Source organism: Acinetobacter sp. TUM15071, from assembly GCF_008980925.1.
In the GTDB taxonomy this organism is placed as follows: Bacteria; Pseudomonadota; Gammaproteobacteria; order Pseudomonadales; family Moraxellaceae; genus Acinetobacter; species Acinetobacter dispersus.
In genome coordinates this window covers 1-57671 of sequence record NZ_BKGB01000007.1, presented here as the reverse complement: position 1 = coordinate 57671, position 57671 = coordinate 1, and the positions used below count along the sequence as shown (strand labels likewise).

The window sequence follows — 57671 nt, the reverse complement described above, 5'->3', positions numbered from 1 at the left end:
CTAAAACTGATTGACCATGTCATTCAGGAATACCAAATCCCAACCCAGTCTTGTGTTCTGACCCATATCAGTTCAGGCATACAACTGGCAGAAAAGAATGTTCCAATTGACCTGATGTTTCAATCTATCGCAGGTACACAAAAAGCCAATGAGGGTTTTGGTATTTCACTTGCCATGTTGCAGGAAGGTTATGAAGCGACACTGGCGTTAAACCGCGGTACGCTTGGCAACAACGTAATGTACTTTGAAACCGGACAAGGCAGTGCCCTGTCGAGTAATGCACATCACGGCGTTGATCAGCAAACTATCGAAGCACGTGCCTATGCTGTGGCGCGCAAATACAATCCCCTATTGGTCAATACCGTCGTCGGCTTTATTGGGCCTGAATATCTCTACGACGGAAAACAAATTATTCGCGCAGGCCTAGAAGATCATTTTTGTGGCAAGTTGCTTGGTCTGCCAATGGGCTGTGATATTTGCTATACCAATCATGCCGATGCCGATCAGAATGATATGGATGTACTTCTGACCCTATTTGGTACAGCAGGCATTAATTTTATTATGGGTATTCCGGGTTCGGACGATGTAATGTTGAATTATCAAACCACCTCTTTTCATGATGCCCTATATCTCAGACAATTGCTTGGATTACAACCTGCCCCTGAGTTTTCACTTTGGTTGGAACAACAAGGCATTTTAAAACAGCAGCAGCAACAGATTCATTGGGCAGAGCAAATGCCCGCTCAATTCTCCAGATTATTGATGCATTAAGGAGAATCAAATGAAACTTTCTAAAGACATTCAATTTCCTGCACAGGCGCATCAAGACCAGTGGGAAACACTAAAACAGTTTACCGATGCTCGTATTGCCATTGGACGTGCAGGATGCAGCATTCCAACCCATGCATTACTTGATTTCCAACTCAGCCATGCCCAAGCCAAAGATGCAGTTTTTCAATCACTGAATGTCACACATCTGCAAGAACAGCTACAGAAACTGGGTTTAAACCCAATCCATGTACAAAGTCAGGCTGAACATAAAGAGCTGTATTTGAAGCGGCCTGATTTAGGACGTTTACTTTCAACCGCTTCGATGCAACAGCTTCAGCAGATGCAAAAAGATTCGCAGGCTTATGATATTTGTATTGTGATTGGTGATGGTTTATCGGCCCGTGCTATTGAAGAAAATGCAATGCCTTTTATACAGGCACTGATCCAGCCTTTTGCAGAACAACAGTGGTCCTTAGCCCCAATTGCAATTGCCACAGGCAGCCGTGTTGCTTTGGGCGATCAAATCGCTGAAATTTTTCAGGCTCGTATGTTGGTTATGCTGATCGGTGAACGTCCCGGTCTCAGTTCTCCTGACAGTATGGGACTCTACTACACATGGGAAGCGCACAACGGTTGCCTAGATTCACAACGTAACTGTATTTCCAATATTCGTGCCGCAGGATTAAGTACGCCAATCGCCACACAACGCTTATTGGCTTTAATGCATAACTCCAAACGACTGGGGTTATCTGGTGTCGATTTGAAGGATGAACATGTGGTTCCGATTGTTGAAGAACATCATCAACGCAGATTGCTTTTTTAACTGAGCAATTGGACAGCCCTATTTTCCAGCGCTGTCCAACACGCATAAGGTCAACACATCGGTCTTAAAAATGATTTAAGATACAACATAATTTTTATTCATTGGTACTCGGTCATGCCCCTCGCTACTCATCTAAAAACCGTTTATGCCATTCAACATCTTGCTTTTGAAGACCTAGGTTCATTAGAAGATATTTTTTATCAATTGGGTTTTCGCGTCCGTTATTTTGAAGCGGGTGTGGATGATCTAAGTCCAGCGCTTAGTTATGAGGGCTTAACGGTGATTCTCGGCGGTCCAATCGGTGTTTATGAAACCGAGGACTATCCCTTTTTAGTGGATGAAATTGCAGGACTAAAACAACGCTTAAAAGCCAATAGACCCACCATTGGAATTTGTTTGGGTGCACAACTGATCGCACTCGCACTCGGCGCAAAAGTCTATGCTGGACACCAAAAAGAGATTGGTTGGAGCAAATTAGACATTAAAGTGCTTGAGACGAACCCCTTAGCCGCATTAGAAAATGTCGAAGTCTTGCACTGGCATGGCGATACCTTCGATTTACCTGAAAATAGCACACTATTGGCAAGTTCAGCGATCTATCCAAATCAAGCTTTTTCTGTGGGAAATAATATCTTGGCATTGCAGTTCCATCTTGAAATCGCTGAAGAAAATTTTGAAAAATGGCTGATTGGCCATACTTGTGAAATACGCCATGCGGGTTTATCTATTCCTCAATTGCGTCAAGATAATCAGGCTTATGCAGCACAGTTAGAACAGCAGTGCCGATTGGTCATTCAAACGTTCTTAGACAATCTGAATATTTAAAACTTCATTCTTTTAGAGTCTCAATAAAAAAGCCCAATTTTAAAATTGGGCTTTTTCAGTCTAAATCTAATTCTCCAAACACTCAGTGAGGAGAATTTTCTTCACACTTACTTCTTGTCTGCTTTAAAACTGTCTTTTAAATCCAGAATACGGTTAAACACAGGCTTTTCAGCTTGATGATCATGTTGATCCGCGACAAAGTAACCTTCACGTTCAAACTGGAAACGATCTTCAGGTTTCGCTTGTGCTAAAGCAGGCTCAATCACCGCTTGAACCACTTTTAATGATTCAGGATTTAGATTTGCCAAGAAATCATCATCTGCATCTGGTGCGGCTTCAGTAAATAAACGATCGTAAATACGAACTTCCGCAGGTACACCTTTGGTCGCAGAGACCCAATGAATCACACCTTTTACCTTACGACCTTCAGGATTCTTACCTAAAGTTTCAGGGTCAATTGAACATTTAAGTTCAATTACTTCACCATTGGCATCTTTAATCACTTCATCACACTTGATTACATAAGCATGGCGTAAACGCACTTCACCATCAGGAATCAGACGTTTAAAGCCTTTAGGTGGCACTTCTTCGAAATCTTTACGATCAATATAAAGTTCACGCGTTAACGGAATAATACGTTCGCCCATATCCACGTTTGGATGACGTGCATGAGTGAGATCTAATTCCTCAGGTAAATTGGTCAATGTCACTTTCAATGGATTCAGTACTGCCATGCCACGTGCTGCTGCATTTTCCAATGACTGACGAATACAGAACTCAAGCATTGCCACATCAACAATACCGTCCGTTTTCGATACACCAACACGCTTACAGAAATCACGCAGGCCTTCTGCAGTAAAACCACGGCGACGCATCCCGACAACTGTTGGCATACGTGGGTCATCCCAACCCTGTACATGATGACCTTCAACCAATTTACGTAATTTACGTTTAGATGTAATCGTATAATCGATGTTTAAACGTGAAGATTCGTACTGACGTGGTACAGCTTGCGAGTGAACTTTCTCTACAATCCAGTCATAGAATGGACGGTGATCTTGGAATTCTAAAGTACAGAGTGAATGGGTAATACCTTCGATCGCATCTGACAATGGATGAGCATAGTCATACATTGGGTACATTTTCCATTTATCACCGGTTTGGTGATGCTCTGAATGTAGTACGCGATAAAGAATCGGATCACGCATGTGCACATTCGGGCTTGCCATATCGATTTTGGCACGAAGTACAGCACCACCTTCTTGGATTTCACCATTACGCATTTGTTCAAAACGCGCAAGGTTCTCTGCAACAGTCGCATCACGATACGGTGAATTTTTACCAGGCTCAACGAAATTACCGCGGTTCAGCTTGATTTCTTCTGGTGTTTGCAAATCAACATAAGCATCACCTTGTTCAATCAACTGAACAGCCCATGCATATAGTTGATCAAAATAACCAGAAGCATAGCGAGGCTCACCATTCCAGTTAAAACCTAACCATTTCACATCGTTGGCAATACCATCAACATATTCTTGTTCTTCGGCATCTGGGTTTGTATCATCAAAACGTAAATTACATAGACCATCAAATTCTTCGGCAATACCAAAGTTCAAACAAATTGCTTTGACATGACCAATATGCAGATAACCATTTGGTTCAGGCGGGAAACGAGTTACAACTTTTTGGGTACGACCTTCTTTTAAATCATCGGTAATGACTTGACGTACAAAGTCTAAGCCTGCCTGTTGTTCTTGCTGCGCGGCATCGACAGAGGCATGGGTATTCGGCGTCGGGGTCTTTGGCAGTTCAGAAACAACATCATTTGGCTTCATAGGGTGTAAATCACTTCTTACAGTTAAAAATGGGAAATAAAAACGCAATCTTTGCTATTTATGAAAGATTTTAACGTTTTTTACTTGCCTTGTAGTTTACAGTTTGCTTATGCTTCTCTCAACCAAAAACCCATGGTCAATTTGCCCATGTTTAGGAGATTAATGTAATGAGTTTTCCTCAAGTCGAATTAAACACCAACAAAGGTCGTATTGTTCTTGAGCTTAACGCTGAAAAAGCACCAAAAACGGTTGCAAATTTCTTAGAATATGTACGTGACGGTTTCTATGACGGCGTAATTTTCCACCGCGTGATTGATGGTTTTATGATCCAAGGCGGTGGCATGGATGAAAACTTCAAAGAAAAAGCAACACGTGACTCAATCGAAAATGAAGCTGACAACGGCTTAAGCAACGATGAAGGCACAATTGCAATGGCGCGTACTCAAGCTCCGCACTCTGCATCTGCTCAATTCTTTATCAATGTTAAAAACAACTCTTTCTTAAACCATACTGGTAAAACAGCACAAGGCTGGGGTTATGCAGTATTTGGTAAAGTGGTTGAAGGTCTTGATATCGTAGAAGCGATCAAAGGCGTACGTACAGGTAACCGTGGTTATCACGCAGACGTTCCTTTAGAGAACGTTGTAATTGAATCTGCTAAAATTATTTCTGAATAAAAATCTCCCCTAACCCCTCTTTAAAAGAGGGGAACTCCTCCCTTTGTAAAGGGAGATTGGGAGGGATTATAAAATAGGATAAAAGTGTGACCTACCTGTTTATCTCAGATCTACATTTGTCACCTGATCACCCTCGACTCGTTCGAGGGTTTTTAGCTTTATTGAAACAATATCAGGATAAAAACACGCAACTCTATATTTTGGGTGATTGGTTTAATGTCTGGATTGGGGATGATTACACTGCCCCATGGTTAGATGAAATTGTCGGTGCTTTGCAAAAATTTACCGCAGCGAACAACCAAGTTTATTTCCAAGTGGGTAATCGCGATTTTGCCTTAGGTCAAAAATTCTTAAAGCAATTCGATGGGATTTTATTACCTGACGTTTATACCCTAAATATTCAGCAGCATACATTCCGACTGGAACATGGCGATGCACTCTGTACCGATGATGTTGCTTATCAACGTTTTCGTAAAGTGATTCGAAATCCTCTATTACTTGGCTTTCTAAAAAGCTTACCCCTCAGCTTTAGACAAAAACTGGCCAATGGTTTTCGTAAAAAAAGTAGCGAAACCAAACAACTGAAAAGCTATGACATTATGGATGTTAATGCTCAAGCCGTAGAATCCGTGATCGAACACGTTGATTATTTAATTCACGGTCACACCCATCGTCCAGAGATTCACCATATCCTTAACAAACAGCGTATTGTTTTGGGAGATTGGCGAGCAGATTCAGCTTGGATCTTAGAACTCAGCCCACAAGAAAACTATCAATTAGATTTTAAACAGTGGTTCTATTGATCATTTTTTAATAGCTGCACTAATCTATTTCTTCATTTCTGAATATTTTTATAAAACATTTGTTTGCACTTCGCTAAACCTTCGGTCGCTTATCTCCTTGCGCTTTATCAGAGCTTTAGTCGCTCTGATAAAGCTCATATACGACTTAAATCTATATAGAAATCACATTTAGCTACTTTTCGTGAAATTTAGATCAAGTAAAATAAATTAAATTTTAAAATCGAGTAAATGACGGATGGATACTTTAGCTACAGCAAAAACACGTTATGCCACAAAATCTTATGATGCAGAGAAAAAAATTCCTCAAGCACAATTTGAAAAACTACTCGAAATTTTACGTTTCAGCCCTTCTTCGGTAAATATTCAACCTTGGCACTTCTTGGTTGCTGAATCTGATCAAGCAAAGCAGCGTATCGCATCGGCATTGACTGGCAATTATGTGTATAACGCGGCCAAAGTTCTCAATTCTTCACATACCTTAGTATTTTGCACACGTACTGATATTTCTGCTGAATACTTAGAACAATTATTACAGCAAGATGATGCCAGTGGCCGTTTTAAAGATGAAACTGCCAAACAAGGACAACGTGCCACCCGTTCTGGTTATGTTGAATTCTATCGTAATGAACTGAAAAATCTTCCTGCATGGATGGAAAACCAAACCTACCTTGCACTTGGACAACTGCTTTTTGCTGCGGGTCTAGAAGGAATCGACGCAACACCTATGGAAGGGTTTGATAGAGAACTCATTAATAAAGAATTTGGTTTGACTGAAAAAGGCTTAAAAGCTTCTGTGATTGTTGCACTCGGTTATCGTAGTGACAGTGATTTCAATGCCAAACTGCCAAAATCACGACTACCAGATGAAGTGGTTTTTACTCGTCTATAAAAGTATTTATTGAATAATTGCCCTAATAATGACCAATTACATCTTATTATTAGGGCTTAGCATTATGCATTCGTATGGATTTGAGATTGACTTAAAACCATCTGGTCTAATTCTTCAAAAAAGACCTTCAGATCATCGGCCTGAATAAAATCTGCTTTAAATAGCATTGAGGTTTGAACATCATCGATCCCACAATAGGCAAAAATACCTTCCACGATTTGTTTGTGAATCGCTTGTGTATAACCGTGCCGATCATACCCAGATTGCGTCCCTGTTGCAGTCCCAATCAGTTTAACTGGAATATTTTTTAGAGTACCCAATAGATTGCCCTGTTCATCATATTTATAGGCCCAGTCCTGACTAAATACACGTTCAAACCAACCTTTTAAGAAAGCTGGAACCGACCACCAATAGACAGGAAAAATAAAATAGACAACATCCGCGCGATCAAATCGTGCTTGTTCAAATTGAACATCTGCATCCAAAGCTTGACGACCACGATAAGCTTCAATATCAGAAAGCGTCATTACTGCTTGAAAACCTTCCTTATATAAATCGGCAATTTCTACTGAAACTCCCTTTTCAGTTAAATCATAAGAAATATGCTGTGCAATCTGATGAGAAAGTGATTGGGTATCTGGATGCGTTATAACAATCAAAGCATGCTGAAGTTTATTTGAATTAGACATAGATCCATTCCGAATAGATGATTCACACAAGTTACCAATAGTAACTTATGCTGTCAACTCGGTTTTTGCTGCCTATATTTAGATCGCTGAATAATCTTGTAAAATAACTAAAAGTGAATTTTCCATCACCTGCTGTGCAGTCAGTGCATCAATTTGATTTTTACTTGCTGCTGTCGATACCGTTTCAATCAAGCCCATGATCGCGATCACGATCGCCTCACCCTCTTTTCCATCCAATTGAATAAATGGATGGATGCTTTGTTTAAAAATTTCTGTGAATTTTTGCTGACATTGCTGAAAATAGTTTTGCAAGATATCACTACCAGACAAAGCAGCAATGACCAATCCAACCTCTGGACCCGTTGAGATAAAACAACTTAAATAAGCATCGCAAAAAATATGAATGGTTTGCTGTAAGGTTTTTGCTTCGGCAGCTAAAGACCGATTAAGCTCTCCAGTCTGTTTATCATCAAACTCCTGATAAATCGCAATCAGTAACCCTTCACGGTCAATAAAATGTCGATATGCAATTGGCTTAGTAATACCAGCTTGCTCTGCTAAATATCCCAGAGTTAGGGCTTCTACACCCTGAGTTCGAATAATTGAACGGGCCACCTGCAATAATTGTTGTCTACGCTCTTCTTTACTCAGTCTCTTACCAGTCATAATTTTACTTCCATCAAATTTAACCAAATCGCTTTACATCATTGCTTTGGCCAAACATAGGACTGCAACCACGCCACAGATCAATCCAATCCAGGTATAAGCTTTTAAGCGTTCTTTAAATAATACGACACCACTCAGAACGCCAAGTACCACGACAAGGATATTCATACCCGCAAAAACAATGGCTGGCGTTTCTTTGAAAATCATATGTGCTTTGACATATAAGGCAATATTGGCAAAATTGAGTACACCTAAAAATAAACCTGTAAAAATATTTTTAGGCTGCCAATTGGGTTGAGTAATTGCGATATAAGCGATGGATAAAATAAAGGCTGCAATAAACGTTAAATTCAATGTAACTGCAAACTGCAAACCTAAACTACTACTATATTTAAGTAATATATCTACAGCAGCATAACCCGCCCAAACACTAAACAAAAACAAGGCTGATTTTAAATTCATGCCTTTACTTGCCTGCTCTGTGGCCTGTCCGATAATAATCGCTAAAATCGCAATGATGCCCAGTACGACGCCAATTAGTTTTAATTGGCTAAACTGCTCCCCAAAAATAAAATAGGCAGCTAATAACGACAGTATGACTGCAAGCCGCTGAGCAATTTCCGTTTTAAGGATACCTGCAAATTGCAAAGACTTCGCCAAACATAAAAATATGCTGGGCAATAACACTGCTAAAATAAGAATTAACCACCAAGGGGTATGATTCAAAGAGATATGCGTAATATCGGTTTTAAACCAATAAAAACATAAAAGGCTTGCGCTCAAATAATTCCACGCAATCATTTGAAAAACATCAAATCCCTTTGCCTTTAAGTATTTCAGCAAAATTGAGACCAATACACTACAACATGCCGCAGCAACAATCATTTCCATAGTATTTATTCTAGCTTTTTAATAGACAAAAAAATGCCAGTCTAGCGTGAGACTGGCATTTTCTTAAAGATCATCAATCAATTAACGATTGTTTTCGTCTTCTTGACCATCTTCGAATTTAGTTTCGCCATCGAAGCCACCTTGATGACCAAAGCCACCTTGACCACCGAAGCCACCTTGACCACCGAAGCCACCTTGACCACCGAAGCCGCCACCTTGACCACCGAAGCCACCAGCAGCGCCTTGACCACCGAAGCCACCAGTAGCGCCTTGTGCAGGGAAGCCACCAGCAGTACCTTGAGCACCAGCAGGACGTGGGTTACGCGCAGGAACAACTGTAGAAATCGCGTGTTTATAAACCATTTGACTTACAGTGTTTTTCAACAAAACAACATATTGGTCAAATGACTCAATATGACCCTGCAATTTGATACCGTTTACAAGGAAAATAGAAACTGGAATACGTTCTTTACGGAGAGAATTTAAGAACGGATCTTGTAAAGTTTGACCTTTAGACATTTTTAACTCCAAAAAATTTTTAAATCAGCGCAAAAAAACTATCTTTATTTTTCAACTAAAAATTATAAAAAGACAGCCTGCGAATTTTGCTTTATCCAAAGAAGTTTCGCAAGTCTTCTTTCGCCTGCTTTATCGTCACGTAAGTTTTAAAATCGTGTATTTCTTGCAAAGAACGTAACCATGTGTATTGACGTTTAGCTAATTGCCTCGTCGCAAAAAGGGCTTTGTTCTCCATTTCTACTTTATTTTTGAGACTTAAGTCACTTTTTAGTAAAAAATCTAAAGCTTGACGATAACCAACAGACCGCATAGACGGTAAATCATCATTTAAATCGTATTTTTTAATCAATTCCTCTACTTCATTCAAAAAACCAATAATCCACATTTTGCTCAATCTTTGCTCAATGCGTTGATGTAATTCTAAACGATCTGGCATTAATGCGTAGTTATGAAATATGTAACGATATGGTTGATTTTTAGGTTGTTCAGCTTGTAGTTTTGTTATCGGTTCACCTGTGATTCGAAATACTTCAAGCGCACGAATGATGCGCTGCTTATCCGATACTTTAAACTTTTCTCCTGCAACAGGATCTACCTCAACCAACTCTTCGTAGACAGATTGCCACCCCTGTTGTTCAGCTTTCTGAAGAATGGCATCACGTATCGTTTGATCCGCATTGGGTAAATTACTTGCCAAACCTTCAAGTAAGGCTTTAAAGTACAACATGGTTCCGCCCACCAAGATTGGGGTTTTGCCACGGGCATGCATATCATCAATCAATGGGCAAACATCTTCAACAAATTGTGCTGCCGAATACACCTCTAAAGGTGTAATAATATCAATCAAATGATGTGGATATTGCTCTTGTTCTGCTTTGGTTGGCTTCGCTGTACCGATATCCATATCTTTATAAACTAAAGCTGAATCGACTGAAATCAGTTCGCAATTTCCACGCTCATAAAGTTCACATGCCAATGCTGTTTTACCGCTTGCGGTAGGCCCCATTAAATTGATGACGGGCAATTGATTTGACATGTAAAACTACTCTCCTCGAGCAAATAATTTATCTAATTGATGGAGTGGAAACGCACGCCAAGTTGGACGCCCATGATTACATTGGCTGGCAAACTCAGTTTGTTCCATTTGACGCAATAAAGCATTCATTTCCGATAAACTTAACTGACGATGCGCACGCACAGCACCATGGCAAGCCATCCCAGCGAGCAATTCATCACGTTTTTGCAATAAACCTCTCGCTTCATCATTTGGATCAAGATCATTCAGTAGTTCTGGAATAAGATTGCCAAAATCAGCCTTATGCAAAATCGCAGGGACACCACGCACAATCACTTGATCATCACCATATTGATCGACCTCTAAGCCGAGCCGTTGCAATTGTGATTGTAAATCTTCGATACGTGTCGCTTGCATGCGTGTGATAGATACAATTTTTGGAATCAATAACTGCTGAGACGTCCAAAACTCAGGTTTATCCCATGCGGACTTCATTTGCTGCAGCAAAATACGTTCATGTGCCGCATGCATATCGACAATAATCAGGCCTTCAGTATTTTGAGCCAGAATATAAATCCCATGCAGTTGCGCAATCGCAATCCCGAGTGGAAACTCATCCACTCGGGATGGAGCTTGATCATTTCCATCTTCTGCATCTTCACGTAAAGGTGCTAAATAACTTTTGAGTGCATTATTCAACTGCGCAGAACCATTATATCTAGGCTGCTGAGCTTGCGATGAATTGTATTGCACAGCTTGTGGTCGACTTTGATTAAATTCAGTCAACAAATCTGTCGATACTTCAGCAGGTTGATTTGATTGCGGTTCTGCTTCTATCGCCGCACGATGTAAATTGAATTGTTCTTGGTATTTTGGCTGTGGTTGATAATTAAAATTATCATCCGCCTCATCTGTTTTCATTGCCTGTGCTAAATCGGCACTCGCCGTCTGAAATTGAGACAAGGTTGCTTTAGCATAGTGACGTACAAATTCATGCACTTCACGCTGGTTTAAAAAGCGGATTTCATGCTTGGTCGGATGCACATTGACATCGATATTTTCAGGATCAACTTCTAAAAATAACAAATAGGAAGAATGTTGATGACCATGCAAAATTCCGTCATAGGCCATACGCAACGCATGTGAAATGGTTTTATCTTTGACAATACGACCATTCACATACACATATTGCATGTCAGCTTGTGCACGCGCATCGGAAGGATGTCCCAGCCAGCCAGATAAGCGCATATTGATACTGTCTGAATCAATCCAGTACGCATTTTGGATAAATTGCTGACCCAATAACTGTTGCACGCGCTGATAGCGTAATTCACCACTGTCAGCGACAGGCAGGTTTAAGCGAATATTATCGTTATGTTCTAGCACAAAACGAATATCGAAATGGGTTAAAGCCAGACGGCGAACAATTTCTTCAATATGATTAAATTCAGTAGTTGGTTTTTTTAAAAATTTACGACGTGCAGGCACATTAAAAAATAAATCCTGTACACGAATGTGTGTGCCTTTTTGTGCGGCGACAGCCTGAATTTGTTGATGATCAAAAGCCGTACCATTCACTTCAACTTGATAGCCGATACCTTGCTCATCCTGACTACTGGTCAGAGTTAAGCGCGATACGGCTGCAATTGATGCTAAAGCCTCTCCTCGGAATCCCAGACTCACAATCGCATGTAAGTCATCAGCAGTTTGGATTTTGCTGGTGGCATGACGCATCACCGCTAAAGGTAAATCTTCTGCATGAATACCATTACCGTTATCAATGATTTCAATTAGCGTTGAACCACCCTGCGCAACACGGATAATCAGCTCAGTTGCACCTGCATCAATTGAGTTTTCTAATAATTCTTTGACCACAGAGGATGGACGTTCAATTACCTCACCTGCCGCAATCTGGTTGGCTAAGGCAGCATCAAGGGTATGAATACGACGAGTTGAATCATGCGCCATTCAATTGTTCCTGCAAAATTTGAGATAAAGATTCAGATTCAGTGCTTAGCGTGACAAAGCGTGTCAACTCATCATCCGATTTTTGAATATCAATCACCACATCAGGTTTTGGAATTTCATCTCCACCTTTCGATGGCCATTCAAACAAAAATAAAGCATCAGGCGTTTCTAAATAATCACGGATGCCCATCAGCTCTAATTCATAAGGGTCATCTAGACGATATAAATCGAAGTGAAAAATTTCTTTACCCTGGAGTGAATAAGGCTCAACCAAGGTATAAGTCGGGCTTTTTACTGAACCTTGATGCCCTAGATGTTGTAAGAAATAACGAGTAAAAGTAGTTTTTCCAGCACCTAAATCACCAATTAAATAAATAATGCCAGAGCGCACCTGTTCAGAAAGGATATGTGCAAAACGCTGAGTGTCTTGTTCATGATTTAAAGTAAATTTCACTGAATACGACATGGCAAATAAAACATAATTGGGATGTCAGCTATGATAACATTGCCCTGCTTTAAAGCCTAATAAACTCCTTTTAAACTGGCTTTTTTTACATCGTTTATACCGAGTCGATATCGCTGTATGTCATCAATCATTGAATTTACGCCTCCGCTCATTAATGGTGTCAGTGCCAGTAAAGTTTTTTTGCCTCATGACGTTTCTGCATCGACCATTTTTGATTATCTCTGCCAACATTTTCCACATATTCAAGTTAGCGAATGGCAACAGCGTTTTGCAGATGAGCTGATTTATGCGGCGGATGGCACCAAGCTCACAGTAGAAAGCCGCTATACAGCCAATACTCATATTTTTTATTATCGTTTTCTCGCACATGAAGTGCATGTTCCATTTCAACATGAAATCCTATTTGAAAATGATGATTTACTTGTCGTCGATAAACCACACTTTTTGACCATGACACCAACGGGACAATACGTACAAGAAACCCTCTTGGTCAGACTGAAAAACCAAACTGGCTACGAAGATCTCACCCCCATCCATCGACTTGATCGAGAAACAGCAGGTGTGGTTTTATTCTGTAAAAAAGCCGTCTCTAGAGGAGCATATCAGCAGCTTTTTGCCGAACGAAAAGTGCAAAAAACCTATCATGCCATTGCAAAATATCGATCTGAACTGGATTTTCCGCAAATTTTGCAGCTACATTTAGAAAAAGGTCAGCCTTTTTATACAATGCAAATCAATGCCGAAAAACCCAATAATACTGAGACTTTAATTGAACTGTTAATGCATGACCAACAACATGCTAAATATAAACTTAGTCCCAAAACAGGAAAGCAGCACCAATTACGTGTGCATTTAAATTATCTGAATATTCCGATACTTAACGATTCTTTTTATCCACATATTGAACATAAAGCAGAGGATGATTTTAGCCAGCCATTGCAGCTACTTGCCAAAGAAATTTACTTTATTGACCCCATTTCACATCGGGAAATGCGCTTTAGTTCCAACTTTGAACTTGCATTGCCAACACAACGTAATGACAAAAATTCTATTTTTTCACTTCAAAAATATTGAAATTACATTGCAATGGTTTAAAATACATGACGATAACTAAAAATATTTGGTCTTATTCTTCATGCGAAAAACAGAAGTTTATCAGGTTCGCCTCGATTCACAGGAAAAGAAGCAAGCTTTTGCAGTGTTTAAACAGTTGGGTATCTCCCCTGCTCAAGCCGTTCGTCTTTTCTTTAAACAAGTGGTACTCACCAAGTCGATTCCGTTTGCAATTGAAAATCAAAACATCAACATGGAACAGCTACTAAAACTGCGTAAATCAAAAGCCGCAGCCAGTACTGAAAATCCATCTTCTGTCGAAATTGAAGATGATCATGAAGACCTGTTTGAAGAGTTAAATGCACTTCTCGGCGAAAGTGACAAAACTTAACAATGTTGCATTTATAAACAAGTTTTTATTTTTTAAGCTGAATTTTTTTCGCTATCCTGACAGTCCTAATAAAATGAATAAGTGTAAGGATGGACAGGAATGATTGTTAAGCGAGCAACAAAGGAAGATCTTCATCAACTTGCTGTCTTGTTTGACGAATACCGTCAGTTCTACGGTGCATCCTCAAATATTGAACAATCGCATCAATTTTTAAAACATCGCTTCGACAATAAAGACAGTGTCATTTTTATTCATGTAAAAGATGATGTATTTACAGGCTTTGTATTACTCTACCTTGCCTTTTCCTCTGTGGCTTGTGAAACCTACTATATTCTCGATGATGTCTATGTCACTCCCTCTTATCGAAAACAAGGTTCCGCTAAACAACTGATTGATACCGCGATCTTATTCGCACGACATGAGAATGCACAACGTATCAGCCTAGAAACACAAAAAAATAATTATCAATCTCACCGTCTATATGAACAAATGGGCTTTATTCAAGACAGTGAGTTCAAAACCTTTCATTGTTTTTTAAAGTAATCATTCATCTAAAGCGATATTCTGACTTAGCTGCTTCTGCGAAGGAGTTAAATAGGTCCATTCACCTTCCTTCAACTCAGGAAGTTCGAGTAAACCCACCTGATGTCGATGTAAGACTTCAACTTTATTTCCAACAGCTGCCAGCATGCGTTTCACTTGATGGTAAACACCTTGATGAATGGTCATTGCAATTTGATGTTCTGAGAATAATCGCACATCAGTGGCTGCATAGATGCCTTTTTCATTACGCAGTTCGACACCTTGCTCTAAGCCATATTGCTGTTCAGCTGTAACTGGATCTGCTGTGGTCACATGATAAACTTTGGGTACATGTTTACGTGGATGTGTTAATGCCTGTAGATATTGTCCATCATCGGTCAGCAATAATAGGCCTGTGGTATCTTGATCTAGACGGCCCACGCATTGAATCCCACGATGTAGTAGAATTTCAGGAAAAAGACTGAATACACTTTTATGATGTGTCGCCTGATGCGAACATTCATAGCCTTGCGGTTTATTTAAAACAATATAAACATGCTCTCGAAATTGATACTCTTCACCAAATACTTCAAAAACCAGTTGATCGGTATTGATATTCTGTTTCGGGTTATCACAGACCTGTTTATCAATCTGAACAGAACCATTTTTAATTAACTGCTGACAATACTTACGTGAACCAAAGCCTTGTGATTGCAAAATTTTTTCCAGCAGCATAAATAATTCCTAAGCTAAACTACGGCCATTGTACTCGATTACAACGCAGGCTGTTGCTCGTTGCCTATTCATTCTTTATTTTTATAATTTATTCACAATCTCTTCATTTGTTATAGAACACCAACAAAACCCTCGTCAAACACTCTCAATCTAGGTATTGCGCTCCATATTTTCACTCACAAGTCTTGTTACATTTGTCCCAAGCAAAAAGAATATTGTCCAAAAGAATGGATAAGGAGTTTCACCATGAAATCAAATATGTGGTTATGTAGCGTTATCTTAACAACCTCTTCAATGATGACCGTTGCACATGCAGATAATACAACACGTGTAGCAGCAACCTCTGCTCTAGGAAGTGTGGTTGGTACCGCCTTAGGAAAACAACTGGGTGGTGATACTGGTGCAATGATTGGCTCCGCAATCGGTGGTGCTGGCGGTGCAGCTGCATCGAGTAATCGACGTGACCGTACTGAAGCTGCTATTGGTGGTGGTTTAGGTGGTGTGGGTGGTTATACCGTTGGCCGTAATATGGGCGGAAGCAATGGTGGTTATATTGGTGCGGCACTCGGTGCAGCTGGTGGTGCAGCTTTAGGTCAAAAAGTGGGTCAGGACCGCGATGCTGATCGACGTTATGATGATCGCCGCTATGACCGTCGTTACGATAACCGTCGTTCTTATGATGATCGTCGCTATTACAATTCTCGTGAAAGCTATCGTCATGACAATGGTCGCCATCGTGGCTGGTACAAACATCGTTAATCAAATCAAAACGTTTTACCCCTTTAGCGCCCTCGGGCGCTTTTTTGTTTGATCAAAACAATATATCGATGTAAAACGATATACAAAGCTAAACTTATATCGTATTATTTCGATATATAGTTTTGAGACACCATGATGAAATCACTACAAGATATAAAATTCTCTATCCTAGAACTCGCTCCTGTTCGAGATGACAAGAGTATCGAGTTTTCTCTCCGCCATGCACTAGAACTCGCACAACATGCGGAAAAATTAGGTTACGAGCGTTTTTGGTTGGCTGAACATCATAATATGGATGGGATTGCCAGTTCAGCAACGGCAGTTTTACTCGGATTTATTGCTGCAAACACGCAGCATATCCGTTTGGGTTCAGGCGGTATCATGCTGCCAAACCATGCACCATTGGTGGTTGCAGAACAGTTTGGAACGCTAGCCACACTCTACCCAAATCGTTTTGAACTCGGTTTGGGTCGTGCACCAGGTACCGATCAAATGACAATGCGTGCCTTACGCCGCGGCCGTCAGGAAACTGAAGATCAATTCCCTCAAGATGTGATGGAGATTCTGCAATATTTTAAAGCACCACAACCGAATCAGAGAATTATCGCCACTCCTGGTCAAAATACCCATGTGCCTGTTTGGTTACTCGGCTCAAGTTTATTTAGCGCACAATTGGCCGCAAAACTTGGACTGCCTTATTCTTTTGCCTCTCATTTTGCACCACGAATGTTAGGTCAAGCTATTGAGATCTATCGTGATAACTTCCAAGCTTCGGAATACCTCGATAAACCCTATGTTTCAATGGGTGTCCCAACAGTCGTTGCTGCAAGCGATGAAGAAGCTCAATATCTGGCAACCAGTTCATATCAGCGTATTTTGAATCTGATCCGCGGTCATAGCTTAAAGCTTAAACCACCAATTGATTCAACTGAAGGTCTAGCATCGAGTGCTGAACAAGTGGCAATTCAGAATTTTTATGCGATGGCACAAATTGGTTCTCAAGAAACCGTCAAAGCCGGCTTAAATAAAATTGCAGCACAATATGATGTCGATGAATTTATCTTCACCTGTGATATTTACGATACGCAAAAACGCTTAGATAACTTCAGTTTATTGATGGATATTAAAAACAGCTAAATCTTTGGCTTGAGTCTACAAGGTTCATTTCCCAATCAGCCTTGTAGATTCACCATCCATTTAAATTCCAGCTTGGAGCATCTCTGTCGCTTGTTCTGCGTTTACAGCCCGACTAAATAAATAGCCCTGTCCGATTGAGCATCCAGAAGATTTTAAGAGTTCTAATTGTTCTGTGTTCTCAATACCTTCCGCAACAATATCCAATGACAGTTTTGGTCCCAAAGCGATGATCGCCTGTACAATGGCTAAAATTGCCTCATCATCATTCATTTGACGAATAAAATCACAGTCAATTTTTAAACAGTCTACTGGATAGTCCCGCAAACGGGTTAAAGAAGAATGCCCCGTACCAAAGTCATCCAATGATATTTTAACGCCTTGTTGTTTCAATAAATTTAATGCTCGTATCACATAGTCAGAACCACGATCATCCAAGATATGTTCAGTAATTTCTATTTCTACTAAATGATGTGGAATGTTGTAGGCGTTTAAACGGTGGAGTAAACGCTCAGCATAATTGTCTTTGAGAAACTCAACTGGTGCTGCATTGATTGATACTGGAACGACGTCAAATCCTTGTGCTATCCAGGCTGCAATATTTTTAAAAACTTTATTCTGCATTGCATCACTAATTTTTGTTGCCAGAATATAGTCTTGAAATGCTTGTTCAATATTACAAGGTGAATGAATATGTTGATCAACCGTTTGCCAACGCAACAATGCTTCAAAACCAACCACCTTCGCATCCGCTAAACGCACTTTCGGCTGGTAAAATGGGACGATAAGGTCATCACGAATAATATGGCGCGCATCATTTAATTGAATCGCAATGTTTTGAGCTGCAACTTGCATCTGCTGATTAAACATACGAAAACCGCCACGCCCTGTTGCTTTCAAATCATTGAGCGCAGTATCTGCACATTTCATTAAATTGGCTGAATCTTTAGCATCTCGAGGATAAATCGCGCAACCAATACTCATACTGCCATTAATCAAATTACCAGCATAGGTAATCGGAGCTTCTAACAGTCGACTAACATCCACGGCTATTTTTTCAAGCTCTCCTTGGGTCTCAATTCCATTGACAACAATAGCAAACTCATCACCCCCTAAACGAGCGACAAAAGTATGTTCAGGCAAAGTGTTTTCTATTCGCTTAGACAGAACACGGAGTAGATGATCTCCAGCTGCATGACCAAGCGTATCATTAACATGTTTAAAGTAATCTAAATCCAGCAACATCAAGCCGAGTAACTTCTTGTCTTTTTTATGTCGATGTAGCGCGCGCTTGAGTTGTAATTTGAAGAAACGACGGTTATATAATCCTGTTAAATCGTCCAACTCACTCGAAAGCTGTAATTGAATTTCAGTTTGTCGTTGTGTGGTCACATCACGAGACAGACACAAAACCTGCACGGTCTGGCCCTTATCATTCAATATCGGCGTGAGTAAATTATCCCAATATTGTCTTTCATTCCCTTCACCACTCATCCCACGAAAACGTGCAGCCTTACCTTTGAGTGCCGTTTTTAAGGCATAACTCGCCTTGGATCTTATTTCCACAGGTAACAGCTCAGCCCACTTCATGCCAAAGCTATTTTGGCTTTGAGGGAGATTGAGCGCGATACACCCAGTTTTATTGACATGCAGTAAAGAGCCATCGACTTCTAATAGTTTTATGCAATCAACACTATTATCCAACATGTTGGTTTGGGCATTAATACATTGAACTAAGTTTTGTTGATACTGCTTGGTTTCATGGATATCAACGCTATTGATAAACCAATGCGCTTTTTCCTCTGAATTTGCCGTTATAAATTTTGCTGACAATAAAAACCATCGATACGCACCAGACTGATGTTTTAATCGGCATTCAATTTGAAATGAGGATTTATCGGTAAATGCCTGCTGCCACTCACTTTGGAAGATTGATCTATCCTCTGAATGGATTAAATCGATCCAGTCTTTTGCAAAATGTTCTAAGTCATTAAAACCAATATACTCTTGGCTTAAACTATTAAAAAAATACGCATCTCCGTACTCCGAGAGCAGCCAGACCAGACTCGGAATACGGTTAAAAATACTTTGTTGGGCCTCACTCAGTTGATAATTAGAGTGAAAAGGAATAGCCAAGTTCACAGACTTCTGTTCCAAACAGAACTCTTTCTATCAAGATATTCAGTTGCAATAAAAGCCATAGACCACCAACAATAAAAGTGAGAATTAAATCACAGTATTGTAGCAGAAATGCAATAAAATTATCACCAATTACAGCACTGATCAGTTAGATTTACTTTATTTTTTAATATCAATTATTTATTTTAGATTAACGATCTTTATCAAACTTTCTTTAAGAAAAATGATCTAAAAAACGACAGACTACCCCATCTAGATGACTGAGGTAGTCAGGCCTGATTAGCCAATACGACGTTTTAAACCCGTCATTTGTAAGACACGTGTTGAGATTTCCTCAATCGACATTTCCGTGACATTTAAATATTTAATCCCTTCAGAAATATAGATCCCTTCAATCGCACGTAATTCCATTTGACACTGGCTGAAACTTGAATAGCGGCTATTCGCTTTACGTTCGTTACGGATCGCCACCAAACGTTCAGCATCAATCATCAAACCAAACAGCTTGTTTTTATGTTCCCGCAGTACTTTTGGCAAGCGATTGTCATCCAAGTCTTCTTCAGTCAATGGATAGTTTGCAACACGAATACCAAATTGTAATGACAAATAAATTGAGGTTGGGGTTTTCCCTGAGCGTGATACACCAATTAAAATAATGTCCGCTTTGTCATAATGACGTGTTCTCGCCCCATCATCATTGTCCAGTGCAAAATGCACAGCATCGATACGCGCTTTATAATATTCAGAATCGGTTACCGCATGAGTTTGTCCAACCAAAGTTGTCGGAGGAACACCAATTTCTTGTTCTAGTTTGCTAATTAAGCCCTCAAAAACATCCAAATTTACGGCTTTAGCAGTATTGATAATTTCACGGACATGTGGATCGACCAAAGTATCAAAAACCAAGGGTAAAGACCCATCTCTACTCTGGCATGCATTGATCTCTACAGCCACGTTCATGGCAGCCTCTTCCGTCGTGATATAAGGCATGATATGGATGTCAAAATCAACGTTCGGAAATTGCGCAAGTAGTGAATGTCCAAGGGTTTCTGCGGTAATTGCGGTCCCATCTGAAATAAAAAATACGCTCCGTTTAATTTGTTTACTTTCGGGCATCAAAATTCTCCTCAAACATTTGTCTTAGTGCTCTATAATCTTTATAGTAAACTCATCTAACATGACTGTCGCTTAGTAAAACACTAATTCTAAGCACTTTCGTATAATTTCATACCAATGATGGTCATTCATACTGCAAAAAAAGTGGAGTAAATACTTTGGAAGCGCGCGTAATCGGTCTGGAAAAATTAGGAAAACACGATGTCGAGCTCGTAGGTGGGAAAAACTCATCTCTGGGTGAAATGATCAGCCATTTATCCAATGCTGGTGTATCGGTACCTGGTGGCTTTGCAACTACTGCTGCTGCCTATCGTGAGTTCTTGGATCAAAGCGGCTTAAACGCTCGTATTCAAGCTGAACTTGTTCAGCTAAATGTAGAAGATGTAAATGCACTTGCTGAAACTGGTGCAAAAATCCGTAACTGGATTGTTGAAACTCCGCTTACCGCGACATTAGAACAAGAAATTCGTGAAGCTTTTGCTGCACTTTCAAACGGTAACCCAGATATCGCTGTTGCTGTACGCTCTTCTGCTACAGCTGAAGATTTACCAGATGCGTCTTTTGCAGGGCAACAAGAAACTTTCTTGAACATCCGTGGCATTGATAACGTTCTTATCGCGATTAAAGAAGTTTTTGCTTCACTTTATAATGACCGAGCGATTGCTTACCGTGTACACCAAGGCTTTGAACATAGTGTTGTTGCACTTTCTGCTGGTGTACAACGTATGGTTCGTTCTGAAACTGGTGCTGCTGGCGTTATGTTTACGCTTGATACAGAATCAGGTTTCCGTGATGTGGTCTTTATTACTGCATCTTACGGTTTGGGCGAAATGGTCGTTCAAGGTGCTGTAAACCCAGATGAATTCTATTTATCTAAACCGCTTTTAAATGCGGGTAAACACTCGGTTTTACGCCGCAACCTCGGCTCTAAACACCAAAAAATGATTTATGGTGAAGAAGGTGCTGCAGGTAAATCAGTTGTTGTCGTTGATGTTGAAAAACCAGAACGTCAACAATTTGCATTAAATGATCACGAATTACATGAATTGGCAAAACAAGCCTTAATCATCGAACAACACTATGGCTCACCGATGGATATCGAATGGGCAAAAGATGGCGATGATGGTCAAATCTATATCGTTCAAGCACGTCCTGAAACTGTAAAAAGCCGTCAAAATGTCGGCACCATGGAACGTTACTTATTAAAACAACGCGGTACTGTCATCTGTGAAGGTCGTTCAATCGGTCAACGCATTGGTTCAGGTAAAGTGCGTGTTGTAACGTCGATTAAAGAAATGGATAAGGTTCAGGACGGTGACGTACTTGTATCTGACATGACTGACCCAGATTGGGAACCAGTCATGAAGCGCGCTGCTGCAATTGTGACCAACCGTGGTGGTCGTACCTGTCACGCAGCAATTATTGCGCGTGAGTTAGGTGTTCCAGCAATCGTGGGTTGTGGTAATGCGACAGAAGTACTGACTGACGGCCAAGAAGTGACTGTTTCATGTGCTGAAGGTGATACAGGCTTTATTTATGAAGGTGCGTTAGACTTTGAAGTTCAACGTAATTCTATTCATTCAATGCCATCGCTACCGTTTAAAATTATGATGAACGTCGGCAACCCTGACCGTGCTTTTGACTTCGCTCAAATTCCAAATGAAGGGATTGGCCTTGCACGTCTTGAGTTCATCATCAATCGAATGATTGGTGTGCATCCAAAAGCATTATTAAATATTGAAAGCTTACCGCGTGAAACTCGTGCTGCAGTTATGGCACGTACCGCAGGCTACTCTTCTCCAATCGAATTTTACGTGGAAAAGTTAGTTGAAGGTATTTCAACACTTGCTGCTGCATTTGCAGGAAAACCAGTGATCGTGCGTATGTCTGACTTCAAGTCAAATGAATATGCAAACTTAATTGGTGGTAAGTTATACGAGCCAGAAGAAGAAAACCCAATGTTGGGCTTCCGTGGTGCAAGCCGTTATGTTTCTGATAACTTCCGTGACTGTTTCGAACTTGAATGCCGTGCCTTGAAAAAAGCACGTGATGAAATGGGTTTAACCAATATCCAAATCATGATCCCATTCGTACGTACAGTTTCTGAAGCAAAACGTGTAATCGAGCTTCTTGCTCAGAATGGTTTGAAACGTGGTGAGAATGGCCTTAAAGTTATCATGATGTGTGAACTTCCAACCAATGCATTATTGGCGGAACAGTTCCTTGAACACTTCGATGGTTTCTCTATCGGTTCAAATGACTTAACACAATTAACACTCGGTCTTGACCGTGACTCTGGTATCGTATCTCACTTATTTGACGAACGTGACCCAGCAGTTAAAGCACTTCTGTCTATGGCAATTCATGCTTGCCGTAAAGCAGGAAAATACGTTGGTATTTGTGGTCAAGGCCCTTCGGATCACCCTGACCTTGCTAAATGGCTCATGGAACAAGGTATTGAATCTGTGTCACTTAACCCTGACTCAGTACTTGATACTTGGTTCTTCCTTGCTGAAGAACAAATCAAGAAAGCCTAGTCTTTTTAGAAAAAGACCCTCTTTCGCAGGGTCTTTTTTCATCTTCTGTAATTGAGATTTTAAAATTATGCAAATTTACTTGGCTCGTAATAATCAACAAGCAGGACCTTATAGTTTAGAACAAGTGAACCAAATGCTAGCCAGTCAACAAGTTTTATTGACAGATTTGGCTTGGCACGAAGGTATGGCCGAATGGAAAACACTTGGCGAATTGACACAAGGTAAACTTGTCTACGAACCTGTAGGTTACTCTCCTTTTAGTTCTCAAATTAAAACTGAAACGAACGAACCAACTTACACAATCAAAGTTGAGCAAAAAGTATCAGACTTGGCTTCTATACCTTCACGTTTTCTTGCAAAAGTGATTGATATATTTTTGTGGCTCCCTGCCACATTTATACTCACAAGTTTTTTCACCGCTGAAGAAGCACAAAAGTTTACCCAACTCAACGAACAACTGTTACAACTCATGGCAGATCGTTCATCAGACATCGCTTTGGCTCAAAAAGTTCAGACAGAAATATTTGCAATTGTTCCATCCCAAGCGTGGATAGCAATGTGTGCCTATATTATTATCATGCTCATGATACAAGCTTTTTTGATTGGAAAATCAGGTCAGAGTATTGGCAAGAAATTAACCAAAATCAAAATTGTTGATGCTGAAACCTCAGCACCCGTCAGCACAATTCGTGGCTTTTGGTTGAGAAGTATTGTTTTCATTATTTTGAATCTAATCACTGTCCCATTGATTTCTGTTTTAGAATCTCTATTTGCTTTTGGGAAAAAGAGACAAACTTTGCACGATAAATTGGCAAAAACCAAGGTCATTAAGCAGTAATCACAAATCGATAAACAAAAGAGGATTTATTCCTCTTTTTTTATGTATTAAGCTGATATCTATATAAAAAACACAGATGCAAATAACAATCCCTACAAAATAAATCGGGTTTTAAAACAAGTATTTCACACGACTTTATGAGTAGCTTAGTTTTTCAATATAAGGCATAATGCCCAACAACGTTGCGGTGTCGCGTGATTGCTAAGCATTTTTTAACCAATCCTTATCAATCACGCGACACTTTAATCGCTATCCCATAATTTTAATTAGGGAATGGGACTCTTCACCGAGGTTGTAAAATGAGACAAACGATTTTAGCTGTATTGTCTTTATCAACGATGGCTGCGCTCTTGACTGGGTGTGGCGGTGATATGGTACTTCTAAACAATAAAGGTCCAGTTGGTCAAGGTCAAAGCAACCTGATGATGACTGCGATCTATTTAATGCTGTTGGTGGTGATTCCATCAATCGTTATGGCATTATGGTTTGGTTGGAAATATCGCGCATCGAATAAAGATGCAGACTATAAACCTACTTGGGCACACTCAACGACAATTGAGATCGTTGTATGGGGTGTACCTGTCATTATTATTGGTATTTTAGCTTGGTTAACTTGGTGGGGTTCCCACAAGTACGACCCTTACCGTCCGTTAGAATCAGATAAAGCACCATTGACTATTCAAGCTGTCGCTGAACAGTTCAAATGGATTTTTATCTATCCTGAGCAAAACATTGCAACGGTAAACGAAGTACGCTTCCCAGAACAAACACCAATAAGCTTTAAGATCACTTCTAACTTCACAATGAACTCATTCTTCATTCCACAGTTAGGCGGCCAGATCTATGCAATGGCTGGTATGCAGACTCACCTTCACCTATTAGCAGATGAACCAGGTGTTTTCCGTGGTTTCTCAGCAAACTATTCAGGTTACGGTTTCTCACAAATGCGCTTTAAAGCACATAGCGTGACTGAGCCAGAATTTGCACAATGGGTAGAAGCAGTAAAAGCTGGCAATGGTACAAGTATCAACCCTGAAGCAATTCAAAAAGGCACACTTGACCAAGCTGAGTTAGCAACACTTAAAGATGGTGATCGTTCTAAACACCAGATCGAGCATTTAGTGAATCGTGCTAAAGCTGCTGGTGATGAAGAAGCGCTTGCTAAAGCTGAAGCGATGAAACCGTTCCCGACTAAGCCACACCCAGTGACTTATTACTCATCAGTTGAGCCAAAATTGTTTGAAACAATCATCAACCACTACATGAGTAACTATCACGGTGCTGACCATTCTGCTGGACATGCAACAGCAGAAACTCATGCTGCAGCAGAACACGCTGCTCAAGGGGAATAAGACATGGATATGATTTTTGGTAAATTAGGGTGGGATTCTATCCCAACTGAACCCCTTGTACTTGTCACCATGGTCTTTATGGCACTTGGTGCAATTGCTGTATTAGGCGGTATCACCTATTTCAAGAAATGGGGATATTTGTGGAACGAATGGTTTATCACTGTAGACCATAAAAAGATTGGTATCATGTATATCATCGTATCTGTTGTCATGCTGTTGCGTGGCTTCGCCGATGCGATCATGATGCGTCTACAACTTTTCCTCGCGAAAGGCGGCGGCGAAGGTTACTTACATCCTGACCACTACGACCAGATCTTCACCGCACACGGTGTCATCATGATCTTCTTCGTAGCAATGGGTCTCGTTGTAGGTATGATGAACATCTCTGTACCTTTACAGATCGGTGCTCGTGACGTTGCTTTCCCATTATTAAACTCTTTAAGCTTCTGGTTATTCGCTGGTGCTGCTGGTTTAATGATGCTTTCGCTTGTATTAGGTGAATTTGCTGCGACTGGTTGGATGGCTTACCCTCCTCTATCTGGCATTCAATATTCTCCTGGTGTGGGTGTTGACTACTATATCTGGGCACTTCAGGTTTCTGGTCTAGGTACGCTTTTATCTGGTGTTAACTTCTTTGTTACCATCATCAAAATGCGTGCACCTGGCATGAAATTAATGGATATGCCTATTTTCACGTGGACTTCACTTTGTACGGCTGTATTAATCATTGCATCATTCCCTGTATTAACAGGTACGCTTGCAATGCTTACTTTAGACCGTTACTTCGGCTTCCATTTCTTCACAAATGAGCTTGGCGGTAGCCCAATGCTTTATGTGAACTTGATCTGGACATGGGGTCACCCTGAAGTATATATCTTAGTATTACCAGCATTTGGTTTATACTCAGAAATCGTTGCAACCTTCTCTCGTAAAGCGTTGTTCGGTTATAAGTCTATGGTGTATGCGACGATTGCGATTACTGTGCTTGCGTTCGTTGTATGGCTTCACCACTTCTTCACCATGGGCGCTGGTGCGAACGTTAACGCGTTCTTCGGTATCATGACCATGGTTATTGCGATTCCTACAGGTGTGAAAATCTTCTCTTGGTTATTCACAATGTATAAAGGTCGCATCACCTATACAACTCCTATGTTATGGACGCTTGGCTTCCTTGTAACATTCGGTATCGGTGGTTTAACTGGTGTACTTATGGCTGTTCCACCTGCGGACTTCCTTGTACACAACTCATTATTCTTGATCGCTCACTTCCATAACGTAATTATCGGTGGTGTGGTGTTTGGTATGTTTGCCGGCATCATCTTCTACTGGCCGAAAATGTTTGGTTGGAAGCTCAACGAAGCATGGGGTAAAGCTGCGTTCTGGTTCTGGTTCATTGGTTTCTATTTTGCATTCATGCCACTTTATATCCTTGGTTTCATGGGTATGACTCGTCGTTTGAATACATATGACAACCCTGAGTGGGATCCATACTTAGCGATTGCATTGTTTGGTGCTGTTCTTATCGCGATCGGTATTGCATGTTTCTTAATGCAAATCATCGTTGGTTTCTTACAACGTAAGGACAACATGGACCATACAGGCGATCCATGGGATAGCCGTACCCTTGAATGGGCAACGTCATCTCCTGCTCCGTTCTATAACTTTGCGCATGAACCAGATGCTAGCGGCGTTGACCGTTTCTGGACTGACAAAGAAAATGGTGTAGCATACGCACGTAACACTAAATATGAAGACATCCACATGCCGACTGATCGTGCTGCTGGTTTTGTCATTGCAATGTTCATTACAATTCTTGGCTTTGCACTCATCTGGCATATTTGGTGGCTCGCTGTTGTTTCATTCGTTTCAGCTATTGTTAGCTTGATCGTAAGCTCATTCACCAAGAATGTTGATTACTACGTTCCTGCTGCTGAAGTTGAGCGTATTGAAAACGAACGCTATGCTTTACTTGAAAAACACTTGAAGAAGGACTAAGGAAATGGCTGAAGTACTTCATCACGACAACCACGGCCACGATGGTCATCATGAACATGATGATACTGACTTAACGGTCTTTGGTTTCTGGACATACTTGATGAGTGACTTGATTCTTTTCGGATCACTCTTCATTGCGTTCGCTGTATTAAGCAGTCATATCCCGCCAGGAACCCCAAGTGCATATGACCTGTTCCATGATTCATTAGGCTTCGTGTTAACTGAAACATTTGCCTTATTGATTTCATCGGTAACATTTGGTTTTGCTGTACTTGCATCTTATAAAAAGAATGTAAATCAAGTGATCACTTGGTTGTTTGTTACATTCCTTTTTGGTGCATCGTTCATTGGTATGGAAATCTATGAGTTCCATCACCTTGTACACGAAGGCCATGGTCCAACTCACAGTGCATTCTTATCTGCATTCTTTACTTTGGTTGGTACACACGGTATCCACGTAACTTCTGGTTTAGTGTGGATGCTGGTATTAATCTACCAAATTAAAAAGAATGGTTTGACTTTACCGAATACACGTCGTCTTGCTTGCTTAAGCTTGTTCTGGCACTTCCTTGACATCGTTTGGATCTGTGTATTCAGCGTCGTTTACTTACTGGGAGTTCTCTAATGAGTAGTCATGACCATAATGCTGCAGGTGCGTCACACGGTAACTTTAAACAATACACGATTGGATTTATCCTATCTGTCATCCTTACCATCATCCCTTTCGGGATGGTGATGGCTGGTGGTTTTAGTCGTGGCATTTTAGTTACAGTAATTGCAATTACTGCTGTTGCTCAGGTACTTGTACAACTTGTGTATTTCTTGCACATGAATACATCATCTGACCAACGTTGGAACCTTATTGCATTTATCTACACAATCTTATGTATCGCTGTACTTTTAGTCGGCTCTGTGTGGATTATGAATTACCTACACTACAACATGATGATCTAAACTGATCGTCATGTGGAAAAAGTACTTATTCCTGACTAAACCAGGAATTCTCTTCGGTAATTTTATTACCACCTTGGGCGGCTTCTTCTTAGCCGCCCAAGGCTCTATAGACTGCCTCTTATTATTACTTACTCTTATCGGAACAACATTAGTGGTTGCTTCTGGTTGTGTAGTCAATAACGTAATTGATCAAGACATCGATCAGAAAATGCAACGCACCATGAACCGTGCACTTGTGACTAAAACCATTTCCCCTACTGTTGCCATGTGCTATGCGCTGGTTTTAGGTGTGATTGGCTTTAGCATGCTCTGGTTTTATGTTAATGCTTATGCTTTTTTATTCGCTGTCATTGGTTTTGTAGTCTATGTCGGTTTTTATAGTTTGTGGAGCAAACGCACCACAATTCATCAAACCGTGATCGGTAGTATTTCTGGAGCGAGTCCACCTGTTATTGGTTATGTGGCTGTAAGTCATCAGTTCGATATGGCGGCCCTATTGATCTTTGTTGCATATGCTTTATGGCAAATGCCGCATTCATGGGCGATCGCAATTTATCGTTTTGACGACTATAAAAATGCAGGCGTTCCTATTTTACCTGTAGCCCGTTCAATCCTTAGAACAAAAATCGAATCACTGATTTATGTGGTTTTATTTACTCTAGCGATGAATGCATTATATGTATATGGATACACCAATATCGTGTTCTTGGTCATCTGTAATATACTTTGCGTTTACTGGTTCTACATTGCTATTTTAGGATTTAAGGCAGAAGATGATCAGCTTTGGGCCAAACGCTTTTTCCTTTTCTCAGTAATCCTCATTACTGTTATCAGTTTAAGCTTTAGCTTCACCTTTAAAAGCCCTGCACCATTCTTTCCTATTTTTTAAAAAGATAGAGAATGCTCTATCTTTTTATGCTCTCCCAATTTTTATCATTTCGTGCAATAAAAACATTGCGTTTTTTATTGCCTAAATGAAACATCATAAATAGATCTTCAAAGCAATTTTTTGCTTCTTTAAAATAAGAAAATTCATTGCTGACTTTCGCCTAACCAAAGAAAGTGCTGTCTTGCTCAAACGCCCTAAACAATTGATAAATCCTATTGGTATATTTCTGATCTAACTGTTGCCACAATGAACTTGGCAAAGGTAAAAACGCAAGTGTATCCAAACCATCAGATGCCATACAAAAACGGATTTCATAATCAGGCTGCAAAATCTGATTGAGTGCTTTTAAAGTTGTATCTCGATCTACGCCCTCACCTTGATAAGGAATAATCAAAGTTTGATTCTGATAATAAACAGTAATGGTAAATCCTCTTCACCCCAATCGACGATCATTAAGGTTTGGTAAATGTCACCTTGATATTGCTCAAAAGCATCTGAATATGCCTCCTGTATTCGACTGCAAAATCGACTCAATTAAGGCCACCGTCTTTATAAATTGTGGTTTCATTTTTATTGCCTATTTTTATTTAAAAAATATACCGCAAAGACTATGGCAAATTTGCTTTATAGCGTCAATTTGCATATAATCCCCGCTTCGCAATTTGCGACATAACTTTTTAGTTATGACTCCTTGCTTCTAATTTTTTTAATTAGGGGCTGCTTAAACCGTAAGGAGCTGACAATGCGTCACTACGAAATCGTACTATTGGTACATCCAGACCAAAGCGATCAAGTTGTAGGTATGGTTGAACGCTATATCTCTCAGATCAAAGAAGCTGAAGGTCAAATTCACCGTTTAGAAGATTGGGGCCGCCGCCAATTGGCTTACCCGATTAACAAAATTCACAAAGCACACTACATTCTTATGAATGTGGAATGTGGTCAAACGACTCTTGATGAGTTAGAAGAATTGTTCCGTTATAACGATGCAATTATTCGTAACATCATTATCCGTCGTGAAAACGCAATTACTGAAGAATCTTTGCTTGCTAAAAGTGCTGAAGAAAAACGTGCGCGTAAAGCTCAACGTGAAGAAGCACAACAAGCAGTTCCAGAAGCTGAATAAGGAGAACCTCAATGGCACGTTTTTACCGTCGTCGCAAGTTCTGCCGCTTTACAGCTGAGAATGTTGCGTACATCGACTACAAAGATATCGACACTTTAAAACAGTACATCACTGAAAACGGCAAGATTGTTCCTAGCCGTATTACAGGTACTAAAGCTCGTTATCAACGTCAATTAGCGTTAGCTATTAAACAAGCTCGCTATTTGTCTTTGATTCCGTACACTGACAACCATAAGTAAGTGAGGTGAGCTGTGGACGTTATCTTATTACAACGCATTAAGAATCTTGGTAAATTAGGCGATAAAGTATCAGTTAAAGCTGGTTACGGTCGTAACTTTTTGATTCCTCAAGGTAAAGCAGTAGCTGCAACTGAAGCTAACACTTCAGCTTTTGAAGCTCGTCGTGCTGAACTTGAGAAACAAGAAGCTGACATCTTAGCTGCTGCAACTGCACGTGCTGAACAATTGAACGAAGTTAACATCGTAATCACTGCGAAAGCTGGTGACGAAGGTAAACTTTTCGGTTCAATCGGTACTCGTGACATCGCTGACGCTTTAACTCATGCTGGTCTTACTGTAGACCGTGCAGAAGTTCGTTTACCAAACGGTGCGCTTCGTCACACTGGTGAATTCAACATCGCAATCCAATTGCATCATGATGTTGTTGCTGAAGTTCTCGTTACTATCGTATCTGAGTAATTTCTGCAAAGAAAAAGAGCATGTTTTACATGCTCTTTTTTTTATCTCTAAAAAATACAAAAACATCTAATTAAGTTTTAAATCTTATAATTTTCATCTCTATAGGACCACGTATGCAAAAGAAAAATCGTATCATCGCTTTGGTGCTTGCCATGTTTTTAGGATTCTTTGGCGTAGACCGTTTCTATCTCGGTAAAAAAACCAGCGGTATTTTAAAATTGATTACTTTTGGCGGTTTAGGCTTTTGGTGGTTTATCGATACCACCCTACTCCTGCTTGATGCTTTCCTCTATTCTTTAGGAAAAGACAATGGCTTTGTTAAAGATGCCCAAAAGAATAACCTTCGCTACGGCCTTTCAGCTTATCGCTTAAAAAATGGAAAATTTGTACAGGACTGGTTTGTAAAACCTTAAAACAAGGTCTTTTTATCTCAATCAATACATAAGAAGCACCATAACACTAGCTGTGATAGTAGAAGTGACTATCTATTATGCTATTGCATCACTTTCACAATTTTCACTGAATTAAATTGTGCCGACGACCTCCATTTGGATTAAGATAGTCATTCGGTTTTGTTTCATCTTTTTATTAGGTCTTGTTATGTCACAGGCGAATGCCAATTTTACAAAAAATTCTCCAAACACAGAGAGTAAAGTGAGTGACTCAGGTCAACTAAAAGAATTTCGCACTCCACCTCATAATCTTGCAATTGAGCAAGCGGTATTGGCAGCGTTAATGACGGTTGCTGAATCATTTGAACAAGTCAGCGACCTGCTTAAAGAAAATGATTTTTATGCGACACGTCACAAATATATTTATCGTGCCATTGAAAAACTGGCACAGGAAAACTCACCGTATGATGCCGTTTTGGTGAATGACTGGTTGCTCAAACAAAACCTGTTAGATGCCATTGGTGGTGAAGAATATCTGATGCAATTGATGGCAGACTCTCCATCGAGCTTCTACAACCTTGAAATTTATGCAAATAAAATCAAGGAGTTCTCAACTCTGCGTAACATGATCAAGATCAGCAGTGATATTTTACAAAATGCCTATGACACCAAAGGTCGTCCAGTCAGTGAAATTCTTGATTTAGCAGAAACCAGTATTTTCTCTTTAGCAGAACAGCACAATAACAATAAAAAAGATTCGGGTCCTAAATCAATCAGCTCAGTGACTGCAGATGTGATTACCAAGCTAGATGAGCTGTCTAAATTAGATGGCAACATTACTGGTTTAACCACAGGCTTCTTAGAGCTTGATAATAAAACATCAGGGATGCAAGCCGGAGATTTGATTATTGTTGCAGCACGTCCATCGATGGGTAAAACTACGTTCGCTATGAACTTGGTCGAAAGTGTACTGCAATATAACCGCTTACCGGCTCTCGTATTCTCTATGGAGATGCCAGCCGACTCGATTGCCATGCGTTTGATCTCTGCTATGGGTAAAGTCCATCAAGGCCATCTACGTTCAGGTAATCTCGATGCAGACGAATGGACCAAAGTCACTGGGACCATTCTTCAGCTACAAGAAATGCATCTCTATATCGATGACTCATCTGCCCTGCCACCAACCGAACTTCGTGCACGCGCACGTCGTGTGGCTAAAATGCATGATGGTAAAATCGGCTGCATCATGGTCGACTACTTACAGCTCATGAAAGTTCCAGGCATGGGCGATAACCGTGTCGGCGAGATCTCGGAAATTTCGCGAAGCTTAAAAGCTTTGGCCAAAGAAATGCAATGTCCTGTAATTGCACTGTCTCAGCTTAACCGTAGTTTGGAGAACCGACCAAACAAACGCCCAGTAATGTCAGACTTGCGTGAATCGGGTGCGATCGAGCAGGATGCCGACTTGATCATGTTTATTTACCGTGATGAAGTCTATAACAAAGAATCTAAAGAAGCTGGTACTGCTGAAATCATTATCGGTAAGCAACGTAACGGTCCAATTGGTAGTGTACGTCTCGCATTTGAAGGTCAATATACGCGTTTTAGTAATCTCTCGCCTGAGTTCTATGCTCAGTATGAAGATGACGAATAACATTCAAATTATTTCTATTTTATATACAATCCAAGTCGACCCAAAGGAGAACTCAGGGTGCGCCAAGCAACAGTTTATATTGACAGTGAAGCACTGCAATATAATTTAAACCGTGTTAAACAACTTGCTCCACATTCAAAAATCGTCAGTATGGTCAAAGCCAATGCTTATGGACATGGAGTCAAAAACTGTTTAGCCGCCCTTGAGGCCACGGACGCTTTTGGTGTCGCCTGTTTAGAAGAAGCACTGGAGATCAGGCAACTTGGATACACTCAGCCGATTACATTGATTGAAGGTGTGTTTGCTGAAGATGAGATGCAACAGGTCATCGAACAGAAGCTTGAATGCATCGTGCATCACAAGCGTCAAGTTGAATGGTTAATTCAGCATAAAGCTGCTTATAACGCATTAGATTTAAAGGTTTGGGTCAAACTAAATAGCGGTATGAATCGCTTGGGTTTTAAAATCGATGAAATCATTGACGTGATTCAACGCTTAAAAGCAGAAGGTTTTACCTGTGTGCTTGCCATGCATTTTGCCAATGCTGACGTAGACCATCCCTTAAATGAGCAACAAAAACAACAATTCTTACAGGTGAAACAAGCCTGTGAACCGATCTTGGTATCTTGCTGTAATTCTGCTGCGATTTATAAATACCCTGAACTACATTTTGATTTTGTTCGTCCAGGTATCATGCTGTACGGCGCGTCACCCTTCGCGGATCGCAATGTACATGAACTCGATCTAAAGCCAGTAATGACTTTTAGTGCCGAAATTATTGCCCTCAATCAGATTCAACAAGGTGAATTTGTCGGTTATGGCTCGACCTACTCAGTGTTATGTACGTCACAGATTGCCATTGTTTCGATTGGCTATGGCGATGGTTATCCACGCGCTTATGTGAAGCAAAACTTTGTTGCCATCGATCAACAACTTGTTCCTGTGGTCGGCCGTGTCAGCATGGATATGATCGCCATTGATATCAGCAATGTTAAAGCAGAAATCGGCACAAAAGTTGAGCTTTGGGGTCAATCTCGCTTAGTCGATGATGTTGCTGCTGCCAATGGAACCATTGGCTATGAGTTACTTTGCCGCCTCACTCAACGACCTGTGCGACAACTGGGTAACTAAACCATACTTGATCAACTTTTGGGTTTTATCTCTAATACAGTTTTAACCATTTACATCCAACATGTTAAAACTGATTTACGATAATCCGCTGTATAAAATGCCGATCCAGCAATTCGTGCTCTTTTTGATCCGAATTTCGATCGGCATTTTTTTCTTTACTACAGGCTTCAACAAACTTTTCATCGAAAAAAATAAACTGATTATGTTGGAAACAATCATTGATGCAGGCATTCCATTTCCAGCAATCATGAGTACTTTTGTTTCAGCGACTGAAATGCTTGCAGGTTTATTTCTGATTTTGGGGTTATTGACTCAGATCAGTAGTATTTTCTTGTTTATGATTTGCCTGACAGCACTATACACGGTTGGGATTCATACGATTCCAAGCGGCTTAGATCCGATAAGCTGGTTGAGTTGGTTCTTCTATGTACACGACCTATTGTATATGTTCATTCTGGCGATACTGATTACATCTCGGCCAAGCATACTGTCGCTAGATCGTATTCTAAGCAAAAATATAACAACATCTTAGGAAGATTCTCCCTCAAAAGAATCTATATATGCTTTTTAGGAATCTTGCTGGCGCTATAAACCATAGTCCGCTGTTGGCTTGGGTAACTCTTGTAAACCACGGCGCAAGGTCTCAGACCACTGTCGACTAATCTGAGTAAAATAAGGATCATCCTCACCAATCCGCTTACCTTCTGGAATTTTAAAACTATCTTTATGGTAAACCAGTGCATCTAAAGGCAAGCCGACTGAAACATTCGAGCGCAAAGTCGAATCAAAAGAAATGAGTGAACAGCGCAGTGCATCATCCAAAGGCATATCGTAGTGTAAAGCACGATCTAAAATAGGTTTTCCGTACTTGCTTTCACCAATTTGGAAATACGGTGTATCAGTCGTTGCACAAATAAAGTTCCCTTGTGGGTAAACATTATAAAGCTGCATCTCCTCGCCTTGAATTTGCCCACCGACCAAGATGCTACACGAATAATTCATCTGTTCTTGAGTATCACTGGTAATATCCTCAAGCACTTTGCGTAAGGTTTTTCCTACCAATTCAGCCACTTCAAACATCGTATTGGCACTATACAAATTCGGCTCTTGATGCAAAGCCAAAGCATTCTGCAAATGCCCGATCACGGCTTGTGTCGTCGCCAAATTACCTGCTGTTTGCAAAGCAATAAAACGTTCACCTTCAACACCAAAGGTATGCAACTTACGAAATACAGAAATATGATCGACCCCTGCATTGGTTCGGGTATCACTAATCAATACCAAACCCTGCTCTAATCTTAATGCGCAACAATAGGTCATCTTTCTCTCTTTACTTTCAACACGCCAAAACCTGCACCACAGACATCATACTTTCTACCCCGCCTTGCTCACGAATACCACGAACAGGCGCCACATCTAAATAATCACGTCCAACTGCAACGTATATATGGTTTTGGGGTGTAAATATCTGGTTACTTACATCAAAACAATACCACTCATTATCCACAAAAACCTCTGCCCATGCATGACTGGCGAGGTGTGGTTGATTTTCATCGTAGATATAGCCCGAAACGTAACGTGCAGGTAATTGTAACGCACGACACATGGCAATTAATATATGTGCGTGGTCTTGGCACACTCCTTGACCCGCATAAAAGGCATCAATAGCTGAGGTCGTAACCGAGGTGCTTTCAGGTTGATATGGAACTTGTTGTAAGATTTTTTCTGATAAAACAATCAAATGGTGGCGGTCTTTTACAGTAACAATCGAATGCGCAAAATCCGTCATGGTCAGGTCACAGCAGGTCATTGCCGTGCGTTGTAAAAACAGTAATGCTGAAACATCTGTCTCAAAATAACCCAACTCAGTCGCATGCAAATCCACCACTCCCTGCGCCATGATGGTCAAATAACGATAATCATGGCGTTGCGTTGCAGTAATCCATAGGTTATTAAACGCATCACGTTGACACGAATACTGTCCCGGCACGCTGATATGCCAATTCTCTACACTCTGATGCCGTGAACTTTGTGGCATCATTTTGATGGATTGGACACTGTTCCGCGCAATCTCAGTATATTGATAATGCGTTTGGTGATTCACCATGAGTTTCATGAGGATGCCTCAAATTGATTTTCCAATTTATAGGTAAATGCATAAAACTGATTTAAATATGGCTGTTCTTTTAATGTCTCCCAACACGGTTGTAAGTCTTGCCATCCCAAATGATATAGCCGCTCAATGGTTGGATCAATCGCATCAAAAACAGCATGGGTATTGTGTTGAAATCTGAAATAGGTATCAATTTGCTCAATACATTGCCCAATATGAAAAAATAGAAAAATATCTTCTTGCTCAGCTTTCAGAATCTCACAACAGCTTTGCACTACATCCTGAATAGCCAACCCATCTGCTGCCACATTTTTGATCAGATAATTAAGTTCTGCATACGCCTGTGCGGTTAATAATCCCCTCAACTCCTGAATATTGTCCCGCGCAATCTCAAGCTGACTCAATAAAGAATAAGGCTGCTGACGATCTAACATAAATTGATTCAAGTTTTCTGCATTATCAATATGTAAACAAAGTGCCTGTGCAAATTCTGATGCCTGATAATTATCATCAAAAGGTAAATGTCCTGCCACATGACCAATACGGAATAAATAACGTCCTAACCAATAAATATGTTGAGCGCTTGAGCTAAGTAAAAGCATAAATTTCCTCCCTTTTCTTAATATTCAGTCACACAGCCCGCGTTGTTATCATCTTCGGGCTGTGGATATGGTTCAGGAACGTAATGTTTCAACCACCCATGTATCTTTAATTCCACCACCTTGAGAAGAGTTCACCACGAGAGAGCCTGCTTGCATGGCAACACGTGTTAAGCCACCCGGCACAATTTCAGTGCGATAAGGTGAACTGAGTACAAAAGGTCTTAAATCAATATGTCGCTCAGCAACGCCTTCTGCTGTCATTGTTGGAGCGACTGAAAGAGCTAAAGTTGGTTGTGCAATGTATAAATGTGGCGTCTCGATTAATTTCTGTCTGAAACAATCAATCTGTTGTTGATCTGCTTGAGGACCAATCAACATGCCATAACCACCTGAGCCTTGTGCTTCTTTTACGACTAATTTTTCTAAATTACAGAGCACATAATCCAGCTGTTCCGCCTCTCGACATTGATAAGTTGGCACATTATTTAAAATAGGTACTTCACCTAAATAAAACTGAATCATCTGATCGACATATGGATAAATCGACTTGTCATCTGCCACCCCTGTTCCCGGTGCATTGGCAATCACAACATTATGCTGTAGATAGGCAGACATCAGTCCAGGCACACCCAAAGTGCTGTCAGGTCTGAAACTAAGAGGATCTAAGAATTCATCATCAACACGGCGATAGATAACGTCTACCTGTTGGCGACCACGAATAGTTTTGACGAAAACCTTATCATCTTCTACATACAGATCTCGACTGGTCACCAGTGGTACATCCATTTCACGCGCTAGAAATGAATGTTCATAATAGGCACTGTTAAAACGCCCAGGTGTTAGCACCACAATTAATGGCTGATCGACATAAGCATTTTCTTCGAGGATCGCCCTTAACAAACTTGGATATTGCTCAATCCCCTGTAAATTATTACTGCTACACAGATCTGGCATCAATTTCTGACTGATTTTGCGACTTTCCAGCATATAAGACACACCTGATGGTGTGCGTAGGTTATCTTCCAATACAAAGAAATCGCCTTGCCCGTCACGGATGATATCGATGCCACTAATTTGTGAATAAACCTTGCCTTTCAACTGGTGCTTTAGCATATGCGGCTGAAATGCTTCGTGCGCAATCACTTGTTCTGCGGGAATCAAACCTTCTTTTAAAATATGCTGTCCATGATAAATATCATCTAGAAATAAATTTAATGCTTTGACTCGTTGTGCACAGCCCGTCGCGATCTTTTCCCATTGCTTCTTTTCAATCACACGCGGTATCAAATCGTAAGGAATGGTACGCTCAGCACCCTCCTGATCACCATAAACATTAAAAGTAATACCTTGATATAAGAAATGCTGTTTTGCTTGTGCTTCTAGAATTTTTAAATCGTCAAGACTACGAATACTCAACCATTGCTCAATTTTTTTGGACGCTTCACCGTTAAAACTTTTGTCATCTAACATTTCATTGAAAAATTGTGATTTAAGTTGCTCAAATAAATTGGTGGTCACATTGAGCTGTGAAATAAATGTAGAGGTATCAACGGACGCCGCTGGATTGGGTTCTGGTGCGTAATAATCTGTGCTGATATGTAGGTTGTGTTCTTGTTCTGACATAGAAACCTCGTCTCATCATTTATTTATATCTAAAGGAAGCAATTTCAATGCCACTTATACAAAATGATCATTTTTCAACCAGACTTAGAATATTTAAGCAAAACTAAGGTCATTTCAGTCGTAAATACGTAATCTAGATAGGATGGACTTGATAATTAAGTATAGTTTTTTTATTGTGTCTGCTTTAGACCATTGAATTATGTATTTCGCTTATGTCATCCATACAAGAAAAAGAAACATCCAATAGCCTTTATCGCCAATGGCAAATCTTATCCCGCCTTTCCACTGGGAAATGGATGGGCACCCGCGAATTACAAGAAATATTAGAACGCGAAGGCATTGATATCAGTCTGCGTACCATTCAGCGTGATTTAAATCAAATTGCTCAGCGTTTCCCAATCGAGAGCAATAAAACCGTGCCACAAGGCTGGCGTTGGCGTTCAGACGCACCAATTCAAAGCTTGCCCCACATGACCAGCTCGCAAGCGGTTACGTTTATGATGGTCGAAGAGCATTTACGTCACTTGCTTCCACCAAGTTTATTAGAAGAAATGACACCTTGGTTTGATTTGGCCAAACGTAGCCTATCGACACAAAATAATGTTCGACAATGGATCAACCGTGTTCGTATTGTACCGGCGACACAACCCTTGATTCCGCCTGTTGTCGACAAACATGCACAACAAGCGATTTATGAAGGTTTATTACAAGACAAACAGATCGAATGTATTTATCGCGCCCGTACCCATCAAGGCGAAGATAAGACCTATATCCTCAATCCACTGGCTTTGGTTCAAAAAGGTGCAGTGATTTATTTAATCTGTACCAGAAATGATAAAACTGAAGTACAAACTTTCGCATTGCACCGCTTTAAAGCAGCAACGGTATTGGAAAGTCGTGCCTTACATCCTGTGAACTTTGAAATTGATAATTATATTGAATCAGGAGCATTGGGTTTCCGTGTTGACTACAGCAAGCCAACCGAACAAATTCATTTAAAACTGACCATGACCGAGAGTACAGCCAAGAGTTTCTACGAAAGCCAGCTGAGTAAGGATCAAATCATCCAACATCTGGAAGAAAATATTGTTGAAGTCTCTGCAACTGTCCCATTTACTTCACAACTGGTGTGGTGGCTGAGAAGTTTTGGTAAGAAAATGCTGAATATTGAACCCGCTGCCGTTTATAACGCAGTGAAAGAGATTGAAGAACAACCCCAATAAAAAAGAGAACCTTTCGGTTCTCTTCGATTTTTTATAAATTTTATTATCAAACACTCAGTATTATTTTTATTCTTTAAATGTTCAAACCAACCTCTCTCCCCGCCTTGATCAAAATTGGTTTGTACCTTTTTAAGCGCTTAGATTTAAATTAACATCGGCACGCTAATTCATAGCCATTGTAGCGGATTCTCTTTTTAGTCATGGTAAAACCCTCTTTGTTTGAACGTAGAATCACTATAACGAGGATTTTTTAGACTGTGAAATAACAAAGATTGGAATCAAAATCTAATTTTTTGCTATCGCTGATCTTTGCGTCAGGATCAACTTATCCATCTTCTTTTTTATCAGATAACAAAACTTCGAAGCGATTCAAATGCGTAAAACGCCCAGCCTGTATTTGATATTGATCAATCTGAGGCACTAATCGCTGGAAATGCTCTGACTGTACATGTAAATCCAGTGCTTCACGATCAACCCATTCTTCGATAAAAACAAAATGCCCTTTCTGTTTATGGTCATGATAAAGATCATAGGCAATGCATCCAGCCTCAGCTTTAGTTTTCTCTATCAGCGCTTGATAAAGTGCTAACACCTCATCAATTTTGTCTGGCTGGATATAGTCTTCAGCAATCAGTTTTATGGTCATTTACCTCGCTCTCCCTAAATATTTCCCATAAAAAAAGCTCTCAAATTTGAGAGCTTTTTTGTCATCAATTCAGCTTATGCTGAAAATGGATGACGCAATACGATTGTTTCTGCACGGTCAGGACCTGTTGAAACGATATCAATTGGGCAACCAATTAAAGTTTCAATACGACGTACATAGGCCAATGCATTTGCAGGAAGTTGATCAATTTGAGTCAAACCAACAGTAGACTCGCTCCAACCCGGCATGGTTTCATAGATCGGTTTCAAGCTTTCAAATGAAATCGCATCAGAAGAACCTGCACAGCCAGAATCTACATCTTCATAACCCACACAGATTTTTACTTCTTCTAAACCATCTAATACATCAAGTTTAGTTAGGCAGATACCCGATAATGAGTTCACGTCAACCGAACGACGTAAGATCTCAGCATCGAACCAACCACAACGACGTTGACGGCCAGTAGACGCACCAAACTCATGACCAACTGTACCTAAGTGACGACCAATCGCATCACCTGTATCTGTTGCTGCATCATAATGCAACTCAGTTGGGAACGGACCAGCACCTACACGTGTTGTATATGCTTTGGTAATACCCAATACATAGTCTAAATGCAATGGACCCATACCTGAACCAGAGCTTACGCCACCAGCAGTAGTATTCGAGCTTGTTACAAATGGATAAGTACCATGATCGATGTCAAGCAATGAACCTTGCGCACCTTCGAACATGATTGCCTTACCTTCTTTGCGGTAATTATGTAATACAGTCGTTACATCAATCACTAATGGAGCAAGAACTTCGCGCCATGCATCACAAAGTGCAAGTACGTCTTCAAACTTAACTTCTTCAACGCCATAGAATTGAGAAAGTTGGAAGTTATGAAGCTCAAGCATTTCCTTGAGTTTTTCTTCAAGTAAAGCACCGCCACGAATCAAATCTGCTACGCGTACAGCACGACGTGCAACTTTGTCTTCGTAAGCTGGGCCAATACCGCGACCAGTTGTACCAATTTTCGCGTTACCACGTTTTTTCTCACGTGCTTGGTCAAGCGCGATGTGGTTTGGCAAAATAAGTGGACAGTTTGGAGAAATACGTAAACGCTCTTTAACAGGTACGCCTTCTTGTTCCAAAATCGCCATTTCTTTAATCAAGGCTTCAGGAGAAAGAACAACACCATTCCCGATTAAGCACAATACGTTTTCACGTAAAATACCTGATGGAATGAGGTGTAATACAGTCTTCTTACCACCTACCACAAGCGTATGGCCTGCGTTGTGTCCGCCTTGATAGCGAACTACCGCAGCCGCTTGATCTGTGAGCAGGTCGACGATTTTACCTTTTCCTTCGTCGCCCCATTGGGTACCAAGTACCACAACATTTTTGCCCATAATAGCCTCATTACATCATGCTGTTAAAATTGGAAACCAAGTCTTAAAAACTTGGCAATTAAATTTTTTCAATCACCCACTGCCCGTTTTGAGACACCAACTGTTGGGTCGCATAAGGCACTGAGCTTAAATCATCATTACCCAACAACTGCACCACACGTGAACCTTTGCCACGTACATCTGCAATTGCATTTAATAAATCTTGATCATTGCCTTTCGGTGCAACCACAGTTTCAATTTCAACAAACTGTGTCGCGCCTAAAGCATATAAGTCACAACTAAATCCAGTTGCTGGACGCGCACGTCCAAAATGCTCACCAATACCATCATAACGACCACCTTGAGCCAGTGGTGCTGCACGATTCGGTGCGTAAATGGCATACATCAAACCTGTATGATAGTGATAGCTGCGTAACTCAACCACATCTATCCCAATGTTCAGATTCGACCAACGTGACTGGATTTGCGCTAATGTAGATTTCAATGCATCTAATGCATTTTTGAAATCCGCATCATTTAAAATATCTTGGCTTAAATGCGTTTCTAGTGCATCGAGGTCACTTGCATAACGACCTAAAGCATAAAAGTCCGCACCCATCGCTAAATCTTGAGTGAATTCTTCTAACTCTGGGAAAGCTTTACGCTGATATAAATCAGAAAGTTCACTTTCGGTATTTTTATTTAAGCCAGCGCGTTTAACCAGACTACGGAATAAACCGACATGGCCTAAATCTAAATGAGCACCCTCTAAAATATGGGTGTGCTCAATTAACGCCAACATGACGTTGATCATTTCAACATCTGCTTCGATGCTGTCATGACCATACAACTCTGCACCTAACTGCAAAGGCGCACGTGTTGCATTGAAATTCTGTGGTTTGGTATGCAAGACTGAACCTGCATAGCAATAACGTGCTACGCCTTCAATTGGTCGAACATGCGCATCTATACGCGCAACTTGCGGCGTCATATCCGCACGCACACCGAGTAAACGGCCAGACAGTTGATCAATAACTTTGAAGGTAACTAAATCTAAATCTTGATTAGATTCTGAAAGTAGCGAGAGCGATTCGATGTATTCAATAAATGGCGTATACACCAATTGATAACCTCGAACTGCGAGGAAATCTAAAGCTTCTCGACGCAAGGTTTCAACAACTTGCGCTTGTTCTGGCAATACATCTGCTACCCCATCAGGGAGCAACCATGTCTCTGAAATGGCCATGTTCCAAACCTAAAATCTGTTCAATGTGGAAGCATCCACACAAAAAGCAACCACATAAAAAAATCGGGTGAATGCCCGATTCAGCGTAGTGTAGCACGAAGATTTCTGTGATGCACCTTCGAATTTGAATAAATCTTTCTTGTTTAATGTCTTATTCACTTAATCACCGAGGTAAAATTAATGAATAGATTCAATAGATTGAAACTAATCACTAAGAGTATAAGTCTATGTTCTTGTCGCTAAGAACTGCCTAACATCTGAACTATTGCCCTGCTTGCAATTGATCAAGTTTGATTTTTACAACATTGATTGCTTGGGAGTTACATGCCAGCCTGCCTTTCCGAAATTCCGAGCCTTTTAAGCAGCGACTACCCAAAATAAATGAAACGCCTTAAGGTCTTGTTGTTAGCTCATATTAAAAAATCACACATTCCATTTTTTGACTTCTTTCACCTGAACTCAGGGCTAAAGATTCCCATTCAGGTATAAACACAAAATCGTGCCTAGTATATAAACAGACTGCTCGCTCGTTTTTGGGAGATACGCTTAATACAATCCTAGAATGACCTTTAGCAACGGCTAAATTCTTAATCGAAGAAATCAGCAGATCGGCTATACCACTACCACGAAACATAGGATTAACCCACATCGCGATCACATTAAATTCATGTACAGCGTTTTGAGTTCCACCAATAACCCCAATTGCCCGATCCCCTTTAATTGCTAAAACATATTGAAATTTAGTCTTTTGAGAGGCACGGTCACGCCATTCTGATTCACTATATTTCTCTGTAGTCGCATAATTAGCAGCGAAAACATCTGGACTATCAAGCAGCGACTCTAAACGAACGGTTTTAAGGATTTTCCAATCCTCCTCTGTGGTAAGACGAACCACCAATTCATCCAAGTTTGGACTCATTCAATACCTCGAACTTATCGCGAATCTGAATTTTTATAAAAGACTCTTAGAGTTAGCTTAATATTTACTCAGTTCCCTTCCCGCCTTTTACTACGATTTCTAGCAAATTCACCATTTCAACATTTTGTTTTTCTAATGCAGCAATATTTGCCACAGTTCGATCTAGAACCTCTTGTTGCACATGCATCTTCTTTGCCAGATCTTGCATGATTTCCAAACTCTTTTTCAGATGTAGCTCTAAATGCACAACTTTTTCTTCAAGTTGCAAAACTTGAACGTCTTGGTTTTGTACTTCTACATTTTTAAACTGCAGCCAGAATAAAAACACAACCGCTGCCAATAAAACCGCTATAAATCCCCAGATCAACATCAATTATTACTCCACATTATTTTTTATATTTTATTAAAAATTAATCACAAAAAGATTCACACAAATCCAGTAAGCGATTTGCATATCCCCATTCATTATCATACCACGCAAAAACTTTCGCTTGATGTCCCACCACCATGGTTTGAGTTAAATCAACGATCAATGAATATGGCGAATGATTAAAGTCACTTGAAACCAGATCTTCATCTGTCACTTGCATGATCTGCGCATAATCATATTGCGCTGCTTTGCTCAAAACCTCATTGACTTTGTGTACTGTAATTGGTGAATGCGAAACAAAACTTAAGTCAATCGCTGCTACATTTATGGTTGGTACGCGAATCGAATAACCATCAATACGATCTTCCATTTTTGGCATGACTTGTTTTAACGCACCTAAGGCACTCGATGTGGTTGGAATAATATTTTGACCTGATGCACGTGCACGACGTAAGTCCCGATGCGCATGATCCAATACCGATTGATCTGCTGTGACCGCATGAATTTCTGTCATTAATGCAGTATCAATACCAAAAGCATCATCAATAATTTTAACCAACGGTACGAGAGCCTGAGTGGTACACGAGACACTAGAAATGATTTGATCTGTGGCCTTTACATCATTGTGATTAACACCATAGACAATCGCAGCATCGACCGAATCAAATGGGGCTGCACCGATAATCACACGCTTCGCGCCTGCCTCAACATGGCGAGTCGCATCAGCACGTGAACGGAACAGACCTGTACATTCCAACACCACATCTATTTTTAAATCTGTCCAAGGTAATAATTCAGGCTGAGCCTGCTTAAAAACCTGTAGTTTTAACTGACGTTGATTGGACTGGATATTGAGAAAAATATGTTCATTTTCAATCTGAATTTGCACTTGCCCAGCAAAACGACCATGTGTGGTATCGTATTTAAATAAATGCACTAGAGTTTGCACATCTGCGATGTCATTAATCGCAACGATTTCAAATTGAAACTGTTTTGGACTTTCAAACCATGCACGTAATACATTTCGACCAATTCGACCAAATCCATTGATAGCGATACGTTGCATGTAGGGTCCTTATTCATAAAAACATCATCTTTTCTATGCTATATGGTAAAACATCAAGCGCATTGTTGAATATAGATTTTTAGCTTAAACACAGTTTTATATGATATTGCTTGTAAAATCGTTGGTGAGGCAGGTATTTTCCGTTATAATTTAGCACTTTTAAAATCTATGCCACGCACTGGGTTCGATTGTAGAACATTAGACACAACGTACCTTGTTGCATATAGCCAAATTCAAAATTATGGAGTGTCTTGGTTGTGAGTACTCGCTTTATGACATCAGCTGAAATCCGTGAAGCATTTTTGCGTTATTTCGAATCGCAAGGGCATACACGTGTCGCTTCGAGTTCTCTCGTTCCCGCCAACGACCCAACTTTGCTGTTTACCAATGCTGGTATGAACCAGTTTAAAGATTGTTTCTTAGGTTTAGAAAAACGCGACTATGTACGTGCTGTTTCGTCACAAAAATGTGTCCGTGCCGGCGGTAAACACAATGACCTCGACAACGTAGGTTACACAGCACGTCATCACACCTTCTTTGAAATGTTAGGTAACTTCTCTTTTGGTGATTATTTCAAACGTGATGCGTTGAAATTTGCTTGGGATTTCTTAACAGGCGAACAATGGTTAGCCCTTCCGAAAGATCGTTTATATGCGACGGTTTATCATACTGATGATGAAGCGTTTGATATCTGGAATAAAGAGATCGGCTTAGACGCAGATCGTATTATTCGTATCGGCGATAACAAAGGTGGAAAATACGCATCAGATAACTTCTGGGCAATGGGTGATACAGGTCCTTGTGGTCCATGTTCTGAAATTTTCTTTGACCATGGTGACCACATCTGGGGTGGTTTACCGGGTACACCAGAAGAAGATGGTGACCGTTTCATCGAAATCTGGAACAACGTTTTCATGCAGTTCAACCGTACTGCGGATGGTGTCATGCACCCTCTTCCAGCACCTTCTGTGGATACAGGTATGGGCTTGGAGCGTATTTCTGCTGTATTGCAACATGTGAATTCAAACTATGAAATTGACCTGTTTCAACATTTATTAAAAGCAGCCGCTGAAATCATTGGTTTAGATACCACTGCAATTGAAGCTGAAGCAAAAGCACAAAATAAACCAGTTGAATATCCAGCATCATTAAAAGTCATTGCTGACCATGCACGTTCATGTTCATTCTTGATTGCTGACGGTGTAAATCCTTCAAATGAAGGTCGTGGTTATGTGTTACGTCGTATCATTCGTCGTGCTGTACGTCATGGTAACAAGTTAGGTGCAACAGGTTCATTCTTCTATAAGATGTTACAACCGCTGATTGAAGTCATGGGTGAAGCATATCCAGAACTTGCAGCGCAGCAAGCACGCATCGAAGCACAACTTCTCAAAGAAGAAGAGCAATTCGCTAAAACACTTGAGCAAGGCTTGAAGTTGTTAGAAGGTGAATTAGCACAACTAAAAGGCAAAGTGATTGCTGGTGAAACCGTATTTAAACTATACGATACTTACGGTTTCCCGACCGACTTAACTGCTGATATCGCACGTGAACGTGATCTTACGATTGACGAAGCTGGCTTCGAAGTTGAAATGGCTGCGCAACGCCAACGTGCTCGTGATGCAGGTAAGTTTGCAGTTGACTACAACAGCATTGTAAAAGTTGAAGGCGAAACTCAATTTGACGGCTATGATGCAACTCAAGGCCAAGGTCAAATTGTTGCAATCTATAAAGATGGCGTTCAGGTTGATGAAATCAACGAAGGTGACGAAGCACTGATCGTATTGAACCAAACCCCTTTCTATGCAGAAAGCGGTGGTCAAATCGGTGACACCGGTATCTTCAAAAACGATACAGGTATTTTCGAAGTTCAAGATACTAAAAAATCTGGTGGTGCTTTTGTCCATCAAGGTATCGTGACCATGGGTAACCTCAAAGCAACTCAAAATGTTGAAGCAACCGTTAAAGCAGATATTCGTGCAGCAACAGCGCGTAATCACTCAGCGACTCACCTTCTCCATGCTGCTTTACGTCAAATTCTTGGTGAGCATGTACAGCAAAAAGGTTCTTTGGTTGCAAGCGACATTTTACGTTTCGACTTTGCCAATGACCAACCTGTTTCGTTTGAGCAATTGCAACAGATTGAACGTTTAGTCAATGCCGAAGTCATTGCGAACAGTCCTGTAACGACTGAATTACTTGATATTGAGTCAGCAAAAGCCAAAGGCGCAATGATGCTATTTGGTGAGAAGTATGGCGAGGAAGTTCGCGTACTTTCTATGGGTTCTATTATTGAAGAGAAAAACTTCTCTATCGAACTTTGTGGTGGTATTCACGTTAAGCGTACGGGCGATATTGGTTTATTTAAAATCACTTCTGAAGGTGGTGTAGCTGCGGGTGTTCGCCGTATTGAAGCCGTGACTGGCACTAAAGCACTTGAAGTGGTTCAAAAAGCAGAAACAGATATCCAAATCATTAACGGTTTGTTGAAAGCTCAAAAAGACCAAACTGTAGAGAAAGTTGAAGCAATTGTTGAAACTGCTTCTAGCCTACAAAAGCAAATCGAACAATTGAATCAAAAATTAGCCAGCTTCCAAGCGGCTGAACTTTTAGATCAAGTGAAAGAAATCGCAGGCCGTCAAACGCTTATCACATCGGTAAAAGGTTTAGATGCCAAATCATTACGCAATCTTCATGACAGCGTAAAATCAAAATTAGAAGATGCAGTCATTATTTTAGCTGGTGTTGAAGGTGATAAAGTGAGTTTAATCGCTTCCGTCGCTAAACAATACGCTGCAACTCTAAAAGCAGGTGACATCATCAAACACTTAGCTCAAGAGCTTGGTGGTAAAGGTGGTGGTAAACCTGACTTAGCACAAGGTGGCGCGCCACTTAACGAGAAGTTTGATCAAGTGATCGCAGCATTACCTGCTTGGCTTGAGCAATAATAAAGACTTCACTTTTGTGTAACTGACCCTGATGCCTCTCAGGGTCATGGCTTATATGGAACAACTATGGCTTTAATCGTTCAAAAATATGGCGGTACCTCTATGGGTACTCCTGAGCGCATTTTAAATGTTGCTCATCGTGTCAAGCGTTGGCATGATCATGGTCACAAGGTGGTCGTGGTTGTATCAGCAATGAGTGGTGAAACCAACCGCTTACTTGCGCTTGCCAAAGCCATTACTAGCACCCCTGACCCACGTGAATTAGATCAAATGGTGTCAACGGGTGAACAAGTAACGATTTCCATGTTAGCGATGGCACTGAATTCAATTGGTGTAGAAGCTAAATCATATACTGGTCGTCAAGTTGGTATTAAAACTGACAGCGCGTTTACCAAAGCACGTATCGAGTCGATTGATACAGATGTGATGAGCAATGATTTAGACGCAGGTCGCGTCATTGTTGTTGCAGGTTTCCAAGGTTTTGATGCCAATGGCAATATCACAACCTTAGGTCGTGGCGGTTCAGATACCTCTGGTGTTGCACTTGCAGCAGCTTTGAAAGCCGATGAGTGTCAAATCTATACCGATGTTGATGGTGTTTACACTACCGACCCACGTGTTGCGCCAAAAGCGAAGAAAATTGACCGTATCTCTTTTGAAGAAATGCTTGAAATGGCATCATTGGGTTCAAAAGTTTTACAAATTCGCTCTGTTGAATTCGCAGGCAAGTATCAAGTTCCATTACGCGTATTATCAAGTTTTGATAATGATGACGATGGCGCATTTGATGAAGATTTCAAACAAAACGTAGGCACACTAATTACGACTGAGGCAGAAGACGACATGGAACAACCAATCATCGCAGGTATTGCATTTAACCGTGACGAAGCAAAATTAACAATTTTGGGTGTTCCTGACGAACCAGGTATTGCCTCTAAAATCTTGTCACCAATCAGTGATGCAAACATTGAAGTGGATATGATAATCCAAAATGTTGAAGAAGATGGCACAACTGATTTTACTTTTACTGTAAATCGTAATGACTTGGCAAAAGCAAAAGCGATTTTAGAGCAAACAGCCAACAGCATCGAAGGTTGTGAAGTTGTGACGCGTGATGACATCGTAAAAGTGTCTATCGTTGGTGTAGGTATGCGTTCTCATGCTGGTGTAGCAAGCAAAATGTTTACCGCATTGGCTGATGAAAGCATTAATATTCTCATGATTTCTACATCAGAAATTAAGATTTCTGTGATCATTGAAGAAAATTACTTAGAGCTAGCAGTTCGTTGTTTACATACAGCTTTTGGTTTAGATCGTGAACACGGCGAAAGCAGTGTACGTGCTTAATTAATAGCTGCTTAAACATATTTACTCGCAAGTAAATAAGAAAAAAAACAGAGCCACTATAGTTTTTTTTATAGTGGCTCTGTTATATTAAGCCTTGAGGTTGTAAAGATGATTCTCACAGAACTTACGAAAAAAAATGTTTTTTACATATTTCTGTTAGAATTTTCTGTATATTAAGCTGTGCTTTCGAACAATGAATTCCCTGTCGCAAGTTTAAGCGTTTAGCAAGGAGATAAACATGCTGATTCTGACCCGTCGTGTCGGAGAAACATTAATGATTGGGGATCAAGTCAGTGTTACTGTGCTTGGCGTAAAAGGCAATCAGGTGCGTATTGGTGTAAATGCTCCAAAAGAAGTTTCTGTGCATCGTGAGGAAATTTACCAACGTATCCAACATGAACGTGCCATGCATGAGCATCTGCAACATCTTGATCAAGATTTTCAACATTCTTTTGAAGAAGATAATAACGATTTTCCTCGAAATAATAACTTCAATCGTTAATACCCAGTATTCTTCTCCAAAAATTAAAGCGACTATTCTTAGTCGCTTTAATTGTTTTTATAGGCCTAAAGCTTTCTTTACAGGTCCATAGCTACGACGGTGTTGATCAATTACACCATGGGCCGCAATCGCCTCAAAATGTGCTTTGGTTGGATACCCCTTATGTTTAGCAAAACCATAATCAGGGTATTGCTGATCCAACTCATACATCTGCCGATCACGTGTAACTTTCGCCAAAATACTGGCAGCGCTAATCTCTGCATGGCTGGCATCGCCACCAACAATTGCTTCACAAGGAATAGTGATGCCCTTTGGAACCTGATTACCATCAACAATTACTTTTACAGGTTGAGTATTTAATGCCTCAACTGCACGACGCATCGCAAGGAAAGTCGCTTGTAAAATATTAAACTCATCGATTTCAGCATGTGTTGCTTCGGCAATCGACCAAGCCAAAGCTTTTTCCTGAATCTCTAAAAACAGTTTTTCCCGTCTTTTTTCAGTCAGTTTTTTAGAATCGTTTAAACCCTCAATCGGATTGTTCGGATCTAAAATAACTGCAGCAGCAACTACAGAACCCACCAAAGGTCCGCGCCCTGCCTCATCTACACCAGCAACTCTCATAAAAAATCTCTAAAGGCTGATGACTCAGCCTTATCTTATTTAACCTGCTTTCTTGAATGTTTCAGCTACACAAGCATTTACAGTTTGAGAAACCACTTGAGTCACAATCGTCGCACGTGCTGTTGGATCAATTGCAGCTGTTGCTAATTCAACGCCTGTTACGCTGTTTAGTGCTTTTTCACTGACACAGCCACAAACTTCAGTTTGGATATTTTCACGCTGTTCAGCTGTCATTACACGTGTAGCCGTTTTCCATGCTGGCAGCGTATTAATTTCATTAATACATTTTGCATTTACAGCAACTTTTAATGCTGCCATACCCAACTGCTGTGAAGTTGTACCCATTGAGTTATTTCCATCTGGGGTAACACAACCTGTTAAAGCTAAAACAACAGGGGCAACAATAAGTACCAACTTTTTCATAATTTCTATCCTGTATCTAAATTTTGGCAGGCGTATTGTGCCTAAATGACGCCTTTTATGATATGACTCAGCTTCATCTTTACATAATTAAACAATGATAAATGATTTAGACAGCTATGAACGTTCTACACATAAAACGCTCCGTTACACTTCCGATATATGCGAAATAAAAAGCGCTAACTAGAATTAAAAAATCTATCTATAACAAAGCCAGGATGTTGCAATGCCAACCTCAGCACAATATTACACGCGTACGGCACAAGTTATACATTGGCTCATGGCTGCAATTTTTATCGCTGCTTGGCTGATTGGCTTTTACAGTGGCAACTTTCTCAGCTATGACGTCGATGGTAGCTTCAAGGGAACTGTGATTACCCTACATAAAAATATAGCCACCACTATTATTTTCTTAGTGGTTATCCGTATTTTTTGGCGCTATACCCACCCTGCACCAGAGTTACCAGACACCATGTCACCAACAATGAAAATGTTGGCGCATGTTGGACATTTATTCCTTTATTTAATGCTATTAGCACTGCCAATTACTGGCTGCTTATTTAGTTGGAGTGCTGGACACCCTGCTCCAGTATTATACTTATTTGAAATTCCACGCTTAGTACAAGACAATCCAGAGTTACTGGCAATTGTTAAACCGCTACATATTTACTTATCATGGTTTGCAGGCCTTCTTGTTGCTGGACATGCTTTGGCTGCAATTAAACATCACCTGATTGATAAAGATAATGTCTTGCTCAGTATGCTACGTCAGCCCAAATAATTCTTAAGATATAAAAAAACCGCTTTACGCGGTTTTTTTAATTTAGATCTTTTTCACTTCTGCAATCCACTTTTGCTTTTCTTCATCCGAAATGAATGAAGCTTCAAAAGAATTAATTGCCAGTTGCTTTAATTCATCATTGCTTAAATCTAAAGCTTGCTGAATCGCCACAAAGTTATCATTCATATAACCACCGAAATATGAAGGATCATCTGAGTTCACAGTAACATGTACGCCCTGCTGCAATAAACGGCGGATGTTGTGCTCACCCATGTCTTTTACAACACAAAGCTTTAAGTTACTTAAAGGACAAACTGTTAAAGGCATTTTCTCAGCGATTAAACGCGCCATTAAGCGTTCATCTTCTTCAGAACGTACACCATGATCAATACGGTTTACTTTTAACAAGTCTAAAGCTTCCCAGATATACTCTGGTGGACCTTCTTCACCCGCATGTGCCACGATCAAGAAACCAGCTTCACGTGCTTTAGCAAATACACGCTCAAATTTTGCTGGAGGATGTCCAACTTCACTTGAGTCTAAACCAATCGCAATAATGTCATCTTTGAATGGCAATGCTTGTTCAAGTGTTTCAAATGCTTTTTCTTCGCTTAAATGACGCAAGAAACACATGATCAACTGAGAACTAATTCCAAGCTTTTCTTGCGCATCTGTACAGGCACGTTTCAAACCAGCCAATACAGTTGCAAACTCAACCCCACGCTCAGTATGCGTTTGCGGATCGAAGAACATTTCGGTATGTACCACACGGTCTTCAGCACATTTTTCAAAATATGCCCAAGCAAGATCATAAAAATCTTGTTCAAGCACTAGCACATTTGCGCCCGCATAATAAATATCTAAGAAAGATTGAAGATTATGGAAGTTATAGGCTTGCTTCACTTCTTCAACCGACTGATAAGGAATTTGAATCTGATTACGCTGTGCAATTGCAAACATCAGTTCTGGTTCAAAAGTCCCTTCAATATGCACATGCAATTCGGCTTTGGGTAAAGCACGAATCAGCTCGATTTGATTCATATTAACTCCACGTCTAAAGAAAAAAGGGTGTTATCGAAATAACGCCCCTTTAGGCTCTCTTCACAATGAGCTGCAAACACATACAGCTCAAGAAGAAAATGATAAAAGAATTTGCTTAGCCGCCAAATGCAACAAACTTGAATACCCACAGTGCCGCAATAATCCAGACCATATAAGGAACTGTCTTTGCTTTTCCTGTCAGTAATTTAACCAATGCATAGCTGATAAAGCCCATCGCGATACCATCTGCAATTGAATAGGTAAATGGCATAAACACGATAGTTAAAAATGCAGGAACAGCTTCAGTAATATCATCCCAATCGATATGTGTGATCCCTTGGATCATCAACACACCAATGAATAACAATGCAGGCGCTGTCGCAAAACCTGGAACAGACTGGGCCAATGGAGCCAAGAACAAGCAACCAATAAACAAGAATGCAACAACGACTGCAGTTAAACCCGTACGTCCACCTGCTGCAACACCTGAAGCTGATTCAATATAAGGTGTAGTTGACGATGTACCTAAAGCAGCACCCGCTACGATTGCAGTTGAGTCTGCAAATAGTGCTTTTTTCAAGCGTGGTAATTTACCATCTTGAAGCAGACCTGCACGATGCGACACCCCCACTAGAGTCCCTGTACTATCAAATAAATCGACAATAAAGAAGACGAAAATCACCCCGACCATACTGGCAGTAAATAGACCTTCAAAGTCCATTTGCATAAAAGTTGGTGCTAAAGAAGGAACTTGACCAACAACGCCCTTAAACTCATTTAAGCCCATTGCAGTTGCAATCCCAGTCACAACCAAAATACTGAGAATGATCGCACCACGTACTTTAAACTGATGCAAAACTACAATCATTAAAAAGCCGAACAATGCCAACAATACTGTAGGTTGCTTGATATCGCCTAGGCCCACCAAAGTCGCTGGATTATCAACAATAATGCCTGCATTTTTAAGTGCAATTAATGCGAGGAATAAACCAATACCACCGCCAATTGCAAACTTAAGTGACATTGGAATCGCATTGACAATCGCTTCACGAATTTTAAAGAAGCTAATCGCAAGGAATACCAAACCTGACACAAAAACTGCAGCGAGAGCAGTTTGCCAAGGTACGCCCATACCTAAACAGACGGAATAGGTAAAATAAGCATTTAAGCCCATACCAGGTGCAAGTGCGATTGGGTAGTTCGCAATAATCCCCATGACCAAACACCCAATTGCCGCAGCCAAACAGGTTGCAACAAAAACAGCACCATGATCCATGCCAGTTTCAGAGAGAATGAGTGGGTTTACAATGATGATGTAACACATCGTTAAAAATGTAGTTACACCTGCTAGAACTTCCGTTCTAAAGTTGGTTTTGTTCTCGCTCAACTTAAATAAGCGTTCTAACAAACCAGCCGAAGCATTAGGCGTTGTCATAACATAGCACCTGTTGAAATCTAAGATCGTAGAATGTGAAATCTATACGTTTGTGTTTGCAATCTTTTTTGAATGTACACAAAAAGGTATACAAGGCTAAAAGCAATCTATATGCCAGCTTTGCACTTGTTACACGAGGATATGTATAAATTCGATTCCGATATCAAAACGTAAAAAGCCGCATATCAACATGCAGCTTTTTATTTAATGGTAAATATTTTAACAGATTCTATTCAAAACTTGAGTACCACAATACAAAAAAAGCGCATTTGATGCCCGATCTCGGATGATTGGAGCAATATGCCATACCGTATAAACCTAAAAGCACTAGTTACTACGCTGATAGGAGGACAAATGCGTATGCGGATTGTGCTGTATCGTGTTCAAGCTGTTTTCAGCATCTTGAACAATTTTCATCAACTCTTGACGTTTCTTTGCTTGGGCATCGACATAAGCCACATAACCCAAAATAAATATAGAGAAAGCCAAGACGATCACAATTTTAATCTTCATTATTATTATCTCTATTATAAAGTTTTCTTTAATGCTAACAAAAAAGACTGAAAATGAGAACAAAAATGCATATTAAAATCACAAATGATAACTACATCACAATTATATAGTTATTCTAATAAGTTTTTTGCTCAATTTTCACTCAATCAAATATTAGAATATTCCAGTTTTTTTAGCAATGACATTTTATATAATTCAATAAGATAGATTAAATTTACATCTTTAAAATAGAAAAAAGCTTCATTTTCAGTACTTAAAACAAAAAAGCACTTTTACCTAAGTAAAAGTGCTCATCTTTACATTGATGCTTTTTAGGGGTTAGAACTGATAGTTCAAACGCACCAAGAAGTTGCGTGGTGTGCCTGGCATAGACGGATCTCTCCAGTATTCTTTATCCGTAATATTGTTTACAGCAACTGTTGCCCCCCAACGTTCATCTTTATAACCAATAGCGGCATCTAAACGTGTCCAACCTTCAATTTTCGCTGTGTTCGCATCATTTGTATAGAAAGATCCGACATATGTTGCACCAAGCTCTCCATAAACTTTTTCAGTAGGCAAATAACGAACAAATAAATTACCAGTATTTTCAGATACCCTTGCCAACTGATTGTCTTTCAAACGAGATGCCTCAGGCACATTGCTACGAACATCTTTAGTCCATTTAGCATCCGTATAGCCATAACCACCACGAACAAATAAATTATCCATCACTCGGCCAATAAAACTAAACTCTAACCCTTTTGAACGCTGTTGTTGACCAACGTCCCATTGTTCAGGATGCTTAACTTCATCAGGACGATAGCGAATATTGTTTTTTGTAATATCATAAATAGAGAATTGCGTATTTAATCGGTCATTTAACCAATCACTTTTAACCCCAATTTCATACTGTTCATTGTATTGTGGCTCAGCATCGTAAACACCAGGGCTTTGAGTTGGATCAATACTAATCATTCCTCGACCACCATATGGTGCAAAGCTCTTGCTATAAGAAGCATAAAAACTTTGGCTCTCAATAGGCTGCCACACAAATCCCATATTCGGGCTAAAAGTTTCACCATCATATGACTGCTTCTTATCGGTCATCATATTATGTGTTTTAAACTCAAATTGATCGTAGCGTGCTCCAAGCATCATTTTAATAGTTTGAGTTAAACTTACTAAGTCCTGAATAAAAATAGCTTTATTTTCTGCATTATGTTGACTATAAGACGTCATTGGTGTCCGACCAGCCGTCTGACTAAATAACGGAGATGCATAATTATCATTAGGATTATACGGGTTAATATATCCGTAATATTTACCTGCATATTGACCGCTAGAATAGTTCCCTAATTTTGGATCTCGATCTTCATGAGTCCAATCACTCCCCACCATGATATTGTGTTCAAATACACCCGTTTGGAATTTACCTGTAATATCAAAGGTATTCATTACGGTTTTATTCATAGTTTCTTGCCAAGCATAGCTTTGACGAAGATAACCATTCCAATCACACTTCTCTGGCTTGCTTGCTAAAGTCAAATTATTATCGCAATAGGTTCCACCAAAGAAATTATCAAAGTTTTGATATGCTTGGCGATAACTCGCAGCCCAATGGAACTTCCAATCTGGTGCAAATTCATATTTCACATCAGTACGAATTGTTTGTAATTCATCTTCAATAAAATCTGAACTACGTGCAAAAGCATTTTTAATAGGAACGCCTTTTGGCAGACTTTCATAAGTAGGACCACGATCAGGCGTACGCTCTAATTTGTCGAAAGTATATTGAGTTGTCCAAAGTAACTTCTCGTCATCACTACGATAGGTCACACTTGGAGAAATCATTTCGATTTGTGAACCAATACCAGTACGAAAGCTATTGGTGTCAGCTTTTTCGCCAGTTAGACGAATAGCCCAATTATCTGTAAGAACCTGATTAAAATCTAAGGTGCCACCGATATTTTCATATGACCCTGCATAGACCCCAACTGAACTTTTAGAGTCAAAATTAGCGAACTTGGTCACCATATTGATCACACCACCGCCAGCACCTCGTCCATAAAGTACGGAAGCAGGACCTTTTAAAATCTCGATACGTTCTACATTGGCTGTACTACGACGCAATTGTCCACTTTCACGAACACCATCACGATAGATATCACCTTCGTCCGCTTTAAAACCACGCAAGCTGATACCATCACCACGCGTATCATAATTTGTAGATACACCTGGTGTCCCCTGCAACATGACACTTAAGTCATTTGCCCCATAAATTTTATATTTCTGCACATCAATGGTATCGACAGTCTGTGGAATATCTTTTTTCTTAAGACCATTGCGCGTCACACTTGCTTGATCATAGTCAATATAACTTTTGATCGGATCAAGCTCGCTCATTGCTTCAATCTTGATGGTTGGCATCACTGCTGTTGGCGCAGTTGCCTCATTGGCAAAAGCATACTGTGCTTGCAACAGCATCATGGTTAACAAGCTAAATTTGAAAATAGGCTTGTGATGCATATTCAAAGGTAAAGAACTCATAAAATTTCTCAAAAAAACTCAGACAAATATTAAAAAAATATTAAAAATAAAAAAACACTACAATTTTAATAAAAATCATTCTCATTTTCACCAACTTT

General features: G+C 40.2%; 58 protein-coding genes (1 of these 58 running past the window's edge). 30 read left to right on the top strand and 28 right to left on the bottom strand.

What is annotated here, in order from left to right; translation table 11 throughout:
- The 3 genes from GBI66_RS08415 to GBI66_RS08405 all read left to right on the top strand — a co-directional run.
- A protein-coding gene (locus GBI66_RS08415; RefSeq protein WP_151715769.1) for an ethanolamine ammonia-lyase subunit EutB crosses the window boundary here: on the top strand, positions 1-771 show its 3' portion. It extends 615 nt beyond the left edge of the window; the window shows 771 of its 1386 coding nt (coding positions 616-1386); the start codon falls outside the window, past its left edge; the stop codon is at positions 769-771.
- Positions 772-781: 10 nt separating this feature from the next.
- The gene (gene eutC, locus GBI66_RS08410) at positions 782-1594 is read left to right on the top strand and encodes an ethanolamine ammonia-lyase subunit EutC (RefSeq protein ID WP_151715768.1); all 813 of its coding nucleotides are present in this window, start codon (positions 782-784) and stop codon (positions 1592-1594) included.
- 114 nt (positions 1595-1708) lie between these two features.
- Positions 1709-2419 carry a glutamine amidotransferase gene (locus tag GBI66_RS08405; protein WP_151715767.1) on the top strand — a complete coding sequence of 237 codons (711 nt, stop codon included), beginning with the start codon at positions 1709-1711 and terminating at the stop codon, positions 2417-2419.
- 107 nt (positions 2420-2526) lie between these two features.
- Here GBI66_RS08405 and GBI66_RS08400 read toward each other — a convergent pair whose 3' ends face one another.
- Positions 2527-4254 (bottom strand): glutamine--tRNA ligase/YqeY domain fusion protein, encoded by a 1728-nt coding sequence (locus GBI66_RS08400; protein WP_151715766.1) that lies wholly within the window; start codon positions 4252-4254, stop codon positions 2527-2529.
- Positions 4255-4421: 167 nt separating this feature from the next.
- Between GBI66_RS08400 and GBI66_RS08395 the strand changes: the two genes are divergently transcribed.
- The 3 genes from GBI66_RS08395 (at position 4422) to nfsB (ending at position 6623) form a co-directional block, all read left to right on the top strand.
- Entirely contained in the window at positions 4422-4931 is a 510-nt protein-coding gene (locus tag GBI66_RS08395) for a peptidylprolyl isomerase (RefSeq protein WP_004661403.1), read from the top strand.
- Between the two features lie 86 nt (positions 4932-5017).
- A complete protein-coding gene (locus GBI66_RS08390; protein ID WP_151715765.1) occupies positions 5018-5734 on the top strand; it encodes a UDP-2,3-diacylglucosamine diphosphatase in 717 nt (238 codons plus the stop codon).
- 235 nt (positions 5735-5969) lie between these two features.
- The gene (gene nfsB / locus GBI66_RS08385) at positions 5970-6623 is read left to right on the top strand and encodes an oxygen-insensitive NAD(P)H nitroreductase (RefSeq protein ID WP_151715764.1); all 654 of its coding nucleotides are present in this window, start codon (positions 5970-5972) and stop codon (positions 6621-6623) included.
- Between the two features lie 62 nt (positions 6624-6685).
- Here the strand turns inward: nfsB and GBI66_RS08380 are convergent, their stop codons facing one another.
- The 7 genes from GBI66_RS08380 to tsaE form a co-directional block, all read right to left on the bottom strand.
- A complete protein-coding gene (locus tag GBI66_RS08380; RefSeq protein ID WP_151715763.1) occupies positions 6686-7312 on the bottom strand; it encodes an NAD(P)H-dependent oxidoreductase in 627 nt (208 codons plus the stop codon).
- 78 nt (positions 7313-7390) lie between these two features.
- Positions 7391-7978, bottom strand: a complete 588-nt coding sequence (locus GBI66_RS08375; protein ID WP_151715762.1) for a TetR/AcrR family transcriptional regulator — start codon at positions 7976-7978, stop codon at positions 7391-7393.
- A gap of 33 nt (positions 7979-8011) precedes the next feature.
- On the bottom strand, positions 8012-8869 hold the full coding sequence (locus GBI66_RS08370) for an EamA family transporter (protein ID WP_004806050.1): 858 nt from the start codon (positions 8867-8869) through the stop codon (positions 8012-8014).
- Positions 8870-8950: 81 nt separating this feature from the next.
- A complete protein-coding gene (gene hfq, locus GBI66_RS08365; RefSeq protein ID WP_151715761.1) occupies positions 8951-9388 on the bottom strand; it encodes an RNA chaperone Hfq in 438 nt (145 codons plus the stop codon).
- A 91-nt stretch (positions 9389-9479) separates the two neighbouring features.
- On the bottom strand, positions 9480-10424 hold the full coding sequence (gene miaA, locus GBI66_RS08360; RefSeq protein WP_151715760.1) for a tRNA (adenosine(37)-N6)-dimethylallyltransferase MiaA: 945 nt from the start codon (positions 10422-10424) through the stop codon (positions 9480-9482).
- A gap of 6 nt (positions 10425-10430) precedes the next feature.
- Positions 10431-12371, bottom strand: a complete 1941-nt coding sequence (gene mutL, locus GBI66_RS08355; protein WP_151715759.1) for a DNA mismatch repair endonuclease MutL — start codon at positions 12369-12371, stop codon at positions 10431-10433.
- Complete coding sequence (tsaE, locus tag GBI66_RS08350) at positions 12361-12837, bottom strand: tRNA (adenosine(37)-N6)-threonylcarbamoyltransferase complex ATPase subunit type 1 TsaE (RefSeq protein WP_151715758.1); 477 nt, start codon at positions 12835-12837, stop codon at positions 12361-12363. Before tsaE ends, mutL begins: the two co-directional genes overlap by 11 nt.
- Before the next feature lie 117 nt (positions 12838-12954).
- On the opposite strand from tsaE, the gene GBI66_RS08345 reads away from it, so the two are divergent.
- The 3 genes from GBI66_RS08345 to GBI66_RS08335 all read left to right on the top strand — a co-directional run bounded on the left by GBI66_RS08345 (position 12955) and on the right by GBI66_RS08335 (position 14824).
- The gene (locus GBI66_RS08345) at positions 12955-13911 is read left to right on the top strand and encodes a pseudouridine synthase (protein ID WP_151715757.1); all 957 of its coding nucleotides are present in this window, start codon (positions 12955-12957) and stop codon (positions 13909-13911) included.
- Between the two features lie 61 nt (positions 13912-13972).
- Positions 13973-14281 (top strand): type II toxin-antitoxin system RelB/DinJ family antitoxin, encoded by a 309-nt coding sequence (locus tag GBI66_RS08340; protein WP_005152044.1) that lies wholly within the window; start codon positions 13973-13975, stop codon positions 14279-14281.
- A 99-nt stretch (positions 14282-14380) separates the two neighbouring features.
- Positions 14381-14824, top strand: a complete 444-nt coding sequence (locus tag GBI66_RS08335; protein ID WP_151715756.1) for a GNAT family N-acetyltransferase — start codon at positions 14381-14383, stop codon at positions 14822-14824.
- On the opposite strand, the gene GBI66_RS08330 is transcribed toward GBI66_RS08335, so the two are convergent.
- Entirely contained in the window at positions 14825-15538 is a 714-nt protein-coding gene (locus GBI66_RS08330) for a pseudouridine synthase (protein WP_151715755.1), read from the bottom strand.
- Between the two features lie 246 nt (positions 15539-15784).
- Here GBI66_RS08330 and GBI66_RS08325 point away from each other — a divergent pair, with 246 nt between their 5' ends.
- Together GBI66_RS08325 and GBI66_RS08320 are read left to right on the top strand one after the other, a co-directional pair.
- A complete protein-coding gene (locus GBI66_RS08325; protein WP_151715754.1) occupies positions 15785-16297 on the top strand; it encodes a glycine zipper 2TM domain-containing protein in 513 nt (170 codons plus the stop codon).
- Positions 16298-16432: 135 nt separating this feature from the next.
- Entirely contained in the window at positions 16433-17434 is a 1002-nt protein-coding gene (locus GBI66_RS08320; protein WP_171494287.1) for an LLM class flavin-dependent oxidoreductase, read from the top strand.
- Positions 17435-17494: 60 nt separating this feature from the next.
- Here the strand turns inward: GBI66_RS08320 and GBI66_RS08315 are convergent, their stop codons facing one another.
- Together GBI66_RS08315 and GBI66_RS08310 are read right to left on the bottom strand one after the other, a co-directional pair.
- On the bottom strand, positions 17495-19573 hold the full coding sequence (locus tag GBI66_RS08315; protein WP_151715872.1) for an EAL domain-containing protein: 2079 nt from the start codon (positions 19571-19573) through the stop codon (positions 17495-17497).
- Positions 19574-19849: 276 nt separating this feature from the next.
- Positions 19850-20686 (bottom strand): pyruvate, water dikinase regulatory protein, encoded by an 837-nt coding sequence (locus GBI66_RS08310; protein WP_005152027.1) that lies wholly within the window; start codon positions 20684-20686, stop codon positions 19850-19852.
- Positions 20687-20844: 158 nt separating this feature from the next.
- Between GBI66_RS08310 and ppsA the strand changes: the two genes are divergently transcribed.
- The 7 genes from ppsA to cyoE all read left to right on the top strand — a co-directional run bounded on the left by ppsA (position 20845) and on the right by cyoE (position 29251).
- Entirely contained in the window at positions 20845-23223 is a 2379-nt protein-coding gene (gene ppsA / locus GBI66_RS08305; RefSeq protein WP_005152026.1) for a phosphoenolpyruvate synthase, read from the top strand.
- 67 nt (positions 23224-23290) lie between these two features.
- Positions 23291-24061 (top strand): RDD family protein, encoded by a 771-nt coding sequence (locus tag GBI66_RS08300; protein WP_005189753.1) that lies wholly within the window; start codon positions 23291-23293, stop codon positions 24059-24061.
- A 299-nt stretch (positions 24062-24360) separates the two neighbouring features.
- Positions 24361-25413, top strand: coding sequence for a ubiquinol oxidase subunit II (gene cyoA / locus GBI66_RS08295; protein ID WP_005189756.1), 1053 nt, complete (start codon positions 24361-24363; stop codon positions 25411-25413).
- 3 nt (positions 25414-25416) lie between these two features.
- A complete protein-coding gene (cyoB, locus tag GBI66_RS08290; protein ID WP_004806017.1) occupies positions 25417-27408 on the top strand; it encodes a cytochrome o ubiquinol oxidase subunit I in 1992 nt (663 codons plus the stop codon).
- A gap of 4 nt (positions 27409-27412) precedes the next feature.
- Positions 27413-28033 carry a cytochrome o ubiquinol oxidase subunit III gene (cyoC, locus tag GBI66_RS08285; protein ID WP_004806016.1) on the top strand — a complete coding sequence of 207 codons (621 nt, stop codon included), beginning with the start codon at positions 27413-27415 and terminating at the stop codon, positions 28031-28033.
- Positions 28033-28362, top strand: coding sequence for a cytochrome o ubiquinol oxidase subunit IV (locus tag GBI66_RS08280; RefSeq protein ID WP_004806013.1), 330 nt, complete (start codon positions 28033-28035; stop codon positions 28360-28362). Before cyoC ends, GBI66_RS08280 begins: the two co-directional genes overlap by 1 nt.
- 10 nt (positions 28363-28372) lie before the next feature.
- A complete protein-coding gene (cyoE, locus tag GBI66_RS08275; protein ID WP_151715752.1) occupies positions 28373-29251 on the top strand; it encodes a heme o synthase in 879 nt (292 codons plus the stop codon).
- A 160-nt stretch (positions 29252-29411) separates the two neighbouring features.
- On the opposite strand, the gene GBI66_RS19735 is transcribed toward cyoE, so the two are convergent.
- Complete coding sequence (locus GBI66_RS19735) at positions 29412-29645, bottom strand: hypothetical protein (RefSeq protein WP_228267289.1); 234 nt, start codon at positions 29643-29645, stop codon at positions 29412-29414.
- A gap of 348 nt (positions 29646-29993) precedes the next feature.
- Here GBI66_RS19735 and rpsF point away from each other — a divergent pair, with 348 nt between their 5' ends.
- The 7 genes from rpsF (at position 29994) to GBI66_RS08235 (ending at position 34784) form a co-directional block, all read left to right on the top strand.
- Positions 29994-30377, top strand: coding sequence for a 30S ribosomal protein S6 (rpsF, locus tag GBI66_RS08265; RefSeq protein WP_004806006.1), 384 nt, complete (start codon positions 29994-29996; stop codon positions 30375-30377).
- Between the two features lie 11 nt (positions 30378-30388).
- Positions 30389-30616 (top strand): 30S ribosomal protein S18, encoded by a 228-nt coding sequence (rpsR, locus tag GBI66_RS08260; RefSeq protein ID WP_000090661.1) that lies wholly within the window; start codon positions 30389-30391, stop codon positions 30614-30616.
- A gap of 12 nt (positions 30617-30628) precedes the next feature.
- Complete coding sequence (gene rplI, locus GBI66_RS08255) at positions 30629-31075, top strand: 50S ribosomal protein L9 (RefSeq protein WP_005152015.1); 447 nt, start codon at positions 30629-30631, stop codon at positions 31073-31075.
- A 113-nt stretch (positions 31076-31188) separates the two neighbouring features.
- On the top strand, positions 31189-31488 hold the full coding sequence (locus tag GBI66_RS08250; RefSeq protein WP_005189766.1) for a TM2 domain-containing protein: 300 nt from the start codon (positions 31189-31191) through the stop codon (positions 31486-31488).
- 187 nt (positions 31489-31675) lie between these two features.
- Positions 31676-33121 (top strand): replicative DNA helicase, encoded by a 1446-nt coding sequence (gene dnaB, locus GBI66_RS08245; RefSeq protein WP_004806002.1) that lies wholly within the window; start codon positions 31676-31678, stop codon positions 33119-33121.
- 57 nt (positions 33122-33178) lie between these two features.
- Positions 33179-34252 carry an alanine racemase gene (gene alr / locus GBI66_RS08240; protein ID WP_151715751.1) on the top strand — a complete coding sequence of 358 codons (1074 nt, stop codon included), beginning with the start codon at positions 33179-33181 and terminating at the stop codon, positions 34250-34252.
- Between the two features lie 61 nt (positions 34253-34313).
- Positions 34314-34784, top strand: a complete 471-nt coding sequence (locus GBI66_RS08235; protein WP_151715750.1) for a DoxX family protein — start codon at positions 34314-34316, stop codon at positions 34782-34784.
- Between the two features lie 53 nt (positions 34785-34837).
- Here the strand turns inward: GBI66_RS08235 and GBI66_RS08230 are convergent, their stop codons facing one another.
- The 4 genes from GBI66_RS08230 to GBI66_RS08215 all read right to left on the bottom strand — a co-directional run bounded on the left by GBI66_RS08230 (position 34838) and on the right by GBI66_RS08215 (position 38590).
- On the bottom strand, positions 34838-35572 hold the full coding sequence (locus GBI66_RS08230) for a proteasome-type protease (RefSeq protein ID WP_005189775.1): 735 nt from the start codon (positions 35570-35572) through the stop codon (positions 34838-34840).
- A 16-nt stretch (positions 35573-35588) separates the two neighbouring features.
- Entirely contained in the window at positions 35589-36368 is a 780-nt protein-coding gene (locus tag GBI66_RS08225) for a transglutaminase family protein (RefSeq protein WP_005204722.1), read from the bottom strand.
- Positions 36365-36967 carry an alpha-E domain-containing protein gene (locus tag GBI66_RS08220; RefSeq protein ID WP_151715749.1) on the bottom strand — a complete coding sequence of 201 codons (603 nt, stop codon included), beginning with the start codon at positions 36965-36967 and terminating at the stop codon, positions 36365-36367. Before GBI66_RS08220 ends, GBI66_RS08225 begins: the two co-directional genes overlap by 4 nt.
- Before the next feature lie 72 nt (positions 36968-37039).
- Complete coding sequence (locus GBI66_RS08215) at positions 37040-38590, bottom strand: circularly permuted type 2 ATP-grasp protein (protein ID WP_151715748.1); 1551 nt, start codon at positions 38588-38590, stop codon at positions 37040-37042.
- Positions 38591-38802: 212 nt separating this feature from the next.
- Between GBI66_RS08215 and GBI66_RS19645 the strand changes: the two genes are divergently transcribed.
- A complete protein-coding gene (locus GBI66_RS19645; protein ID WP_151715747.1) occupies positions 38803-39813 on the top strand; it encodes a YafY family protein in 1011 nt (336 codons plus the stop codon).
- A 325-nt stretch (positions 39814-40138) separates the two neighbouring features.
- Here the strand turns inward: GBI66_RS19645 and GBI66_RS08205 are convergent, their stop codons facing one another.
- The 6 genes from GBI66_RS08205 to GBI66_RS08180 form a co-directional block, all read right to left on the bottom strand.
- Positions 40139-40459 carry a putative quinol monooxygenase gene (locus tag GBI66_RS08205; protein WP_151715746.1) on the bottom strand — a complete coding sequence of 107 codons (321 nt, stop codon included), beginning with the start codon at positions 40457-40459 and terminating at the stop codon, positions 40139-40141.
- 74 nt (positions 40460-40533) lie between these two features.
- Complete coding sequence (locus GBI66_RS08200) at positions 40534-41853, bottom strand: adenylosuccinate synthase (RefSeq protein ID WP_004805984.1); 1320 nt, start codon at positions 41851-41853, stop codon at positions 40534-40536.
- Positions 41854-41911: 58 nt separating this feature from the next.
- Entirely contained in the window at positions 41912-43078 is a 1167-nt protein-coding gene (locus GBI66_RS08195) for an ATP phosphoribosyltransferase regulatory subunit (RefSeq protein ID WP_151715745.1), read from the bottom strand.
- A gap of 415 nt (positions 43079-43493) precedes the next feature.
- On the bottom strand, positions 43494-43997 hold the full coding sequence (locus GBI66_RS08190) for a GNAT family N-acetyltransferase (RefSeq protein ID WP_151715744.1): 504 nt from the start codon (positions 43995-43997) through the stop codon (positions 43494-43496).
- 64 nt (positions 43998-44061) lie between these two features.
- The gene (locus GBI66_RS08185; RefSeq protein WP_151715871.1) at positions 44062-44367 is read right to left on the bottom strand and encodes a hypothetical protein; all 306 of its coding nucleotides are present in this window, start codon (positions 44365-44367) and stop codon (positions 44062-44064) included.
- A gap of 40 nt (positions 44368-44407) precedes the next feature.
- Positions 44408-45433, bottom strand: a complete 1026-nt coding sequence (locus GBI66_RS08180; protein WP_151715743.1) for a type I glyceraldehyde-3-phosphate dehydrogenase — start codon at positions 45431-45433, stop codon at positions 44408-44410.
- A gap of 257 nt (positions 45434-45690) precedes the next feature.
- Here GBI66_RS08180 and alaS point away from each other — a divergent pair, with 257 nt between their 5' ends.
- The 3 genes from alaS to csrA all read left to right on the top strand — a co-directional run bounded on the left by alaS (position 45691) and on the right by csrA (position 50230).
- A complete protein-coding gene (gene alaS / locus GBI66_RS08175) occupies positions 45691-48381 on the top strand; it encodes an alanine--tRNA ligase (protein WP_171494282.1) in 2691 nt (896 codons plus the stop codon).
- A 66-nt stretch (positions 48382-48447) separates the two neighbouring features.
- Positions 48448-49728 carry an aspartate kinase gene (locus GBI66_RS08170; RefSeq protein WP_151715742.1) on the top strand — a complete coding sequence of 427 codons (1281 nt, stop codon included), beginning with the start codon at positions 48448-48450 and terminating at the stop codon, positions 49726-49728.
- 238 nt (positions 49729-49966) lie between these two features.
- The gene (gene csrA, locus GBI66_RS08165; RefSeq protein WP_005151969.1) at positions 49967-50230 is read left to right on the top strand and encodes a carbon storage regulator CsrA; all 264 of its coding nucleotides are present in this window, start codon (positions 49967-49969) and stop codon (positions 50228-50230) included.
- 57 nt (positions 50231-50287) lie between these two features.
- Here csrA and rnhB read toward each other — a convergent pair whose 3' ends face one another.
- Together rnhB and GBI66_RS08155 are read right to left on the bottom strand one after the other, a co-directional pair.
- The gene (gene rnhB, locus GBI66_RS08160) at positions 50288-50854 is read right to left on the bottom strand and encodes a ribonuclease HII (RefSeq protein ID WP_151715741.1); all 567 of its coding nucleotides are present in this window, start codon (positions 50852-50854) and stop codon (positions 50288-50290) included.
- Positions 50855-50893: 39 nt separating this feature from the next.
- The gene (locus GBI66_RS08155) at positions 50894-51277 is read right to left on the bottom strand and encodes a hypothetical protein (RefSeq protein WP_151715740.1); all 384 of its coding nucleotides are present in this window, start codon (positions 51275-51277) and stop codon (positions 50894-50896) included.
- Between the two features lie 223 nt (positions 51278-51500).
- Here GBI66_RS08155 and GBI66_RS08150 point away from each other — a divergent pair, with 223 nt between their 5' ends.
- On the top strand, positions 51501-52055 hold the full coding sequence (locus GBI66_RS08150) for a cytochrome b (RefSeq protein ID WP_005189816.1): 555 nt from the start codon (positions 51501-51503) through the stop codon (positions 52053-52055).
- Positions 52056-52097: 42 nt separating this feature from the next.
- Here the strand turns inward: GBI66_RS08150 and GBI66_RS08145 are convergent, their stop codons facing one another.
- The 4 genes from GBI66_RS08145 to GBI66_RS08130 all read right to left on the bottom strand — a co-directional run bounded on the left by GBI66_RS08145 (position 52098) and on the right by GBI66_RS08130 (position 57573).
- On the bottom strand, positions 52098-53096 hold the full coding sequence (locus tag GBI66_RS08145) for an adenosine deaminase (RefSeq protein WP_151715739.1): 999 nt from the start codon (positions 53094-53096) through the stop codon (positions 52098-52100).
- Between the two features lie 115 nt (positions 53097-53211).
- Complete coding sequence (locus GBI66_RS08140; RefSeq protein WP_005189822.1) at positions 53212-54531, bottom strand: NCS2 family permease; 1320 nt, start codon at positions 54529-54531, stop codon at positions 53212-53214.
- A 327-nt stretch (positions 54532-54858) separates the two neighbouring features.
- Positions 54859-55044, bottom strand: a complete 186-nt coding sequence (locus GBI66_RS08135) for a hypothetical protein (protein WP_151715738.1) — start codon at positions 55042-55044, stop codon at positions 54859-54861.
- A gap of 318 nt (positions 55045-55362) precedes the next feature.
- Positions 55363-57573, bottom strand: a complete 2211-nt coding sequence (locus GBI66_RS08130) for a TonB-dependent siderophore receptor (protein ID WP_151715737.1) — start codon at positions 57571-57573, stop codon at positions 55363-55365.
- Positions 57574-57671: the final 98 nt, after the last annotated feature.

Bases quoted from the DNA above. Each gene is read 5' to 3' on its own strand.
- GBI66_RS08205 (WP_151715746.1), bottom strand. From the start codon at position 40,459: ATGACCATAAAACTGATTGCTGAAGACTATATCCAGCCAGACAAAATT.
- GBI66_RS08200 (WP_004805984.1), bottom strand. From the start codon at position 41,853: ATGGGCAAAAATGTTGTGGTACTTGGTACCCAATGGGGCGACGAAGGA.
- rnhB (WP_151715741.1), bottom strand. From the start codon at position 50,854: ATGAGAGTTGCTGGTGTAGATGAGGCAGGGCGCGGACCTTTGGTGGGT.
- GBI66_RS08155 (WP_151715740.1), bottom strand. From the start codon at position 51,277: ATGAAAAAGTTGGTACTTATTGTTGCCCCTGTTGTTTTAGCTTTAACA.
- GBI66_RS08145 (WP_151715739.1), bottom strand. From the start codon at position 53,096: ATGAATCAAATCGAGCTGATTCGTGCTTTACCCAAAGCCGAATTGCAT.
- GBI66_RS08335 (WP_151715756.1), top strand. From the start codon at position 14,381: ATGATTGTTAAGCGAGCAACAAAGGAAGATCTTCATCAACTTGCTGTC.
- GBI66_RS08250 (WP_005189766.1), top strand. From the start codon at position 31,189: ATGCAAAAGAAAAATCGTATCATCGCTTTGGTGCTTGCCATGTTTTTA.
- csrA (WP_005151969.1), top strand. From the start codon at position 49,967: ATGCTGATTCTGACCCGTCGTGTCGGAGAAACATTAATGATTGGGGAT.
- GBI66_RS08375 (WP_151715762.1), bottom strand. From the start codon at position 7,978: ATGACTGGTAAGAGACTGAGTAAAGAAGAGCGTAGACAACAATTATTG.
- hfq (WP_151715761.1), bottom strand. From the start codon at position 9,388: ATGTCTAAAGGTCAAACTTTACAAGATCCGTTCTTAAATTCTCTCCGT.
- cyoE (WP_151715752.1), top strand. From the start codon at position 28,373: ATGTGGAAAAAGTACTTATTCCTGACTAAACCAGGAATTCTCTTCGGT.
- rpsR (WP_000090661.1), top strand. From the start codon at position 30,389: ATGGCACGTTTTTACCGTCGTCGCAAGTTCTGCCGCTTTACAGCTGAG.
- GBI66_RS08395 (WP_004661403.1), top strand. From the start codon at position 4,422: ATGAGTTTTCCTCAAGTCGAATTAAACACCAACAAAGGTCGTATTGTT.
- GBI66_RS19645 (WP_151715747.1), top strand. From the start codon at position 38,803: ATGTCATCCATACAAGAAAAAGAAACATCCAATAGCCTTTATCGCCAA.
- dnaB (WP_004806002.1), top strand. From the start codon at position 31,676: ATGTCACAGGCGAATGCCAATTTTACAAAAAATTCTCCAAACACAGAG.
- miaA (WP_151715760.1), bottom strand. From the start codon at position 10,424: ATGTCAAATCAATTGCCCGTCATCAATTTAATGGGGCCTACCGCAAGC.
- GBI66_RS08130 (WP_151715737.1), bottom strand. From the start codon at position 57,573: ATGAGTTCTTTACCTTTGAATATGCATCACAAGCCTATTTTCAAATTT.
- GBI66_RS08180 (WP_151715743.1), bottom strand. From the start codon at position 45,433: ATGCAACGTATCGCTATCAATGGATTTGGTCGAATTGGTCGAAATGTA.
- GBI66_RS08235 (WP_151715750.1), top strand. From the start codon at position 34,314: ATGTTAAAACTGATTTACGATAATCCGCTGTATAAAATGCCGATCCAG.
- GBI66_RS08320 (WP_171494287.1), top strand. From the start codon at position 16,433: ATGAAATCACTACAAGATATAAAATTCTCTATCCTAGAACTCGCTCCT.
- tsaE (WP_151715758.1), bottom strand. From the start codon at position 12,837: ATGTCGTATTCAGTGAAATTTACTTTAAATCATGAACAAGACACTCAG.
- mutL (WP_151715759.1), bottom strand. From the start codon at position 12,371: ATGGCGCATGATTCAACTCGTCGTATTCATACCCTTGATGCTGCCTTA.
- GBI66_RS08225 (WP_005204722.1), bottom strand. From the start codon at position 36,368: ATGAAACTCATGGTGAATCACCAAACGCATTATCAATATACTGAGATT.
- cyoB (WP_004806017.1), top strand. From the start codon at position 25,417: ATGGATATGATTTTTGGTAAATTAGGGTGGGATTCTATCCCAACTGAA.
- GBI66_RS08345 (WP_151715757.1), top strand. From the start codon at position 12,955: ATGTCATCAATCATTGAATTTACGCCTCCGCTCATTAATGGTGTCAGT.
- GBI66_RS08325 (WP_151715754.1), top strand. From the start codon at position 15,785: ATGAAATCAAATATGTGGTTATGTAGCGTTATCTTAACAACCTCTTCA.
- GBI66_RS08380 (WP_151715763.1), bottom strand. From the start codon at position 7,312: ATGTCTAATTCAAATAAACTTCAGCATGCTTTGATTGTTATAACGCAT.
- cyoA (WP_005189756.1), top strand. From the start codon at position 24,361: ATGAGACAAACGATTTTAGCTGTATTGTCTTTATCAACGATGGCTGCG.
- cyoC (WP_004806016.1), top strand. From the start codon at position 27,413: ATGGCTGAAGTACTTCATCACGACAACCACGGCCACGATGGTCATCAT.
- rpsF (WP_004806006.1), top strand. From the start codon at position 29,994: ATGCGTCACTACGAAATCGTACTATTGGTACATCCAGACCAAAGCGAT.
- GBI66_RS08220 (WP_151715749.1), bottom strand. From the start codon at position 36,967: ATGCTTTTACTTAGCTCAAGCGCTCAACATATTTATTGGTTAGGACGT.
- GBI66_RS08195 (WP_151715745.1), bottom strand. From the start codon at position 43,078: ATGGCCATTTCAGAGACATGGTTGCTCCCTGATGGGGTAGCAGATGTA.
- GBI66_RS08190 (WP_151715744.1), bottom strand. From the start codon at position 43,997: ATGAGTCCAAACTTGGATGAATTGGTGGTTCGTCTTACCACAGAGGAG.
- GBI66_RS08370 (WP_004806050.1), bottom strand. From the start codon at position 8,869: ATGGAAATGATTGTTGCTGCGGCATGTTGTAGTGTATTGGTCTCAATT.
- GBI66_RS08300 (WP_005189753.1), top strand. From the start codon at position 23,291: ATGCAAATTTACTTGGCTCGTAATAATCAACAAGCAGGACCTTATAGT.
- GBI66_RS08215 (WP_151715748.1), bottom strand. From the start codon at position 38,590: ATGTCAGAACAAGAACACAACCTACATATCAGCACAGATTATTACGCA.
- GBI66_RS08330 (WP_151715755.1), bottom strand. From the start codon at position 15,538: ATGCTGCTGGAAAAAATTTTGCAATCACAAGGCTTTGGTTCACGTAAG.
- GBI66_RS08150 (WP_005189816.1), top strand. From the start codon at position 51,501: ATGCCAACCTCAGCACAATATTACACGCGTACGGCACAAGTTATACAT.
- GBI66_RS08310 (WP_005152027.1), bottom strand. From the start codon at position 20,686: ATGCCCGAAAGTAAACAAATTAAACGGAGCGTATTTTTTATTTCAGAT.
- GBI66_RS08135 (WP_151715738.1), bottom strand. From the start codon at position 55,044: ATGAAGATTAAAATTGTGATCGTCTTGGCTTTCTCTATATTTATTTTG.
- GBI66_RS08170 (WP_151715742.1), top strand. From the start codon at position 48,448: ATGGCTTTAATCGTTCAAAAATATGGCGGTACCTCTATGGGTACTCCT.
- eutC (WP_151715768.1), top strand. From the start codon at position 782: ATGAAACTTTCTAAAGACATTCAATTTCCTGCACAGGCGCATCAAGAC.
- GBI66_RS08400 (WP_151715766.1), bottom strand. From the start codon at position 4,254: ATGAAGCCAAATGATGTTGTTTCTGAACTGCCAAAGACCCCGACGCCG.
- GBI66_RS08280 (WP_004806013.1), top strand. From the start codon at position 28,033: ATGAGTAGTCATGACCATAATGCTGCAGGTGCGTCACACGGTAACTTT.
- GBI66_RS08185 (WP_151715871.1), bottom strand. From the start codon at position 44,367: ATGTTGATCTGGGGATTTATAGCGGTTTTATTGGCAGCGGTTGTGTTT.
- GBI66_RS08405 (WP_151715767.1), top strand. From the start codon at position 1,709: ATGCCCCTCGCTACTCATCTAAAAACCGTTTATGCCATTCAACATCTT.
- nfsB (WP_151715764.1), top strand. From the start codon at position 5,970: ATGGATACTTTAGCTACAGCAAAAACACGTTATGCCACAAAATCTTAT.
- GBI66_RS08340 (WP_005152044.1), top strand. From the start codon at position 13,973: ATGCGAAAAACAGAAGTTTATCAGGTTCGCCTCGATTCACAGGAAAAG.
- GBI66_RS08230 (WP_005189775.1), bottom strand. From the start codon at position 35,572: ATGACCTATTGTTGCGCATTAAGATTAGAGCAGGGTTTGGTATTGATT.
- GBI66_RS08140 (WP_005189822.1), bottom strand. From the start codon at position 54,531: ATGACAACGCCTAATGCTTCGGCTGGTTTGTTAGAACGCTTATTTAAG.